Source organism: Paraburkholderia eburnea, from assembly GCF_002917095.1.
GTDB classification, from domain to species: Bacteria; Pseudomonadota; Gammaproteobacteria; order Burkholderiales; family Burkholderiaceae; genus Paraburkholderia; species Paraburkholderia eburnea.
On sequence record NZ_PQGA01000013.1, the window covers coordinates 114,202 to 165,316 of the forward strand.

At 63.3% G+C, this 51,115-nt stretch carries 46 protein-coding genes (1 of these 46 cut by a window edge); 24 read left to right on the top strand and 22 right to left on the bottom strand.

Annotation, left to right across the window (positions count from 1 at the left end; genetic code table 11):
• A protein-coding gene (locus B0G62_RS21440) for a cystathionine gamma-synthase family protein (protein ID WP_103706213.1) crosses the window boundary here: on the bottom strand, window positions 1-37 show its 5' end (the start). Its footprint begins 1,205 nt before the window's first position; only the first 37 of its 1,242 coding nucleotides appear in the window; it begins with the start codon at window positions 35-37; the stop codon falls past the left edge of the window.
• 287 nt (window positions 38-324) lie between these two features.
• Window positions 325-1,725 (bottom strand): DHA2 family efflux MFS transporter permease subunit, encoded by a 1,401-nt coding sequence (locus B0G62_RS21445; protein WP_103706214.1) that lies wholly within the window; start codon window positions 1,723-1,725, stop codon window positions 325-327.
• A 152-nt stretch (window positions 1,726-1,877) separates the two neighbouring features.
• On the opposite strand from B0G62_RS21445, the gene B0G62_RS21450 reads away from it, so the two are divergent.
• A complete protein-coding gene (locus tag B0G62_RS21450; protein WP_103706215.1) occupies window positions 1,878-3,095 on the top strand; it encodes an SfnB family sulfur acquisition oxidoreductase in 1,218 nt (405 codons plus the stop codon).
• An 83-nt stretch (window positions 3,096-3,178) separates the two neighbouring features.
• On the opposite strand, the gene B0G62_RS21455 is transcribed toward B0G62_RS21450, so the two are convergent.
• Together B0G62_RS21455 and B0G62_RS21460 are read right to left on the bottom strand one after the other, a co-directional pair.
• Entirely contained in the window at window positions 3,179-4,198 is a 1,020-nt protein-coding gene (locus tag B0G62_RS21455) for a sulfate ABC transporter substrate-binding protein (RefSeq protein ID WP_103706216.1), read from the bottom strand.
• Window positions 4,199-4,458: 260 nt separating this feature from the next.
• A complete protein-coding gene (locus B0G62_RS21460; RefSeq protein ID WP_103706217.1) occupies window positions 4,459-5,283 on the bottom strand; it encodes a phosphate/phosphite/phosphonate ABC transporter substrate-binding protein in 825 nt (274 codons plus the stop codon).
• Window positions 5,284-5,350: 67 nt separating this feature from the next.
• Between B0G62_RS21460 and B0G62_RS21465 the strand changes: the two genes are divergently transcribed.
• Window positions 5,351-6,358 carry a fatty acid desaturase gene (locus B0G62_RS21465; protein ID WP_103706218.1) on the top strand — a complete coding sequence of 336 codons (1,008 nt, stop codon included), beginning with the start codon at window positions 5,351-5,353 and terminating at the stop codon, window positions 6,356-6,358.
• A 4-nt stretch (window positions 6,359-6,362) separates the two neighbouring features.
• Here the strand turns inward: B0G62_RS21465 and B0G62_RS21470 are convergent, their stop codons facing one another.
• The 3 genes from B0G62_RS21470 to B0G62_RS21480 all read right to left on the bottom strand — a co-directional run bounded on the left by B0G62_RS21470 (window position 6,363) and on the right by B0G62_RS21480 (window position 10,578).
• On the bottom strand, window positions 6,363-7,838 hold the full coding sequence (locus tag B0G62_RS21470) for an APC family permease (protein ID WP_103706219.1): 1,476 nt from the start codon (window positions 7,836-7,838) through the stop codon (window positions 6,363-6,365).
• Between the two features lie 68 nt (window positions 7,839-7,906).
• A complete protein-coding gene (locus B0G62_RS21475) occupies window positions 7,907-9,325 on the bottom strand; it encodes an LLM class flavin-dependent oxidoreductase (RefSeq protein ID WP_103706272.1) in 1,419 nt (472 codons plus the stop codon).
• Window positions 9,326-9,330: 5 nt separating this feature from the next.
• Window positions 9,331-10,578, bottom strand: a complete 1,248-nt coding sequence (locus B0G62_RS21480) for an acyl-CoA dehydrogenase family protein (RefSeq protein WP_103706220.1) — start codon at window positions 10,576-10,578, stop codon at window positions 9,331-9,333.
• 329 nt (window positions 10,579-10,907) lie between these two features.
• Here B0G62_RS21480 and B0G62_RS21485 point away from each other — a divergent pair, with 329 nt between their 5' ends.
• The 4 genes from B0G62_RS21485 to B0G62_RS21500 all read left to right on the top strand — a co-directional run bounded on the left by B0G62_RS21485 (window position 10,908) and on the right by B0G62_RS21500 (window position 14,002).
• A complete protein-coding gene (locus B0G62_RS21485) occupies window positions 10,908-11,942 on the top strand; it encodes an aliphatic sulfonate ABC transporter substrate-binding protein (RefSeq protein WP_103706221.1) in 1,035 nt (344 codons plus the stop codon).
• A gap of 13 nt (window positions 11,943-11,955) precedes the next feature.
• A complete protein-coding gene (locus B0G62_RS21490) occupies window positions 11,956-12,825 on the top strand; it encodes an ABC transporter permease (RefSeq protein ID WP_103706222.1) in 870 nt (289 codons plus the stop codon).
• On the top strand, window positions 12,822-13,577 hold the full coding sequence (locus tag B0G62_RS21495; RefSeq protein ID WP_103706223.1) for an ABC transporter ATP-binding protein: 756 nt from the start codon (window positions 12,822-12,824) through the stop codon (window positions 13,575-13,577). The genes B0G62_RS21490 and B0G62_RS21495 overlap by 4 nt, the downstream gene beginning before the upstream one ends.
• A gap of 197 nt (window positions 13,578-13,774) precedes the next feature.
• Window positions 13,775-14,002, top strand: a complete 228-nt coding sequence (locus tag B0G62_RS21500; protein ID WP_103706224.1) for a hypothetical protein — start codon at window positions 13,775-13,777, stop codon at window positions 14,000-14,002.
• A gap of 118 nt (window positions 14,003-14,120) precedes the next feature.
• Here the strand turns inward: B0G62_RS21500 and B0G62_RS21505 are convergent, their stop codons facing one another.
• The gene (locus tag B0G62_RS21505; RefSeq protein WP_103706225.1) at window positions 14,121-14,798 is read right to left on the bottom strand and encodes a Rossmann-fold NAD(P)-binding domain-containing protein; all 678 of its coding nucleotides are present in this window, start codon (window positions 14,796-14,798) and stop codon (window positions 14,121-14,123) included.
• Window positions 14,799-14,911: 113 nt separating this feature from the next.
• On the bottom strand, window positions 14,912-15,757 hold the full coding sequence (locus B0G62_RS21510) for an SDR family NAD(P)-dependent oxidoreductase (RefSeq protein ID WP_103706226.1): 846 nt from the start codon (window positions 15,755-15,757) through the stop codon (window positions 14,912-14,914).
• A gap of 414 nt (window positions 15,758-16,171) precedes the next feature.
• Here B0G62_RS21510 and B0G62_RS21515 point away from each other — a divergent pair, with 414 nt between their 5' ends.
• The 3 genes from B0G62_RS21515 to B0G62_RS21525 are packed head-to-tail and all read left to right on the top strand — an operon-like array spanning window position 16,172 to window position 18,688.
• Entirely contained in the window at window positions 16,172-16,945 is a 774-nt protein-coding gene (locus B0G62_RS21515) for a DUF4118 domain-containing protein (protein ID WP_103706227.1), read from the top strand.
• A gap of 16 nt (window positions 16,946-16,961) precedes the next feature.
• Window positions 16,962-17,876 (top strand): alpha/beta hydrolase, encoded by a 915-nt coding sequence (locus tag B0G62_RS21520; RefSeq protein ID WP_103706273.1) that lies wholly within the window; start codon window positions 16,962-16,964, stop codon window positions 17,874-17,876.
• Window positions 17,873-18,688, top strand: coding sequence for a MipA/OmpV family protein (locus tag B0G62_RS21525; RefSeq protein WP_407671198.1), 816 nt, complete (start codon window positions 17,873-17,875; stop codon window positions 18,686-18,688). The genes B0G62_RS21520 and B0G62_RS21525 overlap by 4 nt, the downstream gene beginning before the upstream one ends.
• Window positions 18,689-18,705: 17 nt before the next feature.
• Here the strand turns inward: B0G62_RS21525 and B0G62_RS21530 are convergent, their stop codons facing one another.
• Complete coding sequence (locus tag B0G62_RS21530) at window positions 18,706-19,677, bottom strand: aliphatic sulfonate ABC transporter substrate-binding protein (protein WP_103706229.1); 972 nt, start codon at window positions 19,675-19,677, stop codon at window positions 18,706-18,708.
• 283 nt (window positions 19,678-19,960) lie between these two features.
• On the opposite strand from B0G62_RS21530, the gene B0G62_RS21535 reads away from it, so the two are divergent.
• The 3 genes from B0G62_RS21535 to B0G62_RS21545 all read left to right on the top strand — a co-directional run bounded on the left by B0G62_RS21535 (window position 19,961) and on the right by B0G62_RS21545 (window position 23,723).
• Complete coding sequence (locus tag B0G62_RS21535) at window positions 19,961-21,463, top strand: sugar ABC transporter ATP-binding protein (RefSeq protein ID WP_103706230.1); 1,503 nt, start codon at window positions 19,961-19,963, stop codon at window positions 21,461-21,463.
• Between the two features lie 147 nt (window positions 21,464-21,610).
• The gene (locus tag B0G62_RS21540; RefSeq protein WP_181315604.1) at window positions 21,611-22,546 is read left to right on the top strand and encodes an ABC transporter permease; all 936 of its coding nucleotides are present in this window, start codon (window positions 21,611-21,613) and stop codon (window positions 22,544-22,546) included.
• Between the two features lie 79 nt (window positions 22,547-22,625).
• Window positions 22,626-23,723: a substrate-binding domain-containing protein gene (locus B0G62_RS21545; RefSeq protein ID WP_103706232.1), complete on the top strand. Its 1,098-nt coding sequence runs from the start codon at window positions 22,626-22,628 to the stop codon at window positions 23,721-23,723.
• Window positions 23,724-23,921: 198 nt separating this feature from the next.
• Here the strand turns inward: B0G62_RS21545 and B0G62_RS21550 are convergent, their stop codons facing one another.
• Window positions 23,922-24,896, bottom strand: a complete 975-nt coding sequence (locus tag B0G62_RS21550) for a helix-turn-helix transcriptional regulator (protein ID WP_103706233.1) — start codon at window positions 24,894-24,896, stop codon at window positions 23,922-23,924.
• A 428-nt stretch (window positions 24,897-25,324) separates the two neighbouring features.
• Between B0G62_RS21550 and B0G62_RS21555 the strand changes: the two genes are divergently transcribed.
• Complete coding sequence (locus tag B0G62_RS21555) at window positions 25,325-26,317, top strand: helix-turn-helix transcriptional regulator (protein WP_146055339.1); 993 nt, start codon at window positions 25,325-25,327, stop codon at window positions 26,315-26,317.
• Between the two features lie 19 nt (window positions 26,318-26,336).
• Here B0G62_RS21555 and B0G62_RS21560 read toward each other — a convergent pair whose 3' ends face one another.
• From B0G62_RS21560 to B0G62_RS21570, 3 genes are all read right to left on the bottom strand, one after another.
• A complete protein-coding gene (locus B0G62_RS21560; RefSeq protein WP_167401320.1) occupies window positions 26,337-27,113 on the bottom strand; it encodes an alpha/beta fold hydrolase in 777 nt (258 codons plus the stop codon).
• Window positions 27,114-27,141: 28 nt separating this feature from the next.
• Entirely contained in the window at window positions 27,142-27,411 is a 270-nt protein-coding gene (locus tag B0G62_RS31750) for a hypothetical protein (RefSeq protein ID WP_167401321.1), read from the bottom strand.
• Between the two features lie 143 nt (window positions 27,412-27,554).
• The gene (locus tag B0G62_RS21570; protein WP_103706237.1) at window positions 27,555-27,917 is read right to left on the bottom strand and encodes a cupin domain-containing protein; all 363 of its coding nucleotides are present in this window, start codon (window positions 27,915-27,917) and stop codon (window positions 27,555-27,557) included.
• Window positions 27,918-28,130: 213 nt separating this feature from the next.
• Here B0G62_RS21570 and metE point away from each other — a divergent pair, with 213 nt between their 5' ends.
• Window positions 28,131-30,431: a 5-methyltetrahydropteroyltriglutamate--homocysteine S-methyltransferase gene (gene metE / locus B0G62_RS21575; protein WP_103706238.1), complete on the top strand. Its 2,301-nt coding sequence runs from the start codon at window positions 28,131-28,133 to the stop codon at window positions 30,429-30,431.
• A gap of 147 nt (window positions 30,432-30,578) precedes the next feature.
• A complete protein-coding gene (locus B0G62_RS21580) occupies window positions 30,579-30,812 on the top strand; it encodes a DUF7661 family protein (RefSeq protein ID WP_103706239.1) in 234 nt (77 codons plus the stop codon).
• Window positions 30,813-30,864: 52 nt separating this feature from the next.
• On the opposite strand, the gene B0G62_RS21585 is transcribed toward B0G62_RS21580, so the two are convergent.
• The 3 genes from B0G62_RS21585 to phnX are packed head-to-tail and all read right to left on the bottom strand — an operon-like array spanning window position 30,865 to window position 34,399.
• On the bottom strand, window positions 30,865-32,316 hold the full coding sequence (locus B0G62_RS21585) for an MFS transporter (protein WP_103706240.1): 1,452 nt from the start codon (window positions 32,314-32,316) through the stop codon (window positions 30,865-30,867).
• A 44-nt stretch (window positions 32,317-32,360) separates the two neighbouring features.
• Entirely contained in the window at window positions 32,361-33,512 is a 1,152-nt protein-coding gene (psrA, locus tag B0G62_RS21590; protein ID WP_103706241.1) for an iron-containing alcohol dehydrogenase PsrA, read from the bottom strand.
• Entirely contained in the window at window positions 33,509-34,399 is an 891-nt protein-coding gene (phnX, locus tag B0G62_RS21595) for a phosphonoacetaldehyde hydrolase (RefSeq protein ID WP_103706242.1), read from the bottom strand. Before phnX ends, psrA begins: the two co-directional genes overlap by 4 nt.
• 219 nt (window positions 34,400-34,618) lie before the next feature.
• On the opposite strand from phnX, the gene B0G62_RS21600 reads away from it, so the two are divergent.
• Entirely contained in the window at window positions 34,619-35,494 is an 876-nt protein-coding gene (locus tag B0G62_RS21600) for a LysR substrate-binding domain-containing protein (protein WP_103706243.1), read from the top strand.
• 24 nt (window positions 35,495-35,518) lie between these two features.
• Here B0G62_RS21600 and B0G62_RS21605 read toward each other — a convergent pair whose 3' ends face one another.
• Window positions 35,519-36,190 (bottom strand): glutathione S-transferase family protein, encoded by a 672-nt coding sequence (locus tag B0G62_RS21605; RefSeq protein ID WP_103706244.1) that lies wholly within the window; start codon window positions 36,188-36,190, stop codon window positions 35,519-35,521.
• Window positions 36,191-36,423: 233 nt separating this feature from the next.
• Here B0G62_RS21605 and B0G62_RS21610 point away from each other — a divergent pair, with 233 nt between their 5' ends.
• Window positions 36,424-37,785 (top strand): polyhydroxyalkanoate depolymerase, encoded by a 1,362-nt coding sequence (locus tag B0G62_RS21610; protein ID WP_103706245.1) that lies wholly within the window; start codon window positions 36,424-36,426, stop codon window positions 37,783-37,785.
• A gap of 112 nt (window positions 37,786-37,897) precedes the next feature.
• Complete coding sequence (locus B0G62_RS21615) at window positions 37,898-39,019, top strand: GGDEF domain-containing protein (protein WP_103706246.1); 1,122 nt, start codon at window positions 37,898-37,900, stop codon at window positions 39,017-39,019.
• Window positions 39,020-39,058: 39 nt separating this feature from the next.
• Here B0G62_RS21615 and B0G62_RS21620 read toward each other — a convergent pair whose 3' ends face one another.
• Window positions 39,059-39,820 (bottom strand): YkgJ family cysteine cluster protein, encoded by a 762-nt coding sequence (locus B0G62_RS21620; RefSeq protein ID WP_244193330.1) that lies wholly within the window; start codon window positions 39,818-39,820, stop codon window positions 39,059-39,061.
• Between the two features lie 583 nt (window positions 39,821-40,403).
• Between B0G62_RS21620 and B0G62_RS21625 the strand changes: the two genes are divergently transcribed.
• The 5 genes from B0G62_RS21625 to B0G62_RS21645 all read left to right on the top strand — a co-directional run bounded on the left by B0G62_RS21625 (window position 40,404) and on the right by B0G62_RS21645 (window position 45,102).
• Window positions 40,404-40,661 (top strand): helix-turn-helix domain-containing protein, encoded by a 258-nt coding sequence (locus B0G62_RS21625; protein ID WP_244193331.1) that lies wholly within the window; start codon window positions 40,404-40,406, stop codon window positions 40,659-40,661.
• 2 nt (window positions 40,662-40,663) lie between these two features.
• A complete protein-coding gene (locus B0G62_RS21630; RefSeq protein ID WP_103706249.1) occupies window positions 40,664-41,455 on the top strand; it encodes an IclR family transcriptional regulator in 792 nt (263 codons plus the stop codon).
• Window positions 41,456-41,588: 133 nt separating this feature from the next.
• On the top strand, window positions 41,589-42,023 hold the full coding sequence (locus B0G62_RS21635; RefSeq protein WP_103706250.1) for a phosphate-starvation-inducible protein PsiE: 435 nt from the start codon (window positions 41,589-41,591) through the stop codon (window positions 42,021-42,023).
• A gap of 353 nt (window positions 42,024-42,376) precedes the next feature.
• A complete protein-coding gene (locus B0G62_RS21640; RefSeq protein ID WP_407671202.1) occupies window positions 42,377-43,285 on the top strand; it encodes a choline ABC transporter substrate-binding protein in 909 nt (302 codons plus the stop codon).
• A 173-nt stretch (window positions 43,286-43,458) separates the two neighbouring features.
• Complete coding sequence (locus B0G62_RS21645) at window positions 43,459-45,102, top strand: trimethylamine N-oxide permease (RefSeq protein WP_103706252.1); 1,644 nt, start codon at window positions 43,459-43,461, stop codon at window positions 45,100-45,102.
• Window positions 45,103-45,267: 165 nt separating this feature from the next.
• Here B0G62_RS21645 and betA read toward each other — a convergent pair whose 3' ends face one another.
• The 3 genes from betA to betI are packed head-to-tail and all read right to left on the bottom strand — an operon-like array spanning window position 45,268 to window position 49,125.
• The gene (betA, locus tag B0G62_RS21650; protein WP_103706253.1) at window positions 45,268-46,989 is read right to left on the bottom strand and encodes a choline dehydrogenase; all 1,722 of its coding nucleotides are present in this window, start codon (window positions 46,987-46,989) and stop codon (window positions 45,268-45,270) included.
• A gap of 25 nt (window positions 46,990-47,014) precedes the next feature.
• Entirely contained in the window at window positions 47,015-48,484 is a 1,470-nt protein-coding gene (betB, locus tag B0G62_RS21655; protein WP_103706254.1) for a betaine-aldehyde dehydrogenase, read from the bottom strand.
• A gap of 29 nt (window positions 48,485-48,513) precedes the next feature.
• Window positions 48,514-49,125, bottom strand: a complete 612-nt coding sequence (gene betI, locus B0G62_RS21660; protein WP_103706255.1) for a transcriptional regulator BetI — start codon at window positions 49,123-49,125, stop codon at window positions 48,514-48,516.
• A gap of 272 nt (window positions 49,126-49,397) precedes the next feature.
• Between betI and B0G62_RS21665 the strand changes: the two genes are divergently transcribed.
• Window positions 49,398-50,540, top strand: coding sequence for a porin (locus B0G62_RS21665; RefSeq protein WP_103706256.1), 1,143 nt, complete (start codon window positions 49,398-49,400; stop codon window positions 50,538-50,540).
• The last annotated feature ends 575 nt before the right edge of the window (window positions 50,541-51,115 follow it).

Below are 51,115 nucleotides of genomic sequence, written 5' to 3' on the forward strand. Positions count from 1 at the left end.
CGTGAACGATGCTGGTGGTGAAACCTTGCTTGCTCATTCCTTCTCCGCTCTTCTAGTCCGCATTTCAAATCCGGATTTTAAATCGATTCCCGGTTGCCGATTATCGCCTGTAAGCCGTGGTCCGCGAAGTCTTTACAGGCGCATTGCGCGCGATTTTTCCTTCAAATTGCAACTAACCGCCAGTCGCCACCAACCCACTCAAACCACGCAATCCTTGCCAGGATCGTGTGGCAAGGCCTGGTTTTACAAGCTATGCACTAGAGTGACCTGGCCACCGGCTTCAACATATTGCGCGTCCAGGCGGCGCCGATACACCCGCCAGGATTAACGCTGCGGCGTGCGCTCGATCCGCATTGGCAGCCACAGCGTAGCAGCGAGGCATAAGGCGTGCAGCAGCGCGAGCACGACAAATGCAGCCTCAAAGTGATGCACCTGTACGCCCGACGCATGGCCTGGCGTCATGACGAGCGACATCGATATCAGCGTCGTCGCGAAAGGACCGCCGATGCGTTGCGCGATATTGAGCGCGGTATTGGCGACAGGCATACGCGTTTTCGGCAGCGATGCGTAGGCCGCCGCTATCGACGGCACGCTGATGGTGCCTTGTCCCAGGCCGGCAAGAAAGAGGCTTGCCACGGCCCACGCGGACGAATAGCCGTTGAACGCCATCCACACGAACGCAAGCGTGCCGAGCAGCGCCAGCAGTGCGCCGCCTGCCGCAACTGCACGGCAGCCGAATCGGTCGGTCAAAATGCCAAGGATTGCGAACGAAATCATCATGCCGATCCCGATGATCGCAACGAGGCCGCCCGCGTGTGACGCGGAAAGCTCGCATCCTGCGATCAGAAAGAGCGGCACGGCAAGCTGGCGGCCGAACATGATGCCATTGGCGAAAAACTGCACGAGGGCGGCGACGCGGAAAGTGCGTCCCTGAAAGATCCGAACGTCGATCAGCGCGGCTTCGCCCTTGCTCCTTGCGTAGAGCACGAAAGCAACAAGTAGCGCGAAGCCTGCGCATAGGCACAGGAGACTGCCTTGCAAGCCATAGATCAACGCGACAAGACCCGGCGAAACCAGCGCGAAACCGGCGAAATCGAACGGGCGCGGCTGCGCTGCCACCGTATCGCGCGGTAACATCCGCGCCGCGAGCGCCACACCCAGCACACCGATGGGCACGTTGACGAAAAAGAGCCACGACCACGATGCGTGCGCGAGTATCGCCCCGGCCAGCACTGGCCCGGCAATGGGGCCGAGCAGGATGGGCAGCGTCGTATAGCCCATCACGCGCTGCATGTTCTGTCCGCCAACGCGCCCGATCATCATCTGCGCCATGGGCGCCAGCACGCCCGCGACGAGCCCTTGCAAGAGGCGCGCGCCGATCAGCGCGGCAACGCCGTGGGCCGCGCCGCAGAGCATCGAGGCAAACGTGAACGCGGCGAAGCAGAACAGATAGAGACGCTTTGCGCCCACGTGGTCCACGAGCCAGCCGTTGAGCGGCAGCATCAACGCCATCGCGAGCAGATAGCCGCTCACGATCCATTGCGTCGCCGCGAGGGGCGCGCCGAGTGTATGGCCGATGCTCGACAGCGAAACATTCACGAGCGTCGAATCCATCTGAGCCATGAATGAGCCGATCGAAACAACAAGGGCGACTTGCCAGACACGCGGATCGATGCGCGAATGCGTCAGTGCGGCTTCGGGCTTGTGCGTAGGCGTGCCGGTCATTTCCCGCTTGTGCTCTCGTGGGCTTCTGTAGAAACACGAATATTACCGCCGCAACGTGCCACGCCATGGAATATCGATCTGCCAATCGCTCGTTTGGCGGGCGTCGCGTTCGTTGCTAGATTGTCCGCACCTACACTAGTGCGGAGAAAATCATGGCAGAGACCGGAGAGCAGGGCCAGCGCGCGAACGTGCGCGTGATCGCCGACGATGACGAAGCGATCGCCGTCGCGCGCGAACTCGCCGCGCGTCTTGCCGAGGGCGCCGCCGAGCGCGATCGTGAACGGCGGCTGCCGCGCGAGGAGATCGAATGGTTCTCGCAATCGGGCCTGTGGGGCATCACGGTACCGAAGGCCTACGGCGGCGCGGGCGTGTCGTTCGTCACGCTCACCGAAGTCGTCAAGCTGATTTCTGCCGCCGATTCGTCGATTGGGCAATTGCCGCAGAATCATTTTGGTCTGGTCGACGTGATTACGCTTACGGGCACCGAGGAACAGAAGCGCTATTTCTTCGCAGAAGTGCTGGCGGGCAAGCGCTTTGGCAATGGGTTCTCCGAAAAGGGCACAAAAAACGTGCTCGATCTGAAAACGCGCGTGCGCCGCGATGGCGACGACTATGTCGTGGACGGCACCAAGTTCTATTCGACGGGTGCACTGTTCGCGCATTTCGTTCCGGTGCTCGGACTCGATGACGAGCGGCGCGGCTGGCTCGCCTATATTCCGCAGGGCACGGCTGGGCTGACGATTACCGATGACTGGTCGGGCTTCGGCCAGCGCACCACGGCGAGCGGCACGGTCACGCTGGAGAATGTGCGCGTGAGCGCATCGCATGTGCTGCCCGCGTATCGCGTCTCCGATCAGCCGACGCTCAACGGCCCGGTTTCGCAGATCATTCAGGCGGCCATCGACGCGGGGATCGCGAAGGCGGCTATTGACGATACGCTCGCTTTCGTGCGCGAGCGCGCGCGGCCTTGGGTCGATAGCGGCGTCGAGCGCGCGAGCGAAGATCCGTTGACGGTGCGCGAGATTGGCCGCCTCTATATCCAGTTGCACGCGGCTGAGGCCTTGCTTGAACGCTCGGCGAAGGTGCTTGACGAAATCGCCGCACAGGACGCGGTGAGCGAAGACGATGTCGCGCGCGCGTCGGTGGCCGTGGGCGAGGCCAAGGTGCTGACCACCGAAGCGGCGCTGCTGGCAGGGGAAAAACTCTTCGAGCTGGCGGGTACGCAATCGACGCTTGCCGCGCACAATCTCGACCGCCACTGGCGTAACGCGCGCACGCATACGCTGCATGATCCGGTGCGCTGGAAGTATCACCTCGTCGGCAATTACTATCTGAATGGCGCCAAGCCTGCGCGCCACGCGTGGAACTGAGCCGGTTTTAAAGAGCGGTTAAACGCAAAAGCGGGACGGGTGTTTAAAACACCCGTCCCGCTTTTTAAATGCTTCACGCAGCGTTACTTGCGATCCGCGTAAATCTGGTCGAATGTGCCGCCGTCGGCGAAATGCGCAGCCTGCGCCTTTTGCCAGCTACCGAACACCTGTTCCACCGTGAAGGTCTTGAGCGGCTTGAACTCGTCGGCGTGTTTCGCGAGCACGGCCTTGTCGCGCGGACGCAGATGATGCTGCGCGATGATTTCCTGCGCCGCCGGCGTGTACAGATATGTGAGGTAGGCCTGCGCTTCCTTGCGCGTGCCGCGCTTGTCGACGACCTTGTCTACGACAGCGACGGGCGGCTCGGCCAGCAGGCTCACGGACGGATAGACTGCTTCGAAGTCCTTGGCATTCGCGCCTGTTTCAATCAGGCCCACCTCGTTTTCGAAAGTAACGAGCACGTCGCCGATGTCGCGCTGCGTGAACGTGGTGGTGGCACCGCGTCCGCCTGCATCCAGGACCGGTACGTTCTTGAGCAGCGCGCGCTCGAAATCGAGCGCCTGTGCGTCGCTCGCGCCCTGCAGCTTGCGATAGCCCCAGGCGGCCAGATACGCATAACGGCCATTGCCCGAGGTCTTCGGATTGGCGATCACGACTTGCACACCGGCCCTGGTCAGATCGTCCCAGTCCTTGATGTGCTTCGGATTGCCCTTGCGCACGAGAAACACCATGGTGGTGGTGTAGGGCGCGCTCGCGTCGGGCAGGCGCGAGCGCCAGTCGGCGGGCACGAGCTGGCCGCGTTCGGCGAGCAGGTCGATATCGTTGGGCTGGTTCATGGTGACGACGTCGGCCTGCAGACCTTGCAGGACCGAGAGCGCCTGCGCGCTCGACGCGCCATGCGACTGGCGGATCGTTACGGTTTCGCCGCTCTTTTGCTTGTAGTCGGCGATGAAGCTCGCGTCGATGTCCTTATAGAGTTCGCGCGTGACGTCGTACGAAACGTTGAGCAGCGAGACATCAGCGTGCGCAAGCGGCGCGGCAAATGCAGCGCCGGCAACGATGCCCGCGCCAATAACGCGCACGGCGCGCCCAATTCCTGTCATGGTGATCCCCGGGTTGTCTGTTAGATGGGTCTGTTAGATGAGCCGGCAGCAAGGCCGCGCAGGCGATCCATTCTATAGGCCGAGGGCGCGGGCTTTATATCAATCCCTGCATTGCTTTCCCGAATGGAAGATAAGAGCGCGGCAAGCCTCGTGCGGTGGGCACTCGCGTGTGCCCGTTATATCGATCTGCCGATTCGTTATTGGAGCCTCGCGCGCCGCCTTTTTATACTGCGCCGAGGACGCTTCACGGGCCGCGTCATTTACGCGAGTTCAGGGTAGCCGAGCGCGCGGGCCTCGTCGGCGTATTGTTCGATGCGCGCGTAGTCTGCCGCCGCGAGGCGCACGAAGCCGCGCAGGCGCAGCGTCCGGGCGCGTTGCGCATCGGCGGCGCAGGCAGCGTCGAGCGCATCGCGCAGCAACGCAGCGTGTTGCTCCGGCACCGTGCGCGAGGCGATGAAAGGCAGTCCCGGCGCAGCGGCGCTCACGCCGATCGTGCGAATGTCGTCCAGCAACTCCGGCAGCGCATCGCGCACGTAGGCCAGCGTCACGCAATCGATGGCCGCTACCTCCGCTTCGCCCGCGCCTAGCGCGCGCAACGCGTTGAGATGCGAGCCGACCCACTCAATCGACGAGAAGAAGCGCCCGTCATGCGCATGGGGCGCGACGGCGTGGCGCAGGGCGTTCATGCCGCTGTGCGAATCGGGGCCGTTACAGGCGGCGCGCAGGCCCCGGCAGGCCGCGAGCGATACCGCGCCGGCATCCCACGCGCGTGCCGAGACGACGAGCACGCTGCGATAGAAAGCGCCTTCGCAGCCTTCGACGTCGAAGGCGGGCGTGGCGAGCAGATGGACGGCATTCGCGACGCCCAACATGCGATAGGGAAAGCCACATGTCTGCGAGAGCAGCAGATCGGGGCGACGCCAGAGCGTGAGCAGGTCGTGGGGGAACGCAGCAGGGAGGTCCACCTCGCGCGGGCCGCCTGCCTGCGCAAAGGCATCGAGCGTATCGCGCAGCAGCGCGCGCCACAGCGCGTCGTGCTGCGGGGTGACGTTATACATCGGCAGGGCGGCGATCCAGTGGCTCATCGTGACAGTTTAGATAAATGTGGGCAATTGCGGGCCAAGGTAAGCGAACGGACCCGTGCAGGGAATCATGGCTGAATATTTCGATACCGATCACGCGCGCGATGTTGCCGCGCTGCAAGCGGGCCTGGCCGCCCGCACCGAATGGCCTACGTGGCTGTTAATCGCCGCTGTGTATGGCGGCTGGGTGTGCACTGTATGGCTGTTGCACCGCCATTTGCTTTCGCTGGCGGGCGCGACGCCGCTCTTCGTGCTGCTCTGCACATGGCATATGTCGATGCAACACGAGTTGCTGCACGGTCATCCCACACGCCTGGCATGGCTAAACAGATTATTGGGCTATCCGCCGCTCGCGATCTGGTTTCCCTACACGCTCTATCGCGACACGCATCTCGAACATCATCGCGATGAGGCGCTCACGCTCCCCGGACTCGACCCCGAAAGCAACTACGTGCCCGCCGAACGCTGGCAGCAATGGCCGGCGTGGCGTCGCGCCTTGTGGCAGGCGCGCAAACGCTTCGTGGGACGAATGCTGGTGGGGCCGCCGATGAGCGCGGCGGCCGTGACCGCGACCGCGTGGCGCGCGCTGCGCGAGGGCGACCGCCGTTATGCGCCGATGTGGATCGCACACGGGATCAGCGTCGCCGCGCTGCTGTTCGTCCTCGACGTATGGGCTGGCGTGCCGTGGTGGTACTACCTGCTGGCCATTACCTGGCCCGCGCTGTCGATCGCGACGATCCGCTCGCTCTACGAACATCGCGCCGCGCCGGAGCCGAAGGCGCGCATCGTCATCAACGAAGCCGGCTTTGTGATGCGCCTGCTGTTCCTCAACAACAATTACCATCTTGTGCATCACGATCTGCCCGCGTTGCCCTGGTACTGCCTGCCGCGCGCCTGGCGTCTACGACGCGAGGCCTATGCGCACAAGTGCGGCCATTTCGTGATTCGCGGCGGCTATGGCGAACTGCTGCGCCGGTTTGCATGGCGCGCGACCGACGCGGTCGTGCACCCGTTCGATGCTGCGAACGAAGTGCACGGCGCTCAAGCCGTTCAAGACGAAAATCGTATCGCGGCTTGACGCATTACGTTGCCGAAGCGGGCAGCGCCACCGGCTGTGCTTCGAGGTCTTGCGGCGCGCCTTCTTCGGCGAGTTCGGCCTCGATATCGTGCAGACGATGCGGCGCCAGGATGCGCAGCGCGACGAACCATGCGAAGCCGGCGGCCAGCAGCGCCGCGAATACGTAGGGCAGCACGGCATAGGCACCCGGCGCAGCGGGATAAATGCTGCCGACGAACGGAATGGCGATGAGCACGACCGCAATCACGCTGATCGCGATATGCAGGGGCTTGAGTTCACCGCGGCGGCGCAGGAAAACCGGCGCGGCAATCGCGACGATCACATAGGTCAGCAGAAAGCCGAACGTGGCGATCGTGCTCAGATAACCGTAAGCATCGAACAGCGACGTGCCGCGCAACTGAAACACCACGCCAACCACAAGCGAAAGCAGTGCGATCAGCGTCACGGCCACATGAGGCGTGGCGTTGCCCGCGTGCGCGCGGCCCGTTGCCGAGTGCAGCAGCCCTTGACGCGCGAAGGTGTAAAGCAGCCGCGCGGCGGCGTTGATCGAAGAGAAGAACGCCGCGAAGAAGCTCAGCGCCACGCCCGCGTCGATCAGTACGCCGAGCGCGCCCAGATGGATGCCGTGCGCCACGGCCGAGAGCGGCGCGTTAGCCTGGTCGAGCGGCGTGGCCGCGCCTTGAAACAATGCGACGAGCCCATACGAAGCGGCGAGAAAGAGCGCTGCCGGCCCAAGAATACTGACGATCACGGCGCGCGGAATCAGGCGGAACGGTTCGCGCGCCTCGACGCCCAATGCGGTGACGCTCTCGAAGCCCGTGAAGCTGAAGAAGGCGAGCACCATGCCCAGGCGCAACTGGTCGGGCTTGACGGCGGCGAGCGAAAGCTGCTGCGGATCGACCCAACGATGATGCAGGAACAGCGCCGCGCCGATCACGAACAGGATCAGCACGACGGTGCTCAACTCGATCCAGAGCGTCGTGCGCGTGGACAGACGGATATCGCGCCAGGTGATGAACCACGCGCCGATCGTGACGGCCACGGTGATGGCAATCGACGCGACGAGACCCGTGCCCGCTGCGCCGACGCCGACGTCCTTGAACAGTACGACGACTTCGTTGACGGTGCCCTGCAGGATACCTGCCGCGCCGATGCCATAGGCAATCAGCAGCGACCAGCCCGCAATCACGCCCCAGATCGGGCCGAGTCCGCGTGCTGCATAGGTGTAGAGCGCGCCGGGCGAAGCGGTGCGTTTGGCGAATTGCGTGATGCTCCATGAGGCAAACAGCAGGCCGATGGTGGCAAGCAGATAGGCGAGCCAGGTGCCGTTTCCGGCGGTGGCAAATACGGCGGGAATCAACAGGCCGGCGCCGCCGGCCGCGCCGACAAGGCCAATCGATTGTGCAATCAATTCGGATAGCGAAAGATAACCGCGACGCAGCGCGCCGCCGTCTCCCGCCTGGGCGGCGAGTTCGGTCATGATGTAGGGTCCAGAAAAATTGTGAGCAGAAGTATCCCGCGCCGGCTGAGCGGCGCGGGTGGGTACGGTCAGGCTGTTTCGGCAGCTTCGGCCGTGTGCGGGGCCGCTGCGGCTTCGCGTTTCACGCGTTCGATATCGCGGTATTGCGCGGCCGGGTGATCGTCGGGCAGCGTCGCACCCTTGCCAAAGAGTTTTTCGCGCAAGGTGCCGGGCGCGTATTCACGCGCATAGACGCCACGACGCTGCAATTCGGGCACGAGATGCTGGACGATGTCCTCGAAGGTCTCGTGTGCGATCGCGTAGGCCAGATTGAAGCCATCGACGTCGGTGTGCTCGACCCATTGTTGCAGGATGTCCGCGACGGTCGAAGGCGAGCCCACGAAAACAGGCCCGAGACCGCCTACGCCGCCCCAGCGGGCCAGTTCCTCGATGGTCCACGCCTTGTCGCCGCCCGCGAGATGTTCGACGGCGGAGACGATCGCATTGGTCTCCACGCGGCGCACCGTATCGGTCGGCAGATACTGGCCGAAGTCGATGCCGGTCCAGCCGGACATGAAGACGAGCGAGCCGTCGTAGGAGACGTAACGCTGGTATTCCTCGAACTTCGCCTGAGCTTTTTCGTCGGTTTCGTCGACGATCACCGTGACGAGGTTGTAGATCAGCAGCTTGCGCGGATCGCGGCCCGCGAGCGCGGCCTGGCGGCGCACTTCGGCCACATAGTCGCGTAGCAGCGTCTGCGTGGGCGCGGCGACGAACACACATTCCGCGTGCTGTGCCGCGAAGGTTTTGCCGGGACCGGACGCGCCGGCCTGGAACAGTACCGGGGTGCGCTGCGGCGAAGGCTCGCACAGGTGATAACCTGGTACTTCGAAGTATTTGCCCTTGTGGCCGATCTCATGCACCTTTTCCGGGTGCGTGAACACGCCCTTCTCGCGGTCGCGCACGACCGCGCCGTCCTCCCAGCTGCCTTCGAAGAGCTTGTAGAGCACTTCCACGTATTCGGCGGCCACTTCGTAGCGGTTGTTGTGATCGGCAAGACCACTCTGGCCGACGTTTTTCGCGCCGCTTTCGAGGTAGGACGTCACCACGTTCCAGGCCAGCCGCCCCTTGGTGTGGTGATCCGCCGTGGAAAGGCGGCGCGCGAAGGTGTACGGGTGCTCGAAGCTGGTCGACGCCGTGATGCCGATGCCCAGATGCTCGGTCGCCAGTGCGAGCGGCGCGGCCAGTTGCAGCGGATCGTTCACGGGAATCTGCGCGGCCTGATGCAGCGCATGATAGTTGCCGCCCTTATAGACGTCGTAATAGCCAATCACATCGGCGATAAAAATCGCGTCGAACAGGCCGCGTTCGAGAATCTTCGCGAGATCGGTCCAGTATTCGAGGTCCTTGTACTGCCACGAGCGGTCGCGCGGATGACGCCAGAGGCCCGGCGACTGATGGCCCACGCAGTTCATTTCAAACGCGTTGAAACGGATGGTCTTGCTCATGGTGCTCACTTGCTCCCACGGCCGGGGCCGTTGCCGATCTGCCATTCGAAGGGCGGCTCGGTGCCGTTGATGGCCCAATCGCCGACGATGCGTGCCTTGTAGACGAGCGGATTGTGCGACGACACCGTGCGCGCGTTGCGCCAGTGACGGTCGAGCCCGAGGCGCTTGCTGATCGCCGATGCGCCGAGCGCGTCGAACAGATGCGTCGCCGCGCGCAAGGCGAGTTCCGAAGTCACGAGCTGGCTTTGCGCCGATGCGATTTCCGCTTCGACGTTGGCCGCGTGTTCGGCTGCATCGTCGTGGCCGAAGCGGGCCACATAGGCGCGCTGTGCGGGTTCGGCGGATTGCAGGGCGACGGCTTGCGCGGCGTAGGCCCACGAGGCGATCTCGCCCACCACCTGCTGGATCTGCGCGTCCTCGCTCACATGCGGCGCGTTGCCGTGACTATAGACGCGCGTGCGGTTGCGCACCAGCGTGGCGGCGTCGCGCTTCACGGCTTCGGCAATGCCGGCAAGCGTGGCGACGTGAAAGAGCTGATAGAACGCGGTCTGATATTTGAAGCGGCGCGAAAAATCGATGATGTTGCGCGGCTCGACCACGGCGTCCTTGAAATGTGTCGTGCCGCTGCCCGTGGTGGTCTGGCCGAAGCCGTCCCAGTCGTCCTCGCGCACGACGCCGTTTTGCTGCGTGCTCACGGCGGCGATGATGTTGCTGCCGTCTTCCTCGCGCTGCGCATAGACGTCGATCCATTCGGCGTAGATGCTGCCGGTACTGTAGTACTTCGAACCATTCAGGAAGTAGCGGCCATCGCGCTGCGCGACCTTTGTCTTCGTCTGGCCAACAGCGACGTCGCCCACTTCGGTCCAGGCGCTGCCGACGATCTGGCCGCTTGCGAAGCGGTCGAACCACGCGCGCTGATCGGCGTCGGACGGCACGTTGAGCCAGTCTTCCACGAAGGCGAAATGCGCGCGCAACGCTTGCGGCAGATTCGAATCGGCCGCGGCCAGTTCGATCAGCAGGCGGAATAGTTGCGGGATCGATGCGCCCGCGCCGCCGTATTGCACGGGAATGCGTACCGCGCCGAAGCCCGCGGCCTTGAGCGCGGCGATGGCTTCGTGCGGCAGGATGCGTTCGCGGTCGCGCTGCGCGGCGCCGCTTGCGATTTCGGCGAAGATCGGCCGGAACCGGGTCGCGAGGGTGTCGTAATCGGTGCCCGTGGAAAGTGCGTTGTCGTCGGGTCTGGATGCAGTCATGCTGTCTTCCTCTTTACTGTCTTCGTCGGTGGAGGCGCGTGGGTGGCCGCACGGGCGAGGCCACACCAACTCACGAAGAGCCTCCGATGGCGTGAGCGACGAGTATAGAAAGGCGCGCAGCGGCGTTCCAATAACGGATTCTCGAAACGTTATCGGCGCTATCGATTTGCATTCTTAAAGTGCTTTTAAAGCCCTGGGGCCGCGCGAATATCGATTTCCCTGCTTTCCATGTGAGCGAATCTTGGTTCTGTTCCAGCGCGGATTTTTCTAAGCTCGGAGATTGTGCGGTTATGCCGCCCAATACGCTACGCATAACAACGGGAAAACAGATGAGCAATCAAACGACAAAACTGACGCTATGGCGTCGAATCGCTGCGCCGTTGCGCAGCTGGCGCAAACTCGCGGCGCTCGCGCTGGTGACGGTGCCCGCTGTTTCCGCGTGGGCGGCAGGCGCCGCGCCTGCTGAAATCAAGCTCGACTACGCCTACTATTCGCCGGAAAGTCTGGTGATCAAGCGCAACGGCTGGCTCGAGCAGGCATTCGCGCCGGATCATACGCAAGTGCGCTGGGTGCTCAGTCTCGGCAGCAATCGCGCGCTGGAATACCTGAATAGCGGAGCGATCGACATGGGTTCGACAGCGGGACTTGCGGCGGTGCTGGCCAAGGCCAACGGCAATCCCATCAAGACGGTCTATATTTTCTCGCGCCCCGAATGGACGGCGCTGGTCGTGCGCAAGGATTCGCCGATCAAGACGCTGGCCGATCTCAAGGGCAAGAAGATCGCGGCGACCAAGGGCACCGATCCCTATCTCTTCACGCTGCGCGCGCTGCATACGGTGGGTCTATCGCGCGACGACGTGGAAATCGTCAACCTTCAGCATCCCGACGGCCGTACGGCGCTCGTCAATGGACAGGTCGATGCGTGGGCGGGACTCGATCCGCACATGGCCGCTGCGCAGGTCGACAATGGCGCGCGTTTGCTGTATCGCAACGTCGATTTCAATACCTGGGGATTCCTGAACGTTCGCGAAGACTTCCTCAAGCAATATCCCGATGCCGTCACCCGCGTGCTGAAGGTGTACGAACGCGCGCGTGTCTGGATTGGCGCACATCCGGATGAGGCCGCACAGATCGTCGCGGAAGATTCGAAGGTTTCGCTTGCGGTTGCGAAGCTGCAGCTGAGCCGCAACGACTTCAGCCAGCCCGAACCGGGGGAGACGCAGATCAAGGCGCTTCAGGCTGCTGCGCCGATCCTCACGCAGGAACAGCTCGTGAAGCCGGGCACCGATTTGAACCGCGTAATCGAGTCGCTGATCGACACGCAGGCGGCGCAGCCGGCGCTGGCTTCCGCGCAGCGTCAGTAAGGGAGTTCAGGCGATGGGAGCACTCGATGTAGAAGCCGGCGCGCGCGCGGTGGAGGGCGCTGTTGCGAAGAGTTCGCCGCAATCGACGCAACCATCGCCGCCATCTTTGTCATTGCCGCGCGGCTGGCGCATAGCCGGAGCGCTGCTGCCCGTAGCCTTCCTGCTTGCCATCGAAGCGCTCGTGCGTGCGCACGTGTTGCCCGACAACCTCGTGCCCGCGCCATCGGCGATCTTCGAAGCGCTTTGGCAATTGGGCAGCGCCCATCTGCTGCGCCATATCGCGGCTAGCACCGCGCGGGTGGCGGTGGGGTTCGGCTGCGGCGCGGCGCTGGCGATTGCGATCGGCGCGGCGATGGGTCTGAGCCGTCGTCTCGATGCGCTGCTCGATCCCAGTTTTCAGGCGTTGCGCGCGATTCCCTCGCTCGCCTGGGTGCCCGTATTGCTGTTGTGGATGGGGATCGACGAAGCGCCGAAGATCACACTCGTGGCGATCGGTGCGTTTTTCCCCGTGCATTTGAGCGTGGTGTCCGGTATTCGCAACGTGGACCGCAAGCTCGTGGAGCTGGGCGCGATTTATCGCCTGCCGCCGTGGCGGCTTTTTCTGCGCATTCTCCTGCCCGCCGCCTTGCCGCAGATTTTCACGGGCTTGCGTACGGGGCTTGCGGTGTCGTGGATGTTTGTCGTCGCCGCCGAACTGATCGCCGCGACGCGCGGACTAGGCTATTTGCTCAGCGATGGGCGAGAGACGGGGCGGCCCGACGTCGTATTCGGCGCCATTATTTTGCTGGGCCTGTTCGGCAAACTCACGGATAGCGCGATGCGCGCGCTCGAATCACGCGTGCTGGCCTGGCGCGATACGGCCCAGGAAGGAGAGCGCACATGACGCAGGCGGCCTTGCTCGAACTCGATATTCGCGCGAAACAGTATGGCGATCGCACGATTCTCGACAATTTGCGCCTTGCGCTCGCGCCCGGTGAAATCACGGCGTTGCTCGGGCCAAGCGGCTGCGGCAAGAGCACGTTGCTGCGCATCGCGGCTGGACTGGACCGGGATTTTAGCGGCACCGTTTCGCTCGATGGCGTCACGCAGCAGGGGCCGTCGCCGTTGGCCGGCGTGATTTTTCAGGAGCCGCGACTGCTGCCGTGGCTGCGCGTGGCGGACAACATTACGTTTCCCCAACGTGCGAGCGGCGCGGCGCTCTCACGCGCTCAGGCTTTGCTCGATGAGGTTGGCCTGCGTGCCGACGATGGCGCGCACTGGCCCAAGCATTTATCGGGTGGCATGGCGCAACGTGTGGCGATTGCGCGCGGGCTGTTCGCGCAGCCGCGCCTGCTGCTGCTCGACGAGCCGTTCAGCGCCGTGGATGCGATGACGCGCATGCGCCTGCAGCAATTGCTGCTCACGATCGTCGAGGCGCATCGCATGGCGGCGCTCGTCGTCACTCACGATATCGAGGAAGCGCTTTATCTGGCCGACCGCATTGTGTTGCTGGAGCCGGCGAATGGCGCGGCGCGGCGGCCTGCCAGCCATGTGCTTGAAGTGAGTGCGGCTCATCCGCGCCGGCGCGATGAGCTTGCTGCGCATCCCTTGCGCGCGCTTTTGCTTGATCGACTTGAGGCCTCCATGGCGGGTTAGCCGCTGAAAGCAGTTCAAAAAGCGGCTCGAATTGGCGCTTATCGAAGATCGCGCCTGCGTGATCGGCGCAAGCTCCGCAAGGGCGTTATCTACGCAGGCGTCGTTGTCGCGACGAAATATGAAACAAATCGCATATTCGATTGACCAGATGCCAGGTAAAACGATATCGTCATATTTTTGACACTTTTTGCAATAATTTGGCTTCCGCAGAATATGAAACCACGCATCCCTTGCGTGTGGAACTGGATGGCGTAGGTTACGCCGGCTCCTATCGAGTGATGACCGGCAGTGTCATCGTCTACTTCGAGAACGAGATCAAGTTCGCCCCCTACGGCCAGAATCGCCCCGAGTTGATCGCGCGCTGGCTACTCACTGATCTATGCCGCAAGGCGGAATCGCGCAAGCGTAAGGCGGCACAAAAATAATATCGTTGACGGTGAAGTGGCTGTTGATCGCCCTTCCCGACTGCTGCGGTTACGCATTCGCCCGCACTGGGGCATGGGGAAAAAGCGCGCGGAAAATCGCCGTCCGCGCGCTGCACAATCATATGCCCGCGCCGGCAAGTCTATAAATATCCGCAGGCTTCAGAACGGCGCGAGGCACACCGAGACGCACGGCATTGAGCATGGCATCGCCCACAATGCGCGTCGTGAGCACGCTTTCGGGCGAGAGTCGGCGTACTACGGAAAGCAGCGGCCTGAGCGCAACATACATCCATCGATACGCTGCGGTGCGCGACTGTATGCCGTCTTCGGGAATGATCGCCGAAGGCCGGAAAATAGCCACGCATCGAAAGGGCAGGCGCTGCAAGGCATTTTCGGTCCGGCCGCGAACGCGGGCCCACATGCTTTTGCCTTGTTCGCTGCTGTCCGCGCCGGCGCCGGAGACATACACCATCGTCATCGCGGGATTGGCGCGTGCCAGTTCGTGGGCTACGTGCAGTGTGAGGTCGTAGGTGATCGCCCGATAAGCCGCTTCCGTCATACCGAATGACGACACCCCGACGCAGAAGAAACACGCATCGGCCTTGGAAAACACGACGTCCGTAGCCTGAAAGCCCGCCAGATCCGGCACGATGACGACGTTGAGTCGCGGATCATCGTAGCCCTGCGGCGCACGGCGGCCGACCACGATGATTTCCGTGACATCGCGAGCGGCAAGGCAGGCACGCAACGCGCCCTGGCCAACCATGCCGGTCGCGCCGATCAGTACGACGCGCATGATGTTTCTCCATTGGCATCCCTAATCAAAAAGACTCTTGACATAATCGCTTTACCCTTCGTCGTGCGTCGATGTCGACGCTATGGGAATGAAGCGGCAGACGGCCGCCACGCTCATTCAGGAATGAATCCCCGTTTGCCCTCGAACACCACCGAGCTGGGGAGTTCCTTTTGCGCCTTGAGCGCTTCGAGACTCTGCGTATAGCTGCCTTCCAGCACCGTGTAGGCGTCGCTGCCCAGAACCGTGCGCAGCGGCGGCTCCGGCAATTGACTGACCGTATAGATGGCGTTGGCCATTTTCACGGGATCGCCAGAAATAATCTCTTCGCCGAAATTCCTGACCTGCTCGCGCACTGCATCGACGACGCTATCCTTATAGTCGTCCAGTTGCTCGGCCCAGCGGATGTTGGCGACGAAGTCCGTCGCGATCGAACCCGGTTCGATGATAAGCGTCTTGATGCCAAAGCCTGCCACTTCTCGGCTGACCGATTCAGCGAATCCTTCGAGCCCGAATTTCGCGGCGTGATACATCGAACCTCCCGGAAAGGCCGCCCGCCCGCCGACGCTGCTCAGATGGATGAACATGCCGTACTTTCTCGCGCGCATTGCGCCGAGAAATGCGCGCGTGACGTGAATCGGCGCGAGCAGATTCAGCGCGAGCTGTTGCTCGATATCGGCCTCGCTCATTTCCTCCATTGCGCCGATCACAGCGCCGCCCGCGTTGTTGACGACGACATCGGCGTCGGTGTGGCGTGCCGCGGCGGCTCGTATCTGGTCGGGACAGGTCACGTCGACCGGTTCCACTTCGAGCCGATCGGGCCACGCCTGCTTGAGCGATTGCAGCGCGTCGACGCGGCGCACGGCCGCGACTACACGGTGCCCTTCGGCCAGCAGCTTCCCGGTCAGGGCACGCCCGAGACCGCCGGATGCGCCCGTGACGAACCACTTTTGACTCGACATGATGACTTCTTCTATATGAGTGAGTACGCGCTCAACTATAGTCGAAGTTTGTGGCGAGGGCAACGGCCAGTTTCGGGCAACAGGCAGCGATTGCTGCGCTAAATGCGACGGGCATATCATCCCGTCGCGATACGAAGATTTCGAAGTCCTTGCGCTTGTATTAATGCTCGTTAACGTAATGGGTTCTTTAATGTTGCCGGATGGGGGATCGTCAGATTTAATCCGTAGTATGAATAGGAATATCGGTAAAAAGTGGTAATATACGCGGCCGCGAAGGAACCTCGCTGCACCCGCCAGCCCATTGGCCAGCCAACTTGCGCCGTCCTTCCGCACACTGATTACAAGGTGGGCGCCTCCGGCCGCTTCCTGGCACTTCTCGCATCGGCCCGCAAAAGAACTGGGCCCTGAATAAACATGAAAGTCCGTAATGCCCGTCACTGGGCGCCCCGGGGTCCGCGCCGCTGGGGCTACGCCGCCGTTGCGCTCGCCATCGCCAGCGTCGTGCGCATTGGCCTGCATCCGTGGCTCGGCCCGATGATGCCGGGCACGGCGTTTTGCATCGCCGCCTCGCTGGTCGAGTACTACTTCGGGCTGGCGCCGGCGCTGACGGTCATGGTGCTCGGGCTCGGCATCGCCGATTACCTGTTCGTGCCGCCCTACGCCAATATCTCCGTACTCGATTTTCACGACGCCGTGCTGCTCGTGTCGTATCCGCTCGTTACCCTCATCGTGATGACGCTGATCGAGCGTCTGCGACGCGAGCAGTTTCGTGCGCAACTGATCGCGTCGGTCGCCCAGTCGCGTTACGAAATGCTGCTGCGTCACGATAACGAACGCGTGCTCGCGCGCCGCGCCGAGGACGAAACGCATCGCCTGCTGCGCCATCTCGCGCAGCATCACGAGGGCTTCATTCTCATCAAGGCGCTGGAGCGCAACGCCGCGCAGCGCGCGAGCGTGGGACAGAGCACGGCGGCGCTGCCGGCGGCCACCGAAGTGGCGCCGGGGCCGCTGTTCGAATCGGTGCACCCCGAGGATATCCAGCGCCTGACCCATGCCTTGTGGCCGGGCCATCACCGCGTACGCCTGCGCCACGCGAAGCATGATCGCGATTTCCGCATGACGAACTGCCAATGTGAGCGCTTCACCACCCATGCAGGCGACTTCCTCGTTCTGAGCACGGAGGACTGACGTGGCGACTGTCGAGATGGAACCGGTCGTGTGCGCGACTCCTGCTGTGCGCCCCTCACGCATTTTCAACGAAGGCGACGGCCACGCCGTCCTGCTGCTGCACGGCCTGTCGAGCTCGCCGATCGAGCTGCGCTACCTCGCGCGCTATCTGCACAACGAGGGCTTCACGGTCTGCGCTCCGCTGATCGAAGGCTATAGCGCAGGCTCCAGCGAACAGACGATGGAGCAGTGGGTCGAGTCGGCGGCGCGCGAGTTCGACGCACTGGCCGCGCGCTATGAACGCGTGTCGATCTGCGGCCTGTCGATTGGCGGCGCGCTGGCCATGCGGCTGATCCGCGAGCGGCCTGGCGCGCAGTCGCTCGTGCTGCTTTCGCTCACGTTGGCCTATGACGGCTGGGCGATCCCGTGGTATCGCTTCCTGCTGGACTGGGCGTACTACACACCGCTGCGCCACGTCTATCGTTATCGCGAGTCGGAACCGTTCGGCGTGCGAAACGAAGCGCTGCGCAAGAAGATCGCGCGCGCAATGCAGCGCAATGCGTTTAGCGAAGTGGGACCGTCGACGATCTCGCTGCCTGCGCTGCATCAGGCATTGCGGCTCGCGCGCACGGCGCGCAAGGACGTGGCGGCGATCGAAAACGATACGCTCGTGATTCACGCGATCGACGATGAAACGTCGAGTCCACGTAATCCGCGCTATGTGATCGACCATATCGGCGCGAATTTCCTGCGCACGCTCTGGCTCGACGACTCGTATCACATGATCACTTCGGACAACGAACGCGAGATTGTCGCGCGCGAGACCACGCTGTTCCTGCGCGAGAGCGAAGTGGCGCATGGCGCGCGCGATGCGCAGAACCAGCCAGTCGTCTCGAAGGCGCTCGCGCGGCGTTTGCGTCAACTGGCAGCAGTGGGAAGGAAGAAGGCGTGAAGCGGTCTATAACGATGACGGCGCTGGCTTGCGTCGCCATGCTCGCGTTCGCGAGGCAGGCCTGGGCTGATGATACGAACACCCAGGCGACGAGCGAAGCGACGGCCAGCACGACCCCGGACGAGTCGCCCTGGAAGATCTCGATCGGGCCGGGTGCGTATTTCGCGCCGCAGTATCCGGGCTCGCGTCATATGAAGGTCTATCCGTTCCCGGCGCTCGACATCTCGTACCGCGATCGCTTCTTCTCGCAGGGGCCGGACGTGCTGGGCATCAACGTGTTGACCTCGGAGAACTATCACCTGGGCGCGTCGCTGAGCTTCGATTTCCAGTCGCGCACGGCCTCCGACGATCCGCATCTGCGTGGTCTCGGCAATGTGGACGACGGCCCCAAGCTGCGCATTTTCGGCGATTACACGCTCTGGGCCTTCACGGGCGCCGTGGCGGTCTATCAGGACATTTCCGGCAACGGGCAGGGCACCACGGCGAGCGCGGATCTTTACGCCTCGCTGCCGCTGAAGGGCTGGCTGTTTTCGGTCGGGCCAGGTCTTACGTGGGCCAATGCCGTTTATACGCGTACGCTGTTTGGTATTTCGTCGGCACAGAGCGCGGCTTCGGGGCTGCCGCAGTACGCGACCGGTTCGGGTATCCGCGATGTGCATATGACGTTCTATGCCACGCACGATTTCTCGAAGCACTGGGTCGGTTCCGTGGACGCCACGCTCGGACGTCTGGAGCACTATGCGGGCGGCAGTCCGATCACCGAACGCCGCCGCGAACTGACCACTTTCGCGGCCCTCGATTATCGCTTTTAAAGCGGCACTTTCGCCGTTTAAACGAACGTCTCCGGATAGACGAAGCGCGCTACATCGACGCGTTCTTTCACCAGCCCCAGCGCGTGAAAGGTATCGACGATATCCTGCTGTTCCTTCACGATATCGGGCGTCACGGCCACGGTCGTATAGTGGCGGCGCCCGGTCGAAAGCCTGAGCACATCGGGGCGCACGCCTAGCTGAGGCGCGAGCAGATTCGCGGTTTCCTGCGGATGGCTCTGCGTCCACGCATTCGCTTTTGCGAGTTCCTGAAACAGCACGCGGATCACCTGCGGATTCTGTTTGACGAAGTCGGGCCGCGCCAGATGGAAGGTGCGATTGTTCGACAGACCCGTGCCGTCACGCAGCACGCGCGGCGCGGTGGCCAGTTGCTGGCCCGCGAGGAACGGGTCCCACAAACCGGCCGCATCGACGTTGCCCGAGAGATACGTTGCACTCACGTCCGCCGCGCTCGTCAGATAGACGGGCTGGATATCGCCGTACTCCAGACCCGCCTCGCGCAGCGCGCGCACCAGCAGATATTGCACGTTCCAGCCGCGCCCGATCGCCACTTTCTTGCCCTTCAGTTCGCGGATCGAATGGATCGGCGAATCCGCCGCCACGAAGATGCCGATGCCCTTGGGATAGGGCTGTTCCGCGCCCAGATAGACGGCGTTCACGCCCGCTGCATTGGCGAAGGCGGATGGCGTATCGGCGGCATGGCCGAAGTCGAGCGCCTCGGCGTTGAGCGCTTCGGTGAGTTGCGGGCCCGCCGCGAATTCCGCCCAGCGCACGTTCCAGCCGAGCGGTTGCAACGCCCGCTCCAGACTGCCGGTGCCCTTGAGAATATTGAGCGTGTTGAACTTCTGGTAGCCGATGCGCAAGGTGCGCGTGTCGGCAGCCTGGGCGTTCGTGACGAGCGAGGGAAGAGCGGCGGCGCCAAGCGCCGTCGCGGAAAGCTGGCGGATGAATTTGCGTCTGCTGTGTTGCATGCCGTTATAAAGAAGCAAAAATGGAAGGTGCGATAGTGAATTAATTCGTATCGCTGAATAACTATTCGCGCCTGATGCCGATCATCAGCCGATTCTAGAGACGGCCCATTTAAAACCGAACCAAGCGTTTCGCATAACCATATAGGACGGCTCGCAAAGGCACACATAGCGGCGCCTTAGCAAAAGCGCGCGCATGGATATGAACATCGCTTCGTTGGGGGCGTGCTGGCGGCTCGCTACGATGGACGCCATTCCGCAACCCTCCGTCCGGAGTCTGAGCGCCATGTCCGCCCCCGTGTTTTCCGCCCATGCGATCGCAAAGCGCTTTGGCGCCACCGTGGCGCTCGCGCGGCTTGATCTGTCGATCGGCGCGGGCGAAGTCGTCGCGCTGATGGGCGCGAACGGCGCGGGCAAATCCACCTTCGTGAAGATCGTGAGCGGCGTGCAGGCCGCCGACGAAGGGGCAATGACGCTGGACGGGCAAGCCTATTTGCCCGGCTCGCCGCTGGCCGCGAAGCGTCAGGGCGTGGCGACCGTGCACCAGTCCGTCGCCGACGTGGTGGTGCCGGCGCTGTCCATCGCGGACAACCTGCTGCTCGACGAGCTTTGCGGCGGCATCGCGACGATCTGGACGCCGCGCGCGCGCCGCCATGCGCGCGCACGCGAGCTGGCGGCCCGCGTGGGCCTGGAAGGCGTCGATCTCGACGCGCCGCTTGGCACGCTCTCGCTGGCGGCGCAGCAGCGCGTGGTGCTGGCGCGTGCGCTGGCGACGCGTCCGCGCCTTTTGATCCTCGACGAACCCACCGCGAGCCTGTCCTCCGCCGAAGCCGAACGTCTCTATACCTTGATCGATGGCTTGCGCGCGGAAGGCGTGGCGGTGCTGCTGGTCTCGCATCGGCTGGCCGATTTGCGCCGCCTCGCCTCGCGCGTGGCCGTGGTGCGCGACGGCCGCACCGTTGCCGTGCAGGATGCGCCGATCGATTTCGATACCGCGCTGGAGACGATGATCGGGCGCAGGTTGCCTGTTGGCACTCCCAACACGGATAAAAGCGAACTCATCCAGCGCGCTAAACCTGCGCTGGAACTACGCGGCGTGCGGCTCGGAGCGCATTCCGAAGCCTTCGACCTCGACGTACGCGACGGCGAAATCGTCGCCGTGGTCGGCCCGGTCGGTGCGGGCAAGACGCGCCTTGCGCAGGCGATCTTCGGCGCGACGCGCGTGAGCGCGGGGACGATGCGCCTGTACGGCGAGCCGTGGCGCCCTCGCACGCCGCGCGAGGCGATTCGCGCGGGTGTGTTTCTGGCCGGCGAGGACCGCTGGCGCAGCTCGCTTTTTCCCGATGCCGTGCCGTTCGCCTCCGTGGCGGGCACCATCGGCTTTCCGTTCTTGCCGCGCTGGAGCCGCGCGGGCGTGGTGCCGCGCGCGAAAGAGCGCGACGTCGCGCGCGAGGCCATCGACACCTTCGGCATCCGCTGCGGCGGTCCCGACGACCGCGTGGCACGCCTCTCGGGCGGCAACCAGCAGAAGGTGCTGCTCGCGCGCTGGCACGCCGAACCCGCGCGCCTGCTGCTGCTCGACGAGCCGTTTCAGGGCGTCGATGCCGGTGCGCGCGCCGATATCGCCGCGATGCTGCGTCGCCGTGCCGCCGGGCGCGCGACGCTGGTTTTCGTGAGCGATCTGGAAGAAGCGCATGAGGTGGCCGATCGTATCGTGCAGTTCGATCGCGGCACCGTCGAAGTCACCCGCGAAGCCACCCCAGCCCCAGACGCCCTCATTTCAACTTGAGCCCCGTAACTTGAGACCCGCACCGTGAAATCCGCCACACCGACGCTCGCCAACGACCCCGCGCAGGCCCGCGCCGTCACGCCCTCGCGCCGCCGCGCCGCGCTCGCGTGGCTCGAACGCCTGAGCCTGCTGGCCGTGCTGGCCGCCATGAGCGTGCTGTTCGCGGTACGCGAACCGGCCTTCGTGAGCGTCGAGAACCTCTTCAGCATCCTCCAGGCCGTGTCGATCGTGGCGCTGCTCGGCATTGGCGTGACGATCACGCTGGCGGCAGGCGGATTCGATCTTTCGGTCGGCAGCGTGGCGGCCACCGCGCAGATGGCGGCGAGCTACGTGCTCGTGGTCTGGCACGGGAACGCGTGGGAGGCGGCCGCGGCCTGCCTCGTGCTCGGTATCGCGGCGGGCCTCTTCAACGGCGTGCTCATCACGCGCCTGCATGTGCCGGATCAGCTTGCGACCCTCGGCACGCTGTTCCTGCTCGCGGGCCTGCAACTGATTCCCACGGGCGGACGCTCGCTGGCGACCGGCACGATCCTGCCCGACGGCAGCGAAGCGAGCGGCACCTTTCCGGACGCTTTCCTCGCGCTCGGCCGCGCACGCCTGTTCGAGATCGTGCCCGCGCCGGTGCTGGTGTTGCTCGTGCTGACACTGCTTGTGTCGGCGGTGATGGCGCTCACGCGCTGGGGCCGCGTGATCTACGCGATCGGCGGCAACGAGACGGCGGCGCGGCTCGCCGGTGCGCCCGCTGCGCGCTATCGCGTCGCGGCTTACGTGGCGTCCGGTGCGATCGCCTCGCTCGGCGGCCTGCTGATCGCGGCGCGCGTGGGACGCGGAGACGTCAGCGCCGGTCACTCGCTGCTGCTCGACGCTGTGGCGGCGGCGCTGGTGGGCTACGCCGTTTGGGGCGTGAAGCGGCCCAACGTGCCGGGCACGGTGATCGGCGCGGTTTTCGTGGGGGTGCTGCTCAACGGCCTGACGATGCTCAACGCGCCGTACTACCTCCAGGATTTCATCAAGGGCGCGCTGCTGGTGGTCGCGCTCGCGTTCACGTTCAGCATCGGGCATCGCGGCGGCACGCGCATTTGATGCCTGGCGACGATGTAAGGCCATATTCACGCTGTCACACAAATAACCAGGGAATCCTGACGATATGGAGAGGGGAAACATGAAGACCGCAAAGCACGGAAAAAAACACGGAATACTCGCTTCGACGCCTCGCAAGGCACCGACTCGCGCGTTCGGCACGCTCACGCTCTGCGCGGCGGCGCTGCTGGGCGCGGGCGTGGCGCACGCGGGCGCACTCAAAGGCGCGCCCGCGCCGTTCGACAAGGGCGGCGTGAAGATCGCGCTGGTCAACTACCTGTCCGAGGGCGACTTCTTCCAGGCCTATGAGGCGGGCGCGCAAAAGCAGGCGAAGGCGCTCGGCATCGACCTGCGCATTTACGAGGGCCGCCAGGACGCCGCGCAGCAGCGCGACCAGATCCAGCAGGCCATCAATCTGGGCGTGTCCGCGATCATCGTCAATCATGGCTTGCCCGAATCGCTCAAGGACGTGGTCCAGCAGGCGCTCGACAAGGGCATCAAGGTCGTGGCCTTCGATGTCGATCTCGCCAATCCGCGTGTGCCGCAGATCGAGCAGAGCGATCGCGATCTGGCGTCGCTGCTGTTGCAGCAGGCCGTGAAAGACAACGGCGACGCGTTTTCCGCAGGCTACGTCTATGTCGCCGGCTTCGCGCCGCTCGACCGCCGCGACGCCGTCTGGCAGGCTTTCAAGAGCGCGCATCCGAAGGTGCGCGAGCAGGCGCGCTGGGGCACCGTGGACAACCCGATCGCACAGTCGGTGGCGAACCAGGCGTCGGCTGCGTATCGCGCGCATCCGGATATTCGCGTCGTGATCGCGCCTTACGACGAGTTCGCGCGCGGCGCGAGCCTCGCGGCGGGCGAGGCGAATCTCTCGGGCAAACTGCGCATTTATAGCGCCGATATTTCGACCGCCGATATCGAGGCGATCCGCGCGCCGAACAGCGCCTGGGTAGCGACGGCGGCGACCAATCCGGCCGTGGTGGGCGCGGTATCGGTGCGTGCGGCGGCGCTGGATGTGGCGGGGCAACCGCTCGACCACCACATCACGGTCAAGCCCACGCTGGTCACGCACGATGATCTCGTGAAGAACGATATCCATACCATCGCCGAACTGGGCGCGAAGTTTCCGGCGTTTCGCGCGAGCGACGCGGCGACGGCGGGGTGGATTCCGGTGGAGTGAAATGCGCGGTGCGGGAAAAAGCGCGTGAGAAAAAAGCGCGCCAGCCGGTATGGATGGGCGGGCGCGCTTCGGAAAAGTAGCGAGTGGTCTTGTATCGAATCGAGTGATGGTTAGATCACAGGTCTCTTCGCACGACCTCATATTCCGATTTCCCGCGCGCGCCGGCAATGATGCAAATGCACTAGTGGCCGGGAAAGCTCAAGGGTCGATTGCGCTCATTTGCGCCACCAGATCGGTATTCGAGTGAATCTCCGCCCGATCGTAGATCGCCTGAAGGTGATTGCGAACCGTTGCTGGCGCGATGCCCAGCAGGAGTGCCACCTCCTTGTGTGAATGACCCGCGCTGACGAGGCGCGCCACATTGAGTTCGCGGGTGGAAAGCCGGTCGAGCGGTACGCGCGGGCGCGTCCGCACGAGCGCCGTTTCGTGTCCGCGTTCGAAGCGGAACACATGCGATTCGCCTTTGAACGTCGGCGTGCCACTCTGCATGGCCTGCGCCAGCGGTGCGGGCAGCGCGCCGGCGAGGCGTGGATAAGCGGGCCATTCCGTGCGTAGCGCCTCAGTGAACGAAGGCTCGGCCAGTACGATCTGGCCACCCGGCGTGCAGATTGCCGCCGACCAGCGCGCGGGCGAAGTGCGATCACACGCGCGCTCAATCTGCAGGGCCTGATTGATCTTCCAGGCCTCGATCAGATGCGGGTAAAGCGACTGGACGAAAACGCGTTCGGCCTCGGCGAACGAGGCGTCGGGATCGGCGCGAAACACGGATAGATTGATCAGCACCTGAGCTTTGACGTCCTTACTACATGTAACGAGACCGGACGCATGGCGAAAACGCTGTGCATAGTCGCGCATCGCACGATTGGCCGGACCCGCGAAGTAGGTGGGGAAATGAAAATTGCCGGTCGTGTACTGATGGCTCACGGCGAATTTCGCCGCATGGTCCAAGGCACTGATCTGCGTGTAGGCGTTCTGCCAGTCGGGCATTTCATCGACGAGATGGACGCTATCGAACACGGCACTCCCGCCGATGAAATTGCCGGTGGCCCAGCGTCCGGCATCGAAGGGCACGCGCACGCGCAATACGTCGAGCATTGCGTCGAGAAAGCGGTCGTGCGCAGTCTCGCGCGCAGCGCGATAAGTGGCGAGCAAGGTGTCTTCAAGCGCGCTCATGGGGTTCTCCTGTTAGCTTCACGGCGCAACAGGTTCGCTCTTATGCGATGCCGGTGAACCTGAATTGAGTTTATCGGCGTGCAGGCGTCTGTCAATGCGAAGCGGAGCGGCGCGTGTATTGACGCGTGCGAGCGGGCGATCCGTCGATCGGCGATTTAATTAAATACGGTTTAAAACGCCAGTCTGAAAGCGGATTGAAGCTGGTTCGATGCGCTTTTTGTAAGCGCCATGAAAAACAGGATTGCTTACTGCTTGCGTGTTCATGCACGCACTGGCGCGTCGACGTTGCGCTGGCAAATGTGCCGGGCGCGGCTTGGGATTCGCGCAAAACTATGCTATCAACTTACACACAAACCTAAAACTGCATGGTGCGTTTATTTCTCTCTTCAGCCGGGGCATAAAAGCAGTCATCGTGAGCGGAGGCGACCGTGAACGAGCTCGGCGGATTTTTGCTTTCATTGCATGCGTCGGCGCGCGAGGTGCCGTTTGAAAATTTCCAGCAGCATGCGCTCACATTGCTCAAACAGATTTTGCCTTTCGACTCGGCACGTTGGGGCGTCGTGTGTCACGACGCACGCGGCGCCGACTTTCATGAGCCATTTCTTTTCAACGATTCGCCTGAAACACTGAAGGACTACGATGCATTTCGTCAGCACGACATAGCCGCGCGCTGGTGCCTCACCCATCTCGAACGCGCCCTCAACCTGAAACTGACTGAGGCGTTCGCCCGCGTGCGCGAACCGGGTTTGCTCGAATACGCGCAGCGCTATCGGCACGTGCAGGCGTTGATTGTGGGCGGGAGGGCCAACGGCGAAGGACTCCATCAGTCGATCTCGTTATATGGCGCCTACGAGACGAGGCCTTTTTCGGAGGCTCAGCGCAATTTGCTCGAATGCTTGTTTGCGCATTTGAGCGAGGCATTGCAGACGAGCCTTGCCTTCCAGATGGAACGGGTACGGCCGAGTGCAACCGAATCCGTATGGGCGCTTGCCGTGTGCGATCCTGCCGGGTATTTTCGCTTTGTCGAGCCAACGTTTCGCATCCTGCTGCGTGACGAATGGCCCATACGCCAGCCCTCTATGTTGCCCGCCGAACTCGCCCGCCTGATCGTCGCACGCAGCGGCAGCGCGGCGAATGGCGGCGACTTGCGATACGAAGGGCGAGCGGCGTTGTTCTCGATCCAGATCGTCCACGACGTGGTATTCGTGAGAGCGCGGGCGCGGCTGCCCGTGGATGCGCTGTCGCGGCGCGAGCGCGACGTCGCGCGTCTTGTCGTCGCGGGGTGCACGTACAAGGAGATTGCGCGTGCGCTCTCGATCGCGCCTGCGACCGTTCGCAATCATTTGCAGGCGATTCACGAGCGCGCCGGCGTGCACCGCAACGCGGAACTCGTGCAGCAATTCAGGCGGGCGGGGCTGTAGCCAGGCGTATTGCGCCGGGTCAGAGCGTTCGCCACCAATCGGCGGGGGGCGCTTCGAGGTGCACGAAATGGCCTGTGTCGAGTTGGGAAAATTGCGCCTGCGGGAACAGCGCGGCCCATGTGCGGCGTTCCGCATCGAGATCGATGAGCGGATCCTCGCGGCCGAACACGATGCTCACGGGTGCGGCGCAGGTCGGGGCGGGCGATGGCGGCTCGGCCCAGAAGTCGCGCACGATGACTTCGAACGCGTTCGCGTCAATGACGTTGTGGCGGGCGAGCAGGTCGAGATACCAGAGACGTCGCGCTTGCGCACCTGCGCTCCAGTAAAGATCGAAGAAGTTCGCAAAGCTCGTCACCTGGGACGCGAGACGGGCGAAGCGCGCGTAGTCGCTGTCGGCCTTGAATTCCTCCAGCGCCGCGAGCAACGGGTGCGATGACGACGAGCGTGTGAGCAGGCACGTCGCGAGCCGTACGAAGGCATTGCCCATGTCGTGAACGGGCGCCAGCAGCCAGACTCGCCCGATGCGTTCGGGCATCCGTTGCACGAGGCGCAGTGCGAGATGGGCGCCAAACGAGTGGGCCACGAGATCGACGGGCTGGTCCGATACCTCCGCGAGCTGGCGCGCCTCTTCTTCCGCCGCATCGACGAGCGCGCCAAACGGGCGGGCGAACAGTACCGCCGAACGCGGCTGATCCCACCAGTGGATCGGTAGCGTCTGTTCGTAGAGATCACGCTCGGCGATCGCCGACAGGCCGGGACCGCCGTGCAGAAACAGGGTGGGCGGGGCAGAGTGCATGCTCGCTCCGATGGGCAGGTGGGGCGTCTTACTGCATCTCGACGGTACCGGGATGGTCGTGACACATGCAATGTGCGCCGGGTTCGAGGCTCTTGTCACCCAGGGCGCACAGGTGGCCATGGACCATGAGGCAGATTTTGTGTCCGCCTCCGGGGCTGGCGGACGGATCGGCGGCGGTAGCGATGGCGGGCGCGGCTTCGGTTTGCGCGGCTGGCGCGGCCGGCGCCGTGGGCGCATTGTCCTGTGCGAGCGCGGCGACGCTGACGAAGGCAGCGGCCAGAACGATGAGGGATTTCATGGCGCTTCTCCAGAAGAACGGGAACCTCTCGCGCCGTGTAGCGCGGCGGGTGCTCCTGTTGAAGCGATGGTGGGCGCTCGGGACGTGGCGGGCAATGATGCAAATGCATCATCGGCGCGCGGCCCCGTGAGCGCTCTCCTGGTTCAGCCCTTGAACTCGACCGAGACGAATACCTTGCGGCATCGTTCGACCACTTCCCACGTGCCCTTGAATCCTGCTGGAATCAGGAAGCGGTCGCCGGCGCGCACGGTGCGCTCCGCTCCCTCTTCGTCGCGCAGTACCGATACGCCTTCGAGAATTTCGCAATACTCGTTTTCGGTGAAGTTCACGGTCCATTGACCGCATTCGCTTTCCCAGATTCCGGTCGAGAGCTGGCCGCACGCGCTCGTAAAGTGCATGTGGGCGGCCTGACGCGGCACGCCGGAAATAACCGCCTCGGGCTTCGGCTCCCATTCGAGAGTTTCTTTGGCGGGCTGCGAGTAATCGACGATATCCAGAATGCGCATGTTTAAAAGAGTGAAAAGCAGGTTGGAAAGCGGTCTGGATTGATACCTCGACAAAATGCCGCTTGCAAGCCGTACATCCCCGGTAAGCGCGACGAATGAAAAAATCTAATCGTTCGATGAAATAAGACCATTTTTCTTCATGATCATGCGCCTCTATGATCACTGCCACTTTCCGCATTTGTTCTACGCAACCTCTATTGGATGGCAGCCCGCATGGTCACGACACACAATCTCGGCTTCCCGCGCATTGGCGCTAAACGCGAACTGAAGTTCGGACTCGAACGCTACTGGAAGGGCGAGTCGTCGCGCGATCAACTGAAGACGCTCGGCGCGCAACTGCGTGCGCGCCACTGGAACGATCAGCGCGAACTCGATCTGGCGCCGGTGGGTGACTTCGCGTTCTACGATCAGGTACTCGACATGAGCTTCACGCTGGGCAACCTGCCGGCTCGCGTGCAGGGCTTTCATGGCGATGCGCTCGACAACTACTTCCGCGTGGCGCGTGGCCGCTCGGCCGCAGGAGCCGAAGCGCACGCAGGTTGTTGCGGCGGCGTCGCGGCCGGCGAAATGACCAAGTGGTTCGACACCAACTATCACTACATCGTCCCCGAATTCACCGCCGATACCACCTTCAAACTGGACGCATCGCGTCTGGTCGAGCAACTGGGCGAAGCCCGCGCGCAAGGCGTGAACGCGAAGCCGGTCATCGTCGGCCCGGTGACGTATCTGTGGCTCGGTAAAACCAAGGACGACTCCGACAAGCTCGCGCTGCTGCCGCGCATTTTGCCCGCCTACGCGGCGCTGCTCGACACGCTCGCGAAAGCCGGCGTGGAGTGGGTACAGATCGACGAGCCGGCGCTCGTGACGGAACTCGACGACGCGTGGAAACAGGCTTTCGTGACGGCCTACGACGCGCTCAAGACGCGCCCGGTCAAGCTGCTGCTCGCGACGTATTTTGGCCAGTTGCTCGACAATCTAGAGCTAGCTGTCAAACTGCCGGTCGATGGTCTGCATATCGATGCAATCAACGCCCGCGAAGAAGTGGCGCACGCCGCGCAGAAGCTGCCGGCGCAGAGCGTGCTGTCGGTCGGCGCGATCAACGGCCGCAACATCTGGAAGACGGACCTGAACGCCGCGCTCGATTGGCTCGCGCCGCTCGCGCAGCAGCTGGGCGAGCGCCTCTGGATCGCGCCGTCGTGCTCGCTGCTGCACGTGCCGGTCGATCTCGCGAGCGAAGAAAAACTCGACGCCGAAATCCGCTCGTGGCTCGCCTTCGCACTGCAGAAGCTGGACGAAGTGAAGGTGCTGGCGACGGCGCTCAATCAGGGCCGCGACAAGGTCGCCGAAGAACTTGCCGCCAACGCGGCTGCGATCGCCGCACGCCGCAACTCGCCGCGCGTGAACAACCCGGCGGTGAAGGCCGCGCTGGCGCGCATCGACGCGAAGCTCGGCCATCGTCAGCACGCCTACGCCGAACGCGCGCCGAAACAGGCCGCGCTGCTGAAGCTGCCCGCCTTCCCGACCACGACGATCGGCTCGTTCCCGCAGACCGGCGAAATCCGCCACGCCCGCAGCCAGTTCAAGAGCGGCGCGCTCGACCGGTCCGGCTATCGGGACGCCATGCGCAAGGAAATCGAGCGCAGCGTGCGCGAGCAGGAAGCGCTGGAACTGGACGTGCTGGTGCACGGCGAAGCCGAGCGTAACGACATGGTCGAATACTTCGGCGAGCAGCTCGACGGTTACGCGTTCAGCCAGTTTGGCTGGGTGCAGTCATATGGCTCGCGCTGCGTGAAGCCGCCTGTGCTGTTTGGCGATATCAGCCGCCCGAAGGCGATGACGGTCGAGTGGATCACCTACGCGCAGTCGCTCACGAACAAGCCGATGAAGGGCATGCTTACCGGCCCGGTGACGATTTTGAACTGGTCGTTCGTGCGTGACGACCAGCCGCGCTCGGTGTCGTGTTACCAGTTGGCGCTGGCGATCCGCGAAGAAGTGATCGACCTCGAAAAGGCCGGCGTGCGTGTGATCCAGATCGACGAAGCCGCGCTGCGCGAAGGGTTGCCGCTGCGCCGCGCGCAATGGGGCGAATACCTGCGCTGGGCCGTCGAATCATTCCGTATCACGGCCAACGGCGTGCAGGACGAGACGCAGATCCACACGCATATGTGCTATTCGGAGTTCAACGACATCATCGCGTCGATCGCCGATATGGACGCCGACGTCATCACGATCGAGACCTCGCGCTCGGATATGGAATTGCTCGACGCGTTCGACCACTTCAAGTACCCGAACGAGATCGGGCCGGGTGTCTATGACATCCACTCGCCGAATATCCCGACGCAGGAGCATATCGTTCAGCTCATGCAGAAAGCCGCTGAGCGTATTCCGGCACAACGTCTGTGGGTCAACCCGGATTGCGGACTGAAGACGCGCCAGTGGGCGGAAGTGATCCCTGCACTGACCAATATGGTCGCGGCGGCGAAGACGCTGCGTAATCGCAATCGGGCGCAATAAGCGGCTGGGTAAAGGCTGATGTTTTGCATGCGTCCAGAGTCTGTCTCGGGATGCATTCGTTGATATGTTTGCGGACGACGCGAACACCTGTTGCGCGTACAACTGTTAGAGTTTGACGGTATCCATGTGAATGGGAGCCTGCGCGCCATGCCTGAAGAATATCGATTCGACGTTTTTGGCCGCAGGATGGCGATTGCCGGTAGCGATGGTGCGTGGGTCGCGTATCTGATCGGCGCGGAAGGCAAGCGCCGACGCGCGGGCTTCGAGATTCCCGATTTCGTTACCGCCAACGAACTCGCGCAATATCTCGACGATCTCTTTCACGAGGATGCAAGCCCGGAAAGGCCGGGCGTCGTGCTGCTTGGCGTGGCGCAACGCTGAGCTCACAACGAGCGGAATAGCCGCGGCGCCGTCTGCGGTCGTGTTCCTGATATCAGGCGATTCGCGGCACCCCTTCGGCGACCGTGCTGAAGCCGTCGTCCGCGCTGCCTTCTTCCAGCGATACATTGCGTGTTTCGCGGCCCATCATCCACCATGCCGCCGCCGCGATCGGGCCAGGCAGGGCGAGCAGCAGCAGACCGATCAGCGCTGCGGAAGGCGTGCCCGAAGCGGCATACACATTGGTGAGCATCAGCGGCGCGATCACGGCGCCCAGACGGCCCACCGCCACGGAGATGCCCAGACCCGTGGCACGAATGCGCGTGGGCAGGATTTCCGACGACACCACATAGCCTGAGATATACGCCCACGTCACGCCGAACTGGATCAGGCAATAGCCGATCACCATGCCCGGCAGCGTGTGCATCGCGTAGATCACCACGATGGCGAGCGTCGTGAAGCTGTAGCTCACGAACAGCGAGGCGCGACGGCCCCAGGCCTCGACCAGCACGGCGGCGGTCAGACCGCCCGCAAGCGCGGCGGCGTTGCCATAGACGTAGTAGATCGGCATGTCGGCGGCCGAGACCTTCATGTACGGCAGGATCACGAGCGCCATCAGCGAGAGCACGCCGTAGACCACGGCGGCCTGCGAGAAGTTGAGCGCGCTGGCGAGGCCGCAGCGCATGCGGTACGCGCCAAACAAATCGCGCAGATTGCGCCAGAAGGTGGGGTGCACCGGCACGAGCGCGGTCTTCGGATAGCGCTGTGCGGCTTGTGCGCGTTCCTGTTGCGTGAGCTTGCTGTGCGCGGCGCTTGCAGCGATGCTCTCGACGATTGCTTCGGCTTCGGCAACGCGGCCCTGTTGCAGCAGCCAGCGCGGCGACTCGGGAATCACGCGGCGAATCCAGAAGAACAGCAGCGCCATGGTCGTGCCGAAGCCGAAGCCCACACGCCACGAGATCGCGCCCGGCAGATGATTGAGCACGAGGTACGAGATCGCCGCCGAAATCAGCGCGCCCACCGGAAAGCCGGAGAGGATCAGCGAATCGGTGCGGCCGCGATGACGTCTGGGAATGAATTCGCCCATCGTCGCGGTCACGGCGGAATATTCGCCGCCCACCGCGAGTGCGGTCATCGCGCGGAAGAACAGGAACGACTCGTAGTTCCACGAAAACACGGTGGCGACGCTAAAGAACGCGTACCAGAGCAGCGTGGCGAGAAAGAGCTTCTTGCGGCCGTAGCGGTCGGCGAGATAGCCGAAGCCGATCGCGCCCACCAGCATGCCGAACACCCAGATGCTGACGGCCAGCGACCCTTGCTGGGAGCTGAGATGCCATTGGGTCTTCAGGACACCGAAGACACTGCCGATGATGTTGGTCTCGAACGAATCGAGCGCCCAACCCACGCCAAGGGCGACCAGCATCAGCGTGTGAAAGCGGGTCCACGGCATGTTGTCGAGCCGCGTGAGCGCGTCGGTTTCGACGGAGCGCGGCGCAGAGGTTTGCATAGTCACGCTGGATTCTCCTGAGCGATGAATATCGATGTTTAGCGTCAATGCACGGCGGCGGCTTGTGCGCGCGGTGCGAAGTCGATGTGCGGGAAGTTCGCGCGCTGGCCGATGAAATTGCGCCCGCGCGCGCCGTCGAAGGCGCGATCGACGATGGTTTCCCACTGCTGGGCATCCACGCCGTAAGCCGAGGGATGACTCGATACGCCAAGCGATTCGAGCAGCGCGGCCAGATGCGCGGGCGCTTGCTCGATATCGCCGAAAATCTCGCCTAATGCCGCATCGCAATCCGGGTCCACGCCCAGCGCCGCTTCCATCACGGCGGGCAGGCAGAACGAACAGGCGATGCCGTGGGCCACGCCACGCGAGAGCGTGATGGCATATGAGATGTTGTGTGCAAGCGCGGTGCGCGTATTGGAGAACGCGAGACCGGCGCGCAGCGCGCCCAGCGCCATCGCGCCACGTGCTTCGAGGTCCTGAGGATTGGCGCTCACGCGTTGAAGGCCCGAGATCAACTCGCGCGCCGCATGAATCGCGAGGCCGCGCGTGACAGGATTCGCATGAACGTTCCAGATGCTTTCGAGCGCGTGCGAAAGTGCGTCGAGGCCGCTTGCGATCGTCGGTTGCATCGGCAGGCCCACCATCAGGCTCGGATCGACGATCACTGCTTCGGCGTAGAGGTCTTCGCGCGAGAGCGAAAGCTTGCGGTCGTTCTCCGGGTCCCACACCGTGGCCCAGCAGGTGACTTCGCTGCCGGTGCCCGCCGTGGTCGGAATGGCGATGATCGGCAAGGCGCGCAGGCCCGTCGATGCACCGCCTTCGAGGTAGTCGAGCACGGGCTCGAACGCGCCGTGCTCGGCGGCCAGCACTTTCGCGCTGTCCATCACGGAGCCGCCGCCCAGCGCGATCAGCACTTCCGGCGCCTGGTCGAGCGCCGCGAGCTGCGCACATGCGCGGCGCAGCATCGGCACCGAGGGATTCGCTTCGACCGAGTCGATGCGGCCGAGCGCGGGGCCGTTGCGTGCTTCGATACGCTCCGCGAGGTCCGCGAACAGGGCGTCGGGATACGTGACGATCACATAGCGGCGGCCCGCGATGGCCTGGCCGATTTCATCGAGCGAACCCGCACCGAAGCGCACACGCACGGGGTTATGGAAATTCCACGTGTTGAGGCTGCCACCGGGAATTGCGCTCATGCTGCCTCTCCCGCAGCGAGCGCGCGCTCGATGGCGTCGATCACGCCGGGCAGTTCCGCGATGCTGTCGATCAGGAAATGCGCGCCGGTGCGGGCGAGCTTGTCGCGCGCGGGGGCCAGCAGCGCTTCGCGTGCATCGGCGTCGAGCGCTTGCCATTGCGCGAGCGAAAGGCCCACCTCGTTGCCGGTCGCCACGATGCCCACGGTCCACATGCCGGCCGCGAGACCCGCTTCCAGACCCGTCGGGCTGTCGTCCACCACCACACAGCTTTGCACATGTGCCGCGCCCAGCGCGAGCGCATTGGCGAGGCACATATCGGGCCACGGACGCCCGCGTGCCACGTCGCTCACGGTGCAGCAGAAGTCGGGTGCATAGCCGTGTGCTGCGGCGATCGGCTGAAGGTTCTTCATCACTTCGCGCGGGTAGCCCGTGGTACTGCCGATAGCGATGCCGCGTGCGCGCAGCGCCGAGATCGTCTCCAGCGCGCCAGGAATCAGCGCGCTATATCTGGCGACGTTGATCTCGTCGATGCGCAGGAACGAGGCGTACAGCGCGTCGATATCGCTATCGTTCGAGGTGCGGCCAAACTTCTCCTGCCAGCGCGCCTGCACTTGGTCGTCGCGCAGAATCATGGCGATGTGTTCGCGCTTGGCGGCGCCCATCGGCGCGCGCGCTTCTTCCACGCTGATTGGCAGTTCCGCGATCGCGAACGCTTCGCAGAAGGCTTCGACGGGCGCGATGCAGCCGAAATCCAGCACCGTGCCGGCCCAATCGAAAATCGCGGTGGTGACAGGGCCACGGTAAAGCGTCGCGCGGCGCGGATTGCGCGCGTGCGTTTCCAGGGCGTCGTTGAAGGAATGAACGTTGAGGGCAGGGGTAGTCGTCATGCTCGCACCAAAGGCACTAAAAGTACTAAAGGCACCAGAAGGGCCGGGGTTCGGGCTTCACATCAGACGAATCCGGAGATTCGCGATGTTTCAGTCCGGGTGTGAGCAGCAGAATAGTTTTGACACATGACGCCGCTATGATCGAAATACCCGTTGAAATTCGGTGTTTCCAACGAAAATTTCGGTCGACCGGGAATCGGTCATGAAGATGACGCTCATATGACACTGACCCAGATCCGCGCTTTTATCGCCGTCGTCCATCACGGCGGTTTCACTGCCGCCGCCCGCGCGCTCAACATGAGCCAGACCACCGTGACCTCGCAGATACAGGCGCTCGAACAGGAGCACGGGATTCAGCTATTCCACCGGCGCGGCCGACGTGTCGAGCTTTCCGAAGTGGGGCTCGGTCTGTTGCCGATTGCGCGCCAGATCGGCAGCCTCGAAAACGACGCGATCTCGCTGCTGCGCGACAGCGGCGCGCTCACGAACGGTTCGCTCAAGATCGGCGCAGTGGGGCCGTTCCATGTGACGGAGATGATCGAGGCCTATAACGCGCGCCATCCGCACATGCATTTGTCGGTCACGCTCGGCAATTCGGAGCATGTGATGCGCGAGCTTGATGCCTATACCTGCGACGTGGGCGTGGTGGCGCGTGCGTCGACCGACGAGCGTTATCACATGCAGTTGTACGCGCGCTATCCCGTGGTGGTGTTCGTGCATGCCGCGCATCCGTTCGCGCAGCGCGGCGCGATCGAGCTTGCGGAACTGGCGGGCGAGCGCTTGCTGATGCGCGAAGCCGGTTCGACCACGCGGCTTGCGCTCGAAGAAGCGCTTGCCGGCATCGGTGCGACGCCGCGTGTGGCGATGGAGATCGGCAGCCGCGAGGCGCTGCGCGAAGCCGTGGCGCGCGGGCTGGGCGTGGGGACGGTATCGGAGTCGGAATACGTGGCCGACGAGCGGTTGCGCAAAGTGCGGATTTCGGGCGATCCGATCTCGACGCACATTCACGTTTGCTGTCTCAAGGAACGCCGCGAGAGCCGTCTGGTGGCGTCGTTTTTCTCTGCGGTGCAGGCCTTGTGTTCGCCCGTCAGGTAGTACGTATGACGAAATAAACTGCGGTCAGAATTCCATATCGAGTTCGTCGATATCGACAGTTTCCGCCTGCGCCGCCGCGATCCATTCGGCCACATAGGTTTGCTTGAGCACGCGCATACAGTATTCGCCGATATCGGTGTCGATCGGCACCTCGTAGGTCAGCAGGCGCGTGACGACGGGTGCGTACATCGCGTCGGCCGCGCCGATTTCGCCGAAGAGCCAGGGGCCGCCATATTGTGCCAGGCACCCGCGCCAGATCGCGACGATGCGTTCGATATCGTCCTGTGCACGCGACCAGATGCGGAAGTTCGGAAAGTGGCCGCGCAGATTCATCGGCAGCGCGGAACGCAAGGCGCTGAAGCCCGAATGCATTTCGCCGCAGACGGAGCGGCAATGCGCGCGGGCGTTGCGATCGGCGGGCAGCAGCCTGGCGTGCGGGCTGATCTCGTTGAGGTATTCGCAGATCGCGAGCGTGTCCCAGATCTCGATGCCGTCGTGCCGCAGACACGGCACGAGAATCGACGGCGAGAGCAGCAGCAGTTCGGCGCGCGCGGCGGCATTGTCGAGTGGCACGGTCACCGTATCGAATTCGAGGCCCGCGAGCTTCGCGAGCAGCCAGCCGCGCATCGACCAGGATGAATAGTTGCGGCTGCTGATCGTGAGGCTCGTATTCGTCTGATTCGTCGTCCGATTCATACAGGTATCCTGATCACTGGGTTGGGTACTGCGCACACGACGCGGGCGCGGCGCACCGTGAAGGTCGCCGCCGTGCACTACGTTGAAGCATGCAAGCGCCGCCAGGCAGCATGCGGCGGCGCATTCACCTGCGCGCGTATGAATCCCGGTGCAAGGCCCATGCCAATGCCTGCTGCGTTGGCATGGCTATTGCCTGCCATGCAGAGACTTTGTTTGCATTGAGCGCCGCTACCATGAATCTGTTTGCCTATCCCGCGTATCAGGCATTCGCGGACCTCATGCGTCCATGGCGTGCCGCCGCGTCGCTTACGCGCGCGTCGTTGGCCGCATGGCCCGCGCTTGCAGCGGGCTTCGATGTGCGTGAGATCGAAGCATGGTGCGAATTGATCGAACTTGCCGGACTCACCCACGCACGGCCGCCGTTCGGTATCGATTCGGTGCTGGTAAACGGCGAGCGCGTGGCCGTGAGCGAAGAAGTGGCGAAGCGCACGCCGTTCGCGACGCTGCTGCACTTTCGCAAGGAGCGACAAGACGCGGGTGCAGCGCAGCCGCGCGTGCTACTGGTCGCGCCGATGTCGGGGCACTTCGCCACGCTGTTGCGTGGCACCGTGCGCACCATGCTCGCCGATCACGACGTCTATATCACCGACTGGCACAACCCGCGCGATGTGCCGCTGGCGGCGGGGCGTTTCGGTTTCGACGAATACGTCGAGCATCTGATGGCCTTTATCCGCCGCATCGGCCCCGATGCGCATCTGGTGGCGATCTGCCAGCCGACGGTGGCCGCGCTCGCGGCGGTGGCGCTGATGGCCGCGGACAACGATCCCGCACAGCCCGCGAGCATGACGCTGATGGCGGGCCCCATCGATTGCCGCGTCAATCCCACCGCAGTCAACGATCTGGCCAATAGCAAGCCAATCGAATGGTTCGAGGACAATCTGATCGGCGCGGTGCCGGGTCGCTTCGCGGGCGCGCAGCGGCGCGTATATCCGGGCTTCGTGCAACTGGGCGCGTTTATGTCGATGAATCTCGAACGGCATTTAGCGTCATTTGCCGAAATGCGCCGCGAGCGCGCCCAGGGCGACGCCGCGAAAGCGCAGGCGATCCGCGTATTCTACGAAGAGTATTTCGCCACTAGCGACCTGACGGCGGAGTTCTATCTGGAGACGGTGCGTACCGTGTTTCAGGAATATGCGTTGCCGCTTGGCAAACTCAAGGTGGGCGAGCGGCTTGTCGAGCCGCATGCGATCCGGCACACCGCGCTTCTTACCGTCGAAGGTGAAAAGGACGATATCTGCGCGGTGGGGCAGACCGTGGCGGCGCAGGAACTCTGCTCGGGGCTGCGGCCATATATGAAAACCCATCACGTACAAACGGGCGCGGGGCATTATGGCGTATTCAACGGGCGGCGCTGGGACACGCAGATTTACCCGCTCGTGCGCTCGACCATTCATGCTCATGAACCGCGCGCGCGGCGCATCGGCGCGTCATCCGAAGCGCTCGGGTCCAGTCAGGTGACGTTGCGGGCCTTGCTGGATGCCGAAGCGCATGCGGCGGCGGCCATCGCCAAGGCGGCGGAAGTGCAGCCAAAATGATGCGGCGCGGCGCCGGCATGCACGAAGCCGCCCATGAGGCATTGCGGAAAACAGACTAAAGCCGCATTGCGGAATTGCCGATAAGCAAGGGGTCTCCACACCCGATGCTCCCGTGACCGAATCGACCAACATCGGCGAGCGCCTGCGTTCGCTCGTGAACACTGTCCAGCGCAACGAGCGCGCGCTGCAACGTTTCCAGCAAATCGAACTGCGTCTCATCGAGGCCGAGGACTTCGCGGCTTTTCTCGGCATCCTGACCGGTGAACTCGCGCAGGTATTCGATTTGTGCGCGGCGACGCTTTGGCTCGACGACGGCGCGCGCCTGGCCGCCGAACTGCACGCCGCCGTCGCGCAGTCCGCGCCCGCGAGCGGGCAACTGCGTTGGGGACGCACTGCGGGACTGGAACTGTCCGCGACAGCGCCGCAACTCGGCCTGGTGGGGGCGTTCAGCGCCGAAGTCCGCGCGGCGCTGCTTGGATCGACGCCGGAGAGCGCGAGCGCCGCCATCCTGCCGTTGCGTCACCGTTCGGGATTGCTCGGCTATCTGAGCCTTGTGAGCGAGAGCAACGAGCGCTTCGTGGAAGGTATGGCGACCGATCTGCTGGCTCGCTTCGCGGGTTTCGTCAGTGCGGGACTGGTCAATGTGGCGCAGCGCGAGCAATTGAAGCATCTGGGCATGACCGATTCGCTGACGGGGCTGCCCAACCGTCGATACGTCGAAATGCGGCTCGAAGAGGAGTTGCAGCGCGCGGCGCGCCATGCGGTGTCCGTTGCCTGCCTGTTCATGGATCTCGACCACTTCAAGAAGGTGAACGACACGCACGGTCACGCGGTGGGTGATCGCGTGCTGGCCGCCGTGGGCGCGTGCATCCGTGCGGCGGTGCGCTTGGGCGAGACGGTTGCACGCTTCGGCGGCGAGGAGTTTGTCGCCGTGCTGCAAGGCGATTGCGCCAATGCGAACGTGGTGGCGGAACGCGTGCGCCGCGCCGTCGAAGCGCTCGTCGTGCGCGATAACGACGGCGGGGAAGTGCCGGTCACGCTGTCGATCGGTGTGGCCGTGATGCCAGGGACGACCGCCGACAAGGGCGCTGCGGCGCGCGCGTTGATCGAGGCCGCCGATGGCGCGCTCTATCGCGCGAAACGCTCGGGTCGTAACCGGGTCGTGTTCGCGGAAAATCACGAGGATGAGATCGCTGCGGCTGCGCCATCTGATGAGGCAGACGCGCAGCGCTGATTTAAAGGTCTGGTTTAAATGCCTGGTTTAAAGCCGGTCTTAAAGACCAATGTATTGGTAACCTTCCCGGGTTGCATCGACATCCATTGCGCCGAGCGCGCCCACTTCAATCAGCGTATCCACCGTCGCGCGACGGTTCGACACCAGGGTCCATGTTTGGGGCGCCGTGTCGTGTGCCTGCACGTCCTGCTGGACATCGATCAGCGCTCCAAGAAGGCGCTCGCGCGCGGATGTCACGATCACGAAGCCTTCGTTGACCACCGAGGCCCTGTCGAGTCCCAAACGCTCACAGAGCGCGCGCTTCATTTCGACGGACGCTTCGTCCGCGCGGCGGCTTGCATCGATTGAATCGCGTGTGACGGCATCGATCAATACGCCGTCGATGGCGAAAGGCGTCGGCGCCTGCCAGGCCTCCTCGGGACAGAGCTTGAATTCCGGCTTCAACGCGAAGAACGGATTGATTTCGGCAGGATACACGCGGCAGACGAGCGGCCGCTCCTCGTAAATGCCGCAACGTATGGCCTCGCCGAGGTTCGGGCATGGGCCCGTGAACGTCGCGGCCAGCGTGACGCCCACGCGAATGGGGAGTTCGCCGCTGGTGGCAGCGAAAGTGCGCTTGCGCTTATAGGCGGCGTAGGCGTTGTCGGCGTCCGGCTCGACGGGCCACGGCAGGGCTTCGCATAACAAATCCACCTGCCCACCGCGCTCCAGCCAGCGGACGGCTTCGGGAAAGGTGAGGGGCAAGCGGAGATCGGTGCAGCATTTGCCGCAGCGCGCGCAATCGAAATGGGTACTGTCCAACGGGGAATTCCTTGTATTCGCGCGCCAGCAAGCCGCGTCAGAATAGACGATAGCGCGGTTCTGGATAAGGCGATGTAAGGATCTGCGGGGGAATCTCGGGTTAGTTTGGTGGTTTTGCATTACAGCTTGTCAGCATTCGCGTGCTGTCCACACAACTGCGCCGTATCACCGGTCGAGCTGCCATTTCTTTAATTAGCGCGCGTTCGTACGCGCTCTATCGTCGTTAAGTGCACGTATTCGAACCAATGCGGGCGCAACGACTGTCGAATGCATGGCGAGCGCCCGGCGCTCAATAACACCGATACGAAACCAGGGAAATCCCAAAGCCCCATGAATCACGCCAGGGAAAATTCCTCATAGGTTTCGCAAACGGCCCCAGGTGCTCAACCGATCGTAGTAGCATTTCAAAAGGTAAGGTATCCGGCGCAGCGCCCACGCCCCATCCCTTCGAGTCGCTCAGACGGAGACGCCCATGGCTCCTGACAGGCTCCATTCCCCGACGCCTCGCACGAGGCTACCCAACGCCCAGCCAAGCGCGAACGACGCACCCCTGGGAAAACACCCGGAAAGCGACCCCATTGCCGTGCCACTCGCCCGCGGCCTCGCGATTCTCTGCGCGTTCGGGCGGGACAGCGCCTGGCTCGGCAACCTCGATATCGCGCTGCAAACCGGCATTCCCGCTCCCACGGTTTCGCGTCTGCTCCATTCGCTGCTTGTGCTCGGCTACGTGCAGCAGGACGAGGCGACACGCCAGTACGCACTAGCTCCCGCAGCGCTCGCGCTCGGCTACGCAGCCATCGCCGATCCGGCGAAGCCGGCGCCCGGTGCCGCCAGGGAGTGACCATGTCGCAGGACTCCCCAATTACCCTGACACTCGATCGCGGCCTTCAGGTGCTGCGAGCCTTCCGCGCCGATTGCACGCCGCTCACCGACGCGGAACTCTCCCAGCGCACGGGTCTGTCGCGCGCGGCCATTCAGCGGCTCGCCTCGACGCTGCTCCATCTCGGCTATCTGCGTCGCGCGGGCGGCGGCACGCGTTTCGAACTGGCTTCGGGCGTGTTCGGCATCGGTCAGGCGTGGCTGGACGCCGATCCCATCGCACGCGCCGCCACGCCGCTCATCCAGGCGCTCGCGGACAAGATGGGCGCGGCTGTGGCGCTCGCGGTGCCGGACCAGCTCGACATGCTCACCATCGCGTATGGTTCTGCGGCGTGCGTCGAATCGCCGCGCAGGGGTGTCGGCACGCTCGCGCCGATGGAGAGCACCGCGATCGGGCATGCGTGGCTCTGGGGCCTGCCCGAGTATGAGCGTCGCCGCTATCTCCTGCGCCTGCTGGAGGCAGCCGGCGTGCAGGCGCAAACATTAAGGAAAGCTATTGAATCGGCATTTGATGATCTGCGGGAGTGGGGCGTGTGCACCTCGCAGGAGGCGTTTGAGCACGGCATATACGGTGCCGTCGCGTTGCCGCTGCGTGCCGGGCAGTGGCGCATGCCGATGGCGCTTGGCGTGACGACCGTCGTTTCGCCACCCGGTATCGAGGCCATGCGGGCTCGCGTCGTACCGGCGCTCAGCCAGGTCGCGCGCGAACTCACCGTGCTGCTGGCCGATATTCGCGTAGGGCCGCCGGGGCACTAAGGTTCCCTCGGTGTCCCGTCCATTTCGTCGTGACCTTACAACACGGTTTCAATCCTATTTTCTTGCATTCATATTCTCGCGTTACGATTGCCCGTTCCGTTTGACTGGTTTGAATCGAAGGAACTCAGGGCATATGAAATACGAACACGCGTTGCAAAAAGCGATCAAGGGGCGGCTCGAGCGCGCGATGGAAATGGCGGAACTGTTTGGCCTTTTCATCATCGGTATCGGCACGGTCGCCGCGATGGTGCATCTGATCTGGCGCATGATGAATTCAGATGGCGTTTCTCTGACCGATCTGCTGCTGATGTTCCTCTACCTAGAAGTGTTCGCGATGGTCGGCCAGTATCTCAAGGCGGGCCAACTGCCGGTGCGTTTCCCGCTCTACATAGCGATGGTGTCGATCGCGCGGGATCTGATCCTGCGCGCGGGCATGAATACCGAACTGCATCTGCTGGCTTCCGCCGGCGCCATCGTGTTGATTGCGCTGGGCGTGCTGATGATCCGCTACGGTCAGTACAAATACCCCAGCGATACGGTCGAGCAGAAGGCCGAAGATACGAAGTAAATCCGCCTGAATTAAATCCTCCATTCTTCTGCGTTTAAAAGGCCGCGTGCACCCACACGCGGCCTTTCTGATTTCTCCGCAAGCGTCAGGTTTTCGTAACCCCGGCGCAGGCTTTTGCCGCTTTCACGCGGCCTGAAGGCCACCTCGTTCTCCCTTGTCGCTTCCGCGCAAGTCGTCGTCGCGTTTGCTACGTTCGCGCGCATTTTGCTGCGCGACGATTGAAGCATCGGACGGCTTCGCGCGCCTGATGGCTTGCAGCGCCGCTCCGCCACACGTTAGCGATCGATAAGACGACTACCAAGGAGAATGAGATGGCCCGATTCAGGACAGTCCCGGTGTGTGCCGCCGCGCTGATGGCGCTCGTGTGCTCAAGCGCTTTCGCGGTCGACCCCGCCGCGTGCAAGAGCGTGCGCTTTGCCGACGTCGGCTGGACCGACATCGCCGCGACCACGGGTCTCGCCTCGACCATTCTCGCGGGCCTGGGCTACGCGCCGACGACGACGCTCGCGTCCGTGCCCATTACCTTCGCGGGCCTGAAGTCGAAGCAGATCGACGTGTTCCTCGGCTACTGGTCGCCGACCATGGACCCGATCATCGAGCCGTTCGTGAAGGCGGGCACGATCAAGGTGCTCAATACGCCTAATCTCACCGGTGCGAAATACACGCTGGCCGTGCCCGATTATGTCTATCAAGGCGGTCTGCATTCGTTCCAGGACATTGCGAAGTTCGCGGACAAACTGCAAGGCCGCATCTATGGCATCGAGCCGGGTAACGACGGCAACGCGCTGATCCAGAAGATGATCGGCGCGAATCAGTTCGACCTGGGCAAGTTCAAGCTGGTGGAGTCGAGCGAGGCGGGCATGCTGGTGCAGGTCAATCGCGCGATCCGCGACAAGCAGTGGATCGTGTTCCTCGGCTGGGAGCCGCATCCGATGAACGTGCAGATGAAGATCGACTATCTCACGGGCGGCGATGCGGTGTTCGGCCCGAACTATGGCGAAGCGCGCGTGCTCACCGCCGTGCCGCCCGACTACAGCGCGCGCTGCCCGAATGTCGCGAAGTTCGTTTCCAACCTGCAATTCACGACCTCGATCGAAAACCATCTGATGGTGCCGATCATGAACAAGGAAGAACCGGACAAGGCCGCTGCCGCATGGCTCAAGAGCAATCCGCAGATGCTCGACAAGTGGCTTGCGGGAGTGACGACCTTCGACGGCAAGCCTGGGCTGCCCGCGGTGCGGGCTTATCTGGGCACGCAATGACGTTGTGAATAAATGACGTTGTGAATAAAAAGCAGTCGTGCACGGCAGCAGGTACGCGGTGTGCGCACTCAATACATTTGTCTGCGGATTTCCGGTGCGGGTCGCGAAAGCACCGGAAATCCCGATAGGCCCGGCAATTTTGTTCAAGTAGCGTTGAACAGAGGAGGAGATAGATGGAGCAAGCGGGAATCAGCACGGGCAGCGCGGACGGACGCGCGAGCGAGAGCCAGGGCTCGGGACTGCGGCGCGGTCTCACCTGGAAGGACGCCTTCTGGGTGACGAGCGGCGTGCCTGCGGGCGTGCTGTTCACACTGGGCGGCGTGTGCGCAACCATCGGCCAGCCGGCGTGGGCGATCTGGATCGCGTCGATCACGATGGGCCTGATCCAGAGCGCGACCTACGCCGAGATTTCCGGCCTCTTTCCCCACAAATCGGGCGGTGCATCGGTTTATGGCGCGATTGGCTGGGTGCGCTACAGCAAGCTGGTCGCGCCCGTTTCCGTGTGGTGCAACTGGCTCGCGTGGTCGCCGATGCTCGCGCTAGGTTGCGGGCTGGCGGCCAATTACGCGCTCGCCACGCTGTTTCCGCCCGAAGCGGCGGTGCGTCAGTGGCATTGGACCATCGCGAACCTTGGCTTCATCCAACAAGGTCTGACGTTGCGCATCAATGCCACATTTCTGATTGCGGCGGCGTTTCTGCTCATCACGTTCCGGCTGCAACATAGCGGCGCATCGAAGGCGGCGCGCACGCAGAAGATTCTCGGCATCGCTTCGCTCACGCCGCTTTTGATCGTCGGCATCGTGCCGTTCGTGACGGGCGATATCCCCGCGAAGCATCTGTTCCCGCTGCTGCCGCTCGGTCACGACGCGCGCGGCAATCTCACGGCGTCGCTATTCGGCGCATGGAACGGGCAGGGCGTGGTGATGGCGTTAGGCGCGATGTTCATGGCGGGTTGGGCTTCATACGGTTTTGAAACCGCGGTCTGTTATACGCGCGAATTCCGCGATCCGCGCCGCGATACGGCGCGCGCAATCTTCTGGTCGGGTGCGTTGTGCCTCGTCGTGATGACGCTCGTACCGCTCGCGTTCCAGGGCGCGCTCGGCACCCAGGCGATGCTTGACCCGAGCATCGGCGACGGCACCGGCGTCGGCACCGCAATGGCCTCCATCGTCGGCGGCGGCGCGTGGATCGGCAATGCGGTGGTGGTCATGCTGATGCTCTCGATCCTGCTGATCGTGATGACGTCGATGATGGGTTCGTCGCGCACGCTTTATCAGGCTTCAGTCGATGGCTGGCTGCCGCGTTATCTCTCGCGCGTAAACGAGCACGGCGCGCCGACGGCGGCGATGTGGACCGACCTTGGTTTCAATCTCGTGCTGCTGGCGATGTCCGATTACATGACGGTGCTGTCGATCTCGAACGTCTGCTACATGCTGTTCGTGTTTTTGAACCTGCAATCAGGCTGGATTCATCGCATGGACCGGCCCGCATGGCATCGGCCGTTCCGCTGCCCGCCGTGGCTGCTGGCGGCGGGTGCGCTGTGCGGTTACGCGAATCTCGTGTTCGTGGGCGCAGGCGCGAATCTGCAGGGCGAAAACACCTTGCGCGATGGCCTTTTCGCGGTGCTGCTGATCGTCCCGGTGTTTGCTTATCGTCACTACTGGCAGGATCGTGGACGCTTTCCAGCGGGTAGCGCGCATGACATGGAGCTGGAGGCCACGACGCGCAGCCGCTGGAAATCGCTGGCGCCCTATGGTGCGCTGGTGCTGGCCGCATTGACGGTGGCGGTTTCCCATTACCTGGCGGCGCGGGTTTAAGCGAATCTTTTAAATCAGTTCTTTAAATGCGGCGTGATATGTGACCGGAATGCCGGTTGCGTGTCACGCCGTTTATGTTTTTGCGCTGTGCTTCTATGACGATGCGAAAAGGCCCCGAATCCGCATGCAGATTCGGGGCCTTTGCTTTGGCAATGCTCGCGGCTATTAGACCGTCGCCGGTTGACCGCTGTGCTTCGTTACGGGATTCGGCGCAACCACACCGCCGCGCGCGGGCGCGCCATTCGCCACGTAATAAGGTGTATGCACACGATCGAGCGCCGCACGCCCGCGAATGCGATCGGCGATTTTCTCGGCCATCATGATGGTCGGCGCGTTGAGATTACCTGTGGTGATGAGCGGCATGATCGACGCGTCCACCACGCGCAGGCCGTCGAGGCCGTGCACGCGCCCTTCGGCATCCACCACGGCCATGTTGTCGTAGCCCATCGGACACGAGCAGGACGGGTGATAGGCCGTCTCTGCGCGGCTGCGCACGAAGGCGTCGATCTGCGCATCGGTTTTCATGTCCGCACCCGGATTCAGTTCGCGTCCACGGAAACGGTCGAGCGCGGGCTGCGCGATGATTTCGCGCGTGATGCGAATGGCGTCGCGGAACTCGCGCCAGTCGAGCGCCTCGGACATATAGTTGAAGAGAATCGACGGGTGCTGCCGCGGATCGCGCGAGCGCAGTTTCACGCGGCCACGGCTTGGCGAGCGCATCGATCCCACGTGCGCCTGGAAGCCGTGCATCTCGATGGCGTTGCTGCCGTTGTAATTGATGGCGACCGGCAGAAAGTGATACTGGATATTGGGCCAGGGATCGTCGTCGCGCGTGCGGATAAAGCCGCCCGCCTCGAAGTGATTGCTCGCACCGATGCCGGTGCCGCGCAGCATCCATTCAAGCCCGATTGCGGGCTGATTGCGCAGCTTCAATGCAGGGTAAAGTGACACCGGTTCCTTGCATTCGTACTGCATGTACATTTCCAGGTGGTCCTGAAGATTTCGGCCCACGCCAGGCAAGTCCAGCACAACCGGAATATCCAGTTCGCGCAGCCATTCGCCGGGACCCACGCCGGAGCGCTGCAGGATCTGCGGCGAAGCAATCGCGCCCGCGCACAGCAGCACTTCGCGGCGCGCATGACGCGTCACGCGCGCGGACCCGTCCATGAAGACGACGCCGCGCGCCCGCTTGCCGGAAAAGAGAATGCGGTCGGTGACGGCATGCGTCACGATGTCGAGATTGGGCCGATGGCGTGCCTGGTCGAGATAGCCGCGCGCCGTGCTCGCGCGACGGCCCTTGGTGGTCACCGTGCGGTCCATCGGGCCGAAGCCTTCCTGACGATAGCCGTTGAGATCGTCCGTGCGCGGATAACCTGCCTGCACGCCCGCTTCAATCATCGCTTCGAAGAGCGGATTCACGCCGGGCTTGCTGGTCGTCACATGCACGGGACCGTCGCCGCCGTGATAGTCGTTGGCGCCGGCATCGCGCGTTTCCGCCTTGCGAAAATACGGCAGGCAGTCCAGATAGCTCCAGTTTTCGAGGCCTTTTATCGCGCTCCAGCCGTCGTAGTCGAGCGCATTGCCGCGGATATAGCACATGCCATTGATGAGCGAAGATCCGCCCAACCCCTTGCCGCGTCCGCATTCCATGCGGCGGTTGTCCATATGCGGTTCGGGGTCGGTTTCGTAGGCCCAGTTATAGCGGCGCCCCTGCAAGGGATACGCGAGCGCCGCGGGCATCTGCGTGCGAAAGTCGAAGCGATAGTCCGGGCCACCCGCTTCCAGCAGCAGCACCTTGACGTCGCGATCTTCGGTGAGACGCGTGGCGAGCACATTGCCCGCCGATCCCGCGCCGATGATGATGTAGTCGTACTCCTGCGCGGCCATCTGCGGTTCCTCCTCTGCGGCGCGTTTAGAAGACAGGCTGATACGGGCCCAACTCGACCTGAACGGATTTGATGCGCGTGTAGTGCTCGAGTGTGGTCAAGCCGTTTTCGCGGCCCACGCCCGACTGCTTATAGCCGCCCACGGGCATCTCCGCGGGCGACTCGCCCCACGTGTTGATCCAGCAGATACCCGCTTCCAGCCGATGAATCACGCGATGGGCGCGAGAGATACTTTCCGTCACCACGCCAGCAGCGAGGCCATAGAGCGTGTCGTTTGCGCGTGCAATTACTTCGGCTTCCTCATCGAAGACGAGAATGCTCATAACCGGGCCGAATATTTCCTCGCGCACGATCTGCATATCGTCGCGACAATCGGTGAACACGGTGGGTTGCACGAACTGGCCGCGCGCGAACGCGCCATCGACGAGACGCGCGCCGCCCGCGAGCAGTCGTGCGCCTTCGCGCTTGCCGCTTTCGATATAGCCAAGCACCTTGCCGAGCTGCGCCGCGCTCGCGAGTGGCCCGAAGTTGGTGGCGGGATCGTCGGGCTGACCCACGCGGACACGCGCCACGCGCTCGATCACGCGCGCCTCGAAGGCGTCGCGCACGGCGCGATGCACGAACACGCGCGTGCCGTTGGTGCACACCTGGCCCGCGCTGAAGAAGTTGGCGGTCACGGCGATGTCGGCGGCGCGATCGAGATCGGCGTCGTCGAACACGATGAGCGGCGACTTGCCGCCCAGTTCCATCGTCACTTCCTTGAGCGACGAGCCGCCTGCGGCGGCCATGACTTTCTTGCCGGTTTCCACGCCGCCCGTGAACGAAATCTTTTCGATGCCGGGATGCGTGCTGAGCAGGGCGCCCACCCGCGCATCGCCTTGCACAACGTTGAATACGCCGGGCGGCACGCCCGCTTCGATATAGATCTGCGCGAGCCGCGAGGCGGACAGCGGTGTGACTTCGCTCGGCTTGAAAATCATCGCGTTACCGGCCGCAAGCGCGGGCGCCGACTTCCAGCAGGCGATCTGCAGGGGATAGTTCCATGCGCCGATGCCGGCCGTCACGCCTAGCGGCTCGCGCCGCGTATAGACGAACGAGCTTTCGCGCAGCGGAATCTGCTGGCCTTCGAGAGCCGGCGCGAGGCCGGCGTAGTACTCGATCACGTCCGCGCCCGTGACGATGTCGACGCTGCGCGTTTCGGCGATCGGCTTGCCGGTGTCGAGCATTTCCAGTTCGGCGAGTTCGTCGTTGCGCTCGCGCAGCAACTCCACGGCGCGGCGCAGGATGCGCGAGCGCTGCATGGCCGTCATGGCGGCCCACACACGCTGGCCGTCGCGCGCGGATTGCACCGCACGGTCGATATCGGCGGCGCTGGCCTGCTGGACCGTCGCGAGCGGGACGCCTGTGGCCGGGTTGTGGGTTTCGAAGGTTTCGCCGCTGGTGGCGTCGCTATAGGCGCCGTCGATGAAGAGGCGTTCGAGGCTGGTCGAAGTCATGCGTGTGTTGCTCCGGTTCAGGCGGCGGTTCAGGCGCGTTGGCGCGCACGCGCCGAGGCGTGCGTGTCCAGCAGGAGATCGATGTAGTCGTTGGCGAGGCGCAGTGCGGCTTTGGTGTCGAACGGCTCGCCGGTGGTCGCGCCGCGCAGCCACAGACCGTCGATCATTGCCGCAAGCCCGCTGGCGGCGCGGCGTGCGGCCGTGCGCGGCATCGCCTTGCCGAATTCCGCGCAGAGGTTCGAATAAAGCCGCCGCGTGTTGACATGCTGAAGCCGTCGCAGGGCGGGCACGTGCATGCTCTCGGCCCAGAACGCGAGCCAGGTTTTCATCACGGGGCCGCTGACCTGCGAGACGTCGAAATTCGCGGCGACGATGGCGCGCAAACGCGCGCGCGGCTGGGGCCGCGCGGCCTTGAGCCGGCGTTGCGCGGCGGCGCCGAGATCGCGCAGCACGTGACGCATGGTGGCTTCAAGCAGCGCGTCCTTGCCGCCGAAATAGTGGCTGACGATGCCCGTGGAAATGCGCGCGCGCTGCGCGACGGTGGCGAGTGTCGTACCGGACATGCCGGCCTGATCGATGCTTTCGAGGGTCGCATCGATAAGCTGGGCGCGGCGGATTTCGCGCATTCCGACCTTGGGCATGGGAACTCCAGGTGCATCTTGAAGGCCTCTACTGTAAATTTTTTTTATTGAACGATCAATCAATAAAAAACCGGAGAGGGTCTTCGATGACGCTTTTGAATAGATACGCGGCACTTTCACGATGGTCGTGACCGGGCATGTCGCCTCAAGCCTGGCGCTCGTCGCTTGCGCGAAAGTCGGGCGAGATTTGGACTTATACGGTATGCAGGTCCGTGCGCTGCGTGCAGTACGCGGCCCTTCAACCGTAGTGCGAGTCCGGAGAGACCAACACCATGAAAAGAACGAATGCGACGGCACTGAGCGCCATTGCGCTGGCGACGATGCTGATGTCCGGTGCCTGCCATGCGCAAAGCAGCGTGACCCTCTACGGCATCATCGACGGCGGTGTGACCTGGGTGAACAACGCGGGCGGCTCGCATCAGGTCAAGTTCGACGACGGCATTTCGTATGCAAATCGCTTTGGTCTTAAGGGAACGGAAGATCTGGGTGGAGGGCTCAAGGCTGTGTTCGAACTCGAGAGCGGGTTTCACCTCGGCAATGGGCAGATTGCGAACGGTGGATCGTTGTTCGGGCGTGCGGCTTATGTGGGGCTGCAGAGCGATTGGGGCACGCTCACGTTCGGTAATCAGATCGATATGACGCAGGAGATGGTTTATCTCTTCAACGTCACGGCGTGGGCGAGCGGTTATGCCATTAATCAGGGTGATTTCGATCGGATGAACGGCGATCATCTGCCTAATGCGATCAAGTTCATGTCGAATACGTATGCCGGGTTTCAGTTTGGAGGCATGTATTCGTTCAGCAATACGCCGGGGGATTTTCATACCGGCAGCGCCTGGAGTGTGGGGGCGCAGTATCAGCATGGCGACTTCGCCATGGGGACGGCTTATACGCAGTTGAATAATCCTTCCGGGATTTATGCGTTCGATCCCTATGCGATGATCGGCGTGAGTTCGTTTTTTGGTAGGCCTACTGTTAGTGTTGATCCTGCTACGGGGGCTGTTACGGATCTGTATGCCAGCGATTCTTTTCCCGTGGATAAGCAGGGGGCTTTGGGTGTCGGCGCTAGTTATGTGATTAACACCGTTACGCTTTCAGGTGATTTCACTTATACGCAGATTAAGGCTTTTGGCGAGAGTGAGCATATGCTCGTTGCCGAAGGGGGCGTTAATTGGCAGGTTACGCCTGCGTTTAGTGCTATTGGCGGTTATCAGTATACGCATTTCGATGGGCATCATTGGAATCAGCTTTCGGCTGGGTTGCATTATCTGCTTTCCAAAAATACCGATGTTTATCTGTCTGGCGACTGGCTCAAGGCTTCCCAAGGCGTTGATGCTGTGATTGGGTATAGCTTTACGCCTTCTTCCACCACTACGCAGGCCGATGTGCGGATTGGGATGCGGCATTCGTTTTGAGGTTTTTTTGTTTGTGGTTCTGGTTGGGGGGCGTTTCCTTGTTTTCTTGTCGGTATGCGAGCGTTGCCCCTGTGCGGGGCGGCACCTACTTTTCTTTGCAGCGGCAAAGAAAAGTAGGCAAAAGAAAACCGCTCACACCGCCAGTGTGACGCCGTCCACCACTCGCCCACCAGCGGAGTGGTGACTGGGCAGCGCCCGCATCACGCGTCGTACAACAGAGTGGAGACGCCCGCCCATCCGGGGGCGCTGCGCGCCCCGTTGGGCATAACCGGAAAGCCGTCGGGTGTTTTACCGCTGGTTTCCCTTGCAGACCCGACCGCTGCGCGCGAAGCGAGCAGCGGGATGAATGAGTCCTTTGTCACTTCGCTTTAAGGCGCGACAAGCGAGCAATGCCCAGTCACCACTCCGATGATGGGTTAGTGGTGGACTGCGTCACATTGGTGGTGTGAGCGGCTTTCTTTGCCTACTTTCTTTGCCGCCGTGTACAGACTGGAGACATAGCTGACAGGTGTACGAGGACATGGTTGACACTTTCGGGCAATCGAACGCCCGGAGCCACCTATGCCCTGGAACGT

Coding starts and splice junctions, on each gene's coding strand:
- B0G62_RS21600 (WP_103706243.1), top strand. CDS start 34,619: ATGACACTGACCCAGATCCGCGCTTTTATCGCCGTCGTCCATCACGGC.
- B0G62_RS21490 (WP_103706222.1), top strand. CDS start 11,956: ATGGGAGCACTCGATGTAGAAGCCGGCGCGCGCGCGGTGGAGGGCGCT.
- B0G62_RS21635 (WP_103706250.1), top strand. CDS start 41,589: ATGAAATACGAACACGCGTTGCAAAAAGCGATCAAGGGGCGGCTCGAG.
- B0G62_RS21520 (WP_103706273.1), top strand. CDS start 16,962: ATGGAACCGGTCGTGTGCGCGACTCCTGCTGTGCGCCCCTCACGCATT.
- B0G62_RS21460 (WP_103706217.1), bottom strand. CDS start 5,283: ATGAGCCACTGGATCGCCGCCCTGCCGATGTATAACGTCACCCCGCAG.
- B0G62_RS21640 (WP_407671202.1), top strand. CDS start 42,377: ATGGCGCTCGTGTGCTCAAGCGCTTTCGCGGTCGACCCCGCCGCGTGC.
- B0G62_RS21570 (WP_103706237.1), bottom strand. CDS start 27,917: ATGCGCATTCTGGATATCGTCGATTACTCGCAGCCCGCCAAAGAAACT.
- B0G62_RS21540 (WP_181315604.1), top strand. CDS start 21,611: ATGAGCGTGCTGTTCGCGGTACGCGAACCGGCCTTCGTGAGCGTCGAG.
- B0G62_RS21510 (WP_103706226.1), bottom strand. CDS start 15,757: ATGTCGAGTCAAAAGTGGTTCGTCACGGGCGCATCCGGCGGTCTCGGG.
- B0G62_RS21505 (WP_103706225.1), bottom strand. CDS start 14,798: ATGCGCGTCGTACTGATCGGCGCGACCGGCATGGTTGGCCAGGGCGCG.
- B0G62_RS21465 (WP_103706218.1), top strand. CDS start 5,351: ATGGCTGAATATTTCGATACCGATCACGCGCGCGATGTTGCCGCGCTG.
- psrA (WP_103706241.1), bottom strand. CDS start 33,512: ATGAGCGCAATTCCCGGTGGCAGCCTCAACACGTGGAATTTCCATAAC.
- B0G62_RS21610 (WP_103706245.1), top strand. CDS start 36,424: ATGAATCTGTTTGCCTATCCCGCGTATCAGGCATTCGCGGACCTCATG.
- B0G62_RS21560 (WP_167401320.1), bottom strand. CDS start 27,113: ATGCACTCTGCCCCGCCCACCCTGTTTCTGCACGGCGGTCCCGGCCTG.
- B0G62_RS21545 (WP_103706232.1), top strand. CDS start 22,626: ATGAAGACCGCAAAGCACGGAAAAAAACACGGAATACTCGCTTCGACG.
- B0G62_RS21495 (WP_103706223.1), top strand. CDS start 12,822: ATGACGCAGGCGGCCTTGCTCGAACTCGATATTCGCGCGAAACAGTAT.
- B0G62_RS21485 (WP_103706221.1), top strand. CDS start 10,908: ATGAGCAATCAAACGACAAAACTGACGCTATGGCGTCGAATCGCTGCG.
- B0G62_RS21535 (WP_103706230.1), top strand. CDS start 19,961: ATGTCCGCCCCCGTGTTTTCCGCCCATGCGATCGCAAAGCGCTTTGGC.
- B0G62_RS21580 (WP_103706239.1), top strand. CDS start 30,579: ATGCCTGAAGAATATCGATTCGACGTTTTTGGCCGCAGGATGGCGATT.
- betA (WP_103706253.1), bottom strand. CDS start 46,989: ATGGCCGCGCAGGAGTACGACTACATCATCATCGGCGCGGGATCGGCG.
- B0G62_RS21585 (WP_103706240.1), bottom strand. CDS start 32,316: ATGCAAACCTCTGCGCCGCGCTCCGTCGAAACCGACGCGCTCACGCGG.
- B0G62_RS21515 (WP_103706227.1), top strand. CDS start 16,172: ATGAAAGTCCGTAATGCCCGTCACTGGGCGCCCCGGGGTCCGCGCCGC.
- phnX (WP_103706242.1), bottom strand. CDS start 34,399: ATGACGACTACCCCTGCCCTCAACGTTCATTCCTTCAACGACGCCCTG.
- B0G62_RS21455 (WP_103706216.1), bottom strand. CDS start 4,198: ATGACAGGAATTGGGCGCGCCGTGCGCGTTATTGGCGCGGGCATCGTT.
- B0G62_RS21605 (WP_103706244.1), bottom strand. CDS start 36,190: ATGAATCGGACGACGAATCAGACGAATACGAGCCTCACGATCAGCAGC.
- metE (WP_103706238.1), top strand. CDS start 28,131: ATGGTCACGACACACAATCTCGGCTTCCCGCGCATTGGCGCTAAACGC.
- B0G62_RS21550 (WP_103706233.1), bottom strand. CDS start 24,896: ATGAGCGCGCTTGAAGACACCTTGCTCGCCACTTATCGCGCTGCGCGC.
- B0G62_RS21630 (WP_103706249.1), top strand. CDS start 40,664: ATGTCGCAGGACTCCCCAATTACCCTGACACTCGATCGCGGCCTTCAG.
- B0G62_RS21450 (WP_103706215.1), top strand. CDS start 1,878: ATGGCAGAGACCGGAGAGCAGGGCCAGCGCGCGAACGTGCGCGTGATC.
- B0G62_RS21665 (WP_103706256.1), top strand. CDS start 49,398: ATGAAAAGAACGAATGCGACGGCACTGAGCGCCATTGCGCTGGCGACG.
- B0G62_RS21530 (WP_103706229.1), bottom strand. CDS start 19,677: ATGCAACACAGCAGACGCAAATTCATCCGCCAGCTTTCCGCGACGGCG.
- B0G62_RS21475 (WP_103706272.1), bottom strand. CDS start 9,325: ATGAGCAAGACCATCCGTTTCAACGCGTTTGAAATGAACTGCGTGGGC.
- B0G62_RS21480 (WP_103706220.1), bottom strand. CDS start 10,578: ATGACTGCATCCAGACCCGACGACAACGCACTTTCCACGGGCACCGAT.
- betI (WP_103706255.1), bottom strand. CDS start 49,125: ATGCCCAAGGTCGGAATGCGCGAAATCCGCCGCGCCCAGCTTATCGAT.
- B0G62_RS21645 (WP_103706252.1), top strand. CDS start 43,459: ATGGAGCAAGCGGGAATCAGCACGGGCAGCGCGGACGGACGCGCGAGC.
- B0G62_RS21445 (WP_103706214.1), bottom strand. CDS start 1,725: ATGACCGGCACGCCTACGCACAAGCCCGAAGCCGCACTGACGCATTCG.
- B0G62_RS21470 (WP_103706219.1), bottom strand. CDS start 7,838: ATGACCGAACTCGCCGCCCAGGCGGGAGACGGCGGCGCGCTGCGTCGC.
- betB (WP_103706254.1), bottom strand. CDS start 48,484: ATGACTTCGACCAGCCTCGAACGCCTCTTCATCGACGGCGCCTATAGC.
- B0G62_RS31750 (WP_167401321.1), bottom strand. CDS start 27,411: ATGAAATCCCTCATCGTTCTGGCCGCTGCCTTCGTCAGCGTCGCCGCG.